57 protein-coding genes and 1 pseudogene (1 of these 58 running past the window's edge) are annotated in these 56027 nt (G+C 55.9%); 44 read left to right on the top strand and 14 right to left on the bottom strand.

Going from position 1 to position 56027, the window contains the following annotated elements; translation table 11 throughout:
- The 3 genes and pseudogenes from ACR0MQ_RS17195 to ACR0MQ_RS17185 all read left to right on the top strand — a co-directional run.
- Window positions 1-656: the 3' end of a strawberry notch-like NTP hydrolase domain-containing protein gene (locus tag ACR0MQ_RS17195; protein ID WP_480609731.1), read on the top strand. 3613 nt of this gene lie to the left of the window's left edge; only the last 656 of its 4269 coding nucleotides appear in the window; its start codon lies beyond the left edge, outside the window; its stop codon occupies window positions 654-656.
- A 14-nt stretch (window positions 657-670) separates the two neighbouring features.
- Window positions 671-1018: a hypothetical protein gene (locus ACR0MQ_RS17190; protein WP_480609728.1), complete on the top strand. Its 348-nt coding sequence runs from the start codon at window positions 671-673 to the stop codon at window positions 1016-1018.
- Window positions 1019-1096: 78 nt separating this feature from the next.
- Window positions 1097-1826: pseudogene (locus tag ACR0MQ_RS17185) on the top strand (DUF736 family protein).
- A gap of 131 nt (window positions 1827-1957) precedes the next feature.
- Here ACR0MQ_RS17185 and ACR0MQ_RS17180 read toward each other — a convergent pair.
- From ACR0MQ_RS17180 to ACR0MQ_RS17170, 3 genes are read right to left on the bottom strand one after another with little or no spacing between them, the layout of a single operon-like run.
- Window positions 1958-3040, bottom strand: a complete 1083-nt coding sequence (locus tag ACR0MQ_RS17180) for a CBASS cGAMP-activated phospholipase (protein WP_480609725.1) — start codon at window positions 3038-3040, stop codon at window positions 1958-1960.
- Window positions 3030-3506, bottom strand: coding sequence for a type II CBASS E2 protein (locus ACR0MQ_RS17175; RefSeq protein WP_480609722.1), 477 nt, complete (start codon window positions 3504-3506; stop codon window positions 3030-3032). Before ACR0MQ_RS17175 ends, ACR0MQ_RS17180 begins: the two co-directional genes overlap by 11 nt.
- Window positions 3503-4753 (bottom strand): nucleotidyltransferase domain-containing protein, encoded by a 1251-nt coding sequence (locus tag ACR0MQ_RS17170; RefSeq protein ID WP_480609719.1) that lies wholly within the window; start codon window positions 4751-4753, stop codon window positions 3503-3505. Before ACR0MQ_RS17170 ends, ACR0MQ_RS17175 begins: the two co-directional genes overlap by 4 nt.
- A 151-nt stretch (window positions 4754-4904) precedes the next feature.
- Here ACR0MQ_RS17170 and ACR0MQ_RS17165 point away from each other — a divergent pair, with 151 nt between their 5' ends.
- Both ACR0MQ_RS17165 and ACR0MQ_RS17160 read left to right on the top strand, forming a co-directional pair.
- A complete protein-coding gene (locus ACR0MQ_RS17165) occupies window positions 4905-5222 on the top strand; it encodes a helix-turn-helix domain-containing protein (protein ID WP_480609716.1) in 318 nt (105 codons plus the stop codon).
- A gap of 240 nt (window positions 5223-5462) precedes the next feature.
- Window positions 5463-5792 (top strand): ImmA/IrrE family metallo-endopeptidase, encoded by a 330-nt coding sequence (locus ACR0MQ_RS17160; RefSeq protein WP_480609713.1) that lies wholly within the window; start codon window positions 5463-5465, stop codon window positions 5790-5792.
- Window positions 5793-6089: 297 nt separating this feature from the next.
- Here the strand turns inward: ACR0MQ_RS17160 and ACR0MQ_RS17155 are convergent, their stop codons facing one another.
- Window positions 6090-6299, bottom strand: a complete 210-nt coding sequence (locus tag ACR0MQ_RS17155) for a hypothetical protein (RefSeq protein ID WP_480609710.1) — start codon at window positions 6297-6299, stop codon at window positions 6090-6092.
- Window positions 6300-6635: 336 nt separating this feature from the next.
- Between ACR0MQ_RS17155 and ACR0MQ_RS17150 the strand changes: the two genes are divergently transcribed.
- The 3 genes from ACR0MQ_RS17150 (at window position 6636) to ACR0MQ_RS17140 (ending at window position 9420) form a co-directional block, all read left to right on the top strand.
- Entirely contained in the window at window positions 6636-7565 is a 930-nt protein-coding gene (locus tag ACR0MQ_RS17150) for a DUF2493 domain-containing protein (protein WP_480609707.1), read from the top strand.
- 212 nt (window positions 7566-7777) lie between these two features.
- Window positions 7778-8854 (top strand): SH3 domain-containing protein, encoded by a 1077-nt coding sequence (locus ACR0MQ_RS17145; RefSeq protein ID WP_480609704.1) that lies wholly within the window; start codon window positions 7778-7780, stop codon window positions 8852-8854.
- A 359-nt stretch (window positions 8855-9213) separates the two neighbouring features.
- Window positions 9214-9420, top strand: coding sequence for a hypothetical protein (locus ACR0MQ_RS17140; protein WP_188678824.1), 207 nt, complete (start codon window positions 9214-9216; stop codon window positions 9418-9420).
- 434 nt (window positions 9421-9854) lie between these two features.
- Here the strand turns inward: ACR0MQ_RS17140 and ACR0MQ_RS17135 are convergent, their stop codons facing one another.
- From ACR0MQ_RS17135 to ACR0MQ_RS17125, 3 genes are read right to left on the bottom strand one after another with little or no spacing between them, the layout of a single operon-like run.
- Window positions 9855-10118, bottom strand: a complete 264-nt coding sequence (locus tag ACR0MQ_RS17135; RefSeq protein ID WP_480609701.1) for a hypothetical protein — start codon at window positions 10116-10118, stop codon at window positions 9855-9857.
- Window positions 10115-10492: a hypothetical protein gene (locus ACR0MQ_RS17130; RefSeq protein ID WP_480609698.1), complete on the bottom strand. Its 378-nt coding sequence runs from the start codon at window positions 10490-10492 to the stop codon at window positions 10115-10117. Before ACR0MQ_RS17130 ends, ACR0MQ_RS17135 begins: the two co-directional genes overlap by 4 nt.
- Window positions 10479-11255, bottom strand: a complete 777-nt coding sequence (locus ACR0MQ_RS17125) for an AAA family ATPase (RefSeq protein WP_480609695.1) — start codon at window positions 11253-11255, stop codon at window positions 10479-10481. The genes ACR0MQ_RS17130 and ACR0MQ_RS17125 overlap by 14 nt, the downstream gene beginning before the upstream one ends.
- Before the next feature lie 452 nt (window positions 11256-11707).
- Between ACR0MQ_RS17125 and ACR0MQ_RS17120 the strand changes: the two genes are divergently transcribed.
- From ACR0MQ_RS17120 to ACR0MQ_RS17110, 3 genes are read left to right on the top strand one after another with little or no spacing between them, the layout of a single operon-like run.
- On the top strand, window positions 11708-12154 hold the full coding sequence (locus ACR0MQ_RS17120) for a MobC domain-containing protein (protein ID WP_480609692.1): 447 nt from the start codon (window positions 11708-11710) through the stop codon (window positions 12152-12154).
- A complete protein-coding gene (locus ACR0MQ_RS17115; protein ID WP_480609690.1) occupies window positions 12151-14871 on the top strand; it encodes a relaxase/mobilization nuclease domain-containing protein in 2721 nt (906 codons plus the stop codon). Before ACR0MQ_RS17120 ends, ACR0MQ_RS17115 begins: the two co-directional genes overlap by 4 nt.
- Entirely contained in the window at window positions 14868-15839 is a 972-nt protein-coding gene (locus tag ACR0MQ_RS17110) for an ATPase, T2SS/T4P/T4SS family (RefSeq protein WP_480609687.1), read from the top strand. Before ACR0MQ_RS17115 ends, ACR0MQ_RS17110 begins: the two co-directional genes overlap by 4 nt.
- A gap of 279 nt (window positions 15840-16118) precedes the next feature.
- Here ACR0MQ_RS17110 and ACR0MQ_RS17105 read toward each other — a convergent pair whose 3' ends face one another.
- Window positions 16119-17462: a tetratricopeptide repeat protein gene (locus ACR0MQ_RS17105; RefSeq protein ID WP_480609684.1), complete on the bottom strand. Its 1344-nt coding sequence runs from the start codon at window positions 17460-17462 to the stop codon at window positions 16119-16121.
- A 458-nt stretch (window positions 17463-17920) separates the two neighbouring features.
- Here ACR0MQ_RS17105 and gntH point away from each other — a divergent pair, with 458 nt between their 5' ends.
- From gntH to ACR0MQ_RS17065, 8 genes are all read left to right on the top strand, one after another.
- Window positions 17921-19216 (top strand): guanitoxin biosynthesis MBL fold metallo-hydrolase GntH, encoded by a 1296-nt coding sequence (gene gntH, locus ACR0MQ_RS17100; RefSeq protein ID WP_425079296.1) that lies wholly within the window; start codon window positions 17921-17923, stop codon window positions 19214-19216.
- Window positions 19217-19293: 77 nt separating this feature from the next.
- Entirely contained in the window at window positions 19294-20316 is a 1023-nt protein-coding gene (locus ACR0MQ_RS17095; protein ID WP_425079295.1) for a CobW family GTP-binding protein, read from the top strand.
- Between the two features lie 5 nt (window positions 20317-20321).
- On the top strand, window positions 20322-20669 hold the full coding sequence (locus tag ACR0MQ_RS17090; protein ID WP_425079294.1) for a DUF1622 domain-containing protein: 348 nt from the start codon (window positions 20322-20324) through the stop codon (window positions 20667-20669).
- 20 nt (window positions 20670-20689) lie between these two features.
- The gene (locus ACR0MQ_RS17085; protein WP_425079293.1) at window positions 20690-21115 is read left to right on the top strand and encodes a YidH family protein; all 426 of its coding nucleotides are present in this window, start codon (window positions 20690-20692) and stop codon (window positions 21113-21115) included.
- Window positions 21115-22008, top strand: coding sequence for a bile acid:sodium symporter family protein (locus ACR0MQ_RS17080; RefSeq protein ID WP_425079292.1), 894 nt, complete (start codon window positions 21115-21117; stop codon window positions 22006-22008). The genes ACR0MQ_RS17085 and ACR0MQ_RS17080 overlap by 1 nt, the downstream gene beginning before the upstream one ends.
- Window positions 22005-22706, top strand: a complete 702-nt coding sequence (locus ACR0MQ_RS17075) for a hypothetical protein (protein ID WP_425079291.1) — start codon at window positions 22005-22007, stop codon at window positions 22704-22706. Before ACR0MQ_RS17080 ends, ACR0MQ_RS17075 begins: the two co-directional genes overlap by 4 nt.
- 40 nt (window positions 22707-22746) lie before the next feature.
- Window positions 22747-23856 carry an HlyD family secretion protein gene (locus ACR0MQ_RS17070; protein ID WP_480609677.1) on the top strand — a complete coding sequence of 370 codons (1110 nt, stop codon included), beginning with the start codon at window positions 22747-22749 and terminating at the stop codon, window positions 23854-23856.
- 117 nt (window positions 23857-23973) lie between these two features.
- A complete protein-coding gene (locus ACR0MQ_RS17065) occupies window positions 23974-25449 on the top strand; it encodes a phospholipase D family protein (RefSeq protein WP_480609674.1) in 1476 nt (491 codons plus the stop codon).
- Between the two features lie 576 nt (window positions 25450-26025).
- Here the strand turns inward: ACR0MQ_RS17065 and ACR0MQ_RS17060 are convergent.
- Window positions 26026-26610 (bottom strand): hypothetical protein, encoded by a 585-nt coding sequence (locus ACR0MQ_RS17060; protein ID WP_480609671.1) that lies wholly within the window; start codon window positions 26608-26610, stop codon window positions 26026-26028.
- A 350-nt stretch (window positions 26611-26960) separates the two neighbouring features.
- On the opposite strand from ACR0MQ_RS17060, the gene ACR0MQ_RS17055 reads away from it, so the two are divergent.
- From ACR0MQ_RS17055 to ACR0MQ_RS16985, 15 genes are all read left to right on the top strand, one after another.
- The gene (locus ACR0MQ_RS17055) at window positions 26961-27341 is read left to right on the top strand and encodes a hypothetical protein (RefSeq protein ID WP_480609668.1); all 381 of its coding nucleotides are present in this window, start codon (window positions 26961-26963) and stop codon (window positions 27339-27341) included.
- A 192-nt stretch (window positions 27342-27533) separates the two neighbouring features.
- Window positions 27534-27941, top strand: a complete 408-nt coding sequence (locus ACR0MQ_RS17050) for a thermonuclease family protein (RefSeq protein ID WP_480609665.1) — start codon at window positions 27534-27536, stop codon at window positions 27939-27941.
- Between the two features lie 596 nt (window positions 27942-28537).
- Complete coding sequence (locus ACR0MQ_RS17045) at window positions 28538-29974, top strand: DUF1173 family protein (RefSeq protein WP_480609662.1); 1437 nt, start codon at window positions 28538-28540, stop codon at window positions 29972-29974.
- Window positions 29971-30618 carry a lytic transglycosylase domain-containing protein gene (locus ACR0MQ_RS17040; RefSeq protein WP_480609660.1) on the top strand — a complete coding sequence of 216 codons (648 nt, stop codon included), beginning with the start codon at window positions 29971-29973 and terminating at the stop codon, window positions 30616-30618. The genes ACR0MQ_RS17045 and ACR0MQ_RS17040 overlap by 4 nt, the downstream gene beginning before the upstream one ends.
- 28 nt (window positions 30619-30646) lie before the next feature.
- Window positions 30647-30949 (top strand): TrbC/VirB2 family protein, encoded by a 303-nt coding sequence (locus tag ACR0MQ_RS17035; protein WP_480609657.1) that lies wholly within the window; start codon window positions 30647-30649, stop codon window positions 30947-30949.
- Window positions 30949-31239, top strand: a complete 291-nt coding sequence (locus ACR0MQ_RS17030) for a VirB3 family type IV secretion system protein (protein ID WP_480609654.1) — start codon at window positions 30949-30951, stop codon at window positions 31237-31239. Before ACR0MQ_RS17035 ends, ACR0MQ_RS17030 begins: the two co-directional genes overlap by 1 nt.
- Before the next feature lies 1 nt (window position 31240).
- Window positions 31241-33682, top strand: a complete 2442-nt coding sequence (locus tag ACR0MQ_RS17025) for a VirB4 family type IV secretion/conjugal transfer ATPase (protein WP_480609651.1) — start codon at window positions 31241-31243, stop codon at window positions 33680-33682.
- A complete protein-coding gene (locus ACR0MQ_RS17020; protein ID WP_480609648.1) occupies window positions 33679-33858 on the top strand; it encodes a hypothetical protein in 180 nt (59 codons plus the stop codon). Before ACR0MQ_RS17025 ends, ACR0MQ_RS17020 begins: the two co-directional genes overlap by 4 nt.
- Window positions 33859-33882: 24 nt before the next feature.
- Window positions 33883-34635: a type IV secretion system protein gene (locus tag ACR0MQ_RS17015; protein ID WP_480609645.1), complete on the top strand. Its 753-nt coding sequence runs from the start codon at window positions 33883-33885 to the stop codon at window positions 34633-34635.
- Window positions 34635-35018 (top strand): hypothetical protein, encoded by a 384-nt coding sequence (locus ACR0MQ_RS17010; protein ID WP_480609642.1) that lies wholly within the window; start codon window positions 34635-34637, stop codon window positions 35016-35018. The genes ACR0MQ_RS17015 and ACR0MQ_RS17010 overlap by 1 nt, the downstream gene beginning before the upstream one ends.
- Window positions 35015-36094: a type IV secretion system protein gene (locus ACR0MQ_RS17005; RefSeq protein WP_480609639.1), complete on the top strand. Its 1080-nt coding sequence runs from the start codon at window positions 35015-35017 to the stop codon at window positions 36092-36094. The genes ACR0MQ_RS17010 and ACR0MQ_RS17005 overlap by 4 nt, the downstream gene beginning before the upstream one ends.
- A gap of 58 nt (window positions 36095-36152) precedes the next feature.
- Window positions 36153-36890: a VirB8 family type IV secretion system protein gene (locus ACR0MQ_RS17000; protein WP_480609636.1), complete on the top strand. Its 738-nt coding sequence runs from the start codon at window positions 36153-36155 to the stop codon at window positions 36888-36890.
- Window positions 36890-37702: a TrbG/VirB9 family P-type conjugative transfer protein gene (locus ACR0MQ_RS16995; RefSeq protein ID WP_480609633.1), complete on the top strand. Its 813-nt coding sequence runs from the start codon at window positions 36890-36892 to the stop codon at window positions 37700-37702. Before ACR0MQ_RS17000 ends, ACR0MQ_RS16995 begins: the two co-directional genes overlap by 1 nt.
- Entirely contained in the window at window positions 37702-39003 is a 1302-nt protein-coding gene (locus tag ACR0MQ_RS16990; RefSeq protein ID WP_480609630.1) for a TraB/TrbI/VirB10 family type IV secretion system protein, read from the top strand. Before ACR0MQ_RS16995 ends, ACR0MQ_RS16990 begins: the two co-directional genes overlap by 1 nt.
- Before the next feature lie 46 nt (window positions 39004-39049).
- Window positions 39050-41200, top strand: coding sequence for a type IV secretory system conjugative DNA transfer family protein (locus tag ACR0MQ_RS16985; protein ID WP_480609627.1), 2151 nt, complete (start codon window positions 39050-39052; stop codon window positions 41198-41200).
- A gap of 158 nt (window positions 41201-41358) precedes the next feature.
- On the opposite strand, the gene ACR0MQ_RS16980 is transcribed toward ACR0MQ_RS16985, so the two are convergent.
- Window positions 41359-41775 (bottom strand): MerR family transcriptional regulator, encoded by a 417-nt coding sequence (locus ACR0MQ_RS16980; protein ID WP_480609624.1) that lies wholly within the window; start codon window positions 41773-41775, stop codon window positions 41359-41361.
- A 70-nt stretch (window positions 41776-41845) separates the two neighbouring features.
- Between ACR0MQ_RS16980 and ACR0MQ_RS16975 the strand changes: the two genes are divergently transcribed.
- Genes ACR0MQ_RS16975 through ACR0MQ_RS16965 form a run of 3 tightly spaced genes read left to right on the top strand, consistent with a single transcriptional unit; the run spans window position 41846 to window position 43799 of the window.
- Window positions 41846-42616, top strand: a complete 771-nt coding sequence (locus ACR0MQ_RS16975; RefSeq protein ID WP_209599654.1) for a transglutaminase-like domain-containing protein — start codon at window positions 41846-41848, stop codon at window positions 42614-42616.
- Window positions 42616-43251: a cation efflux transmembrane domain-containing protein gene (locus ACR0MQ_RS16970; RefSeq protein WP_209599655.1), complete on the top strand. Its 636-nt coding sequence runs from the start codon at window positions 42616-42618 to the stop codon at window positions 43249-43251. The genes ACR0MQ_RS16975 and ACR0MQ_RS16970 overlap by 1 nt, the downstream gene beginning before the upstream one ends.
- On the top strand, window positions 43251-43799 hold the full coding sequence (locus ACR0MQ_RS16965) for a methyltransferase family protein (RefSeq protein ID WP_170574509.1): 549 nt from the start codon (window positions 43251-43253) through the stop codon (window positions 43797-43799). Before ACR0MQ_RS16970 ends, ACR0MQ_RS16965 begins: the two co-directional genes overlap by 1 nt.
- 181 nt (window positions 43800-43980) lie before the next feature.
- Here ACR0MQ_RS16965 and ACR0MQ_RS16960 read toward each other — a convergent pair whose 3' ends face one another.
- From ACR0MQ_RS16960 to ACR0MQ_RS16950, 3 genes are all read right to left on the bottom strand, one after another.
- Window positions 43981-46353: an autotransporter family protein gene (locus ACR0MQ_RS16960; protein WP_480609620.1), complete on the bottom strand. Its 2373-nt coding sequence runs from the start codon at window positions 46351-46353 to the stop codon at window positions 43981-43983.
- Between the two features lie 163 nt (window positions 46354-46516).
- Window positions 46517-47575 carry an alpha/beta hydrolase gene (locus tag ACR0MQ_RS16955; protein ID WP_480609618.1) on the bottom strand — a complete coding sequence of 353 codons (1059 nt, stop codon included), beginning with the start codon at window positions 47573-47575 and terminating at the stop codon, window positions 46517-46519.
- Window positions 47568-49202, bottom strand: a complete 1635-nt coding sequence (locus ACR0MQ_RS16950) for an RcgA family putative transporter (protein ID WP_480609616.1) — start codon at window positions 49200-49202, stop codon at window positions 47568-47570. The genes ACR0MQ_RS16955 and ACR0MQ_RS16950 overlap by 8 nt, the downstream gene beginning before the upstream one ends.
- A 208-nt stretch (window positions 49203-49410) precedes the next feature.
- On the opposite strand from ACR0MQ_RS16950, the gene ACR0MQ_RS16945 reads away from it, so the two are divergent.
- The 3 genes from ACR0MQ_RS16945 to ACR0MQ_RS16935 all read left to right on the top strand — a co-directional run bounded on the left by ACR0MQ_RS16945 (window position 49411) and on the right by ACR0MQ_RS16935 (window position 51536).
- A complete protein-coding gene (locus tag ACR0MQ_RS16945) occupies window positions 49411-49593 on the top strand; it encodes a hypothetical protein (RefSeq protein ID WP_480609613.1) in 183 nt (60 codons plus the stop codon).
- A gap of 439 nt (window positions 49594-50032) precedes the next feature.
- The gene (locus ACR0MQ_RS16940; RefSeq protein WP_480609834.1) at window positions 50033-50509 is read left to right on the top strand and encodes a L,D-transpeptidase family protein; all 477 of its coding nucleotides are present in this window, start codon (window positions 50033-50035) and stop codon (window positions 50507-50509) included.
- A 97-nt stretch (window positions 50510-50606) separates the two neighbouring features.
- The gene (locus ACR0MQ_RS16935; protein ID WP_480609610.1) at window positions 50607-51536 is read left to right on the top strand and encodes a cation diffusion facilitator family transporter; all 930 of its coding nucleotides are present in this window, start codon (window positions 50607-50609) and stop codon (window positions 51534-51536) included.
- A 501-nt stretch (window positions 51537-52037) separates the two neighbouring features.
- Here the strand turns inward: ACR0MQ_RS16935 and ACR0MQ_RS16930 are convergent.
- Window positions 52038-52883: a LysR family transcriptional regulator gene (locus ACR0MQ_RS16930; RefSeq protein ID WP_480609607.1), complete on the bottom strand. Its 846-nt coding sequence runs from the start codon at window positions 52881-52883 to the stop codon at window positions 52038-52040.
- 86 nt (window positions 52884-52969) lie between these two features.
- Between ACR0MQ_RS16930 and ACR0MQ_RS16925 the strand changes: the two genes are divergently transcribed.
- The 4 genes from ACR0MQ_RS16925 to ACR0MQ_RS16910 form a co-directional block, all read left to right on the top strand.
- Window positions 52970-53437, top strand: coding sequence for a c-type cytochrome (locus tag ACR0MQ_RS16925; protein ID WP_480609604.1), 468 nt, complete (start codon window positions 52970-52972; stop codon window positions 53435-53437).
- 13 nt (window positions 53438-53450) lie between these two features.
- A complete protein-coding gene (locus tag ACR0MQ_RS16920; protein ID WP_480609602.1) occupies window positions 53451-54359 on the top strand; it encodes a c-type cytochrome in 909 nt (302 codons plus the stop codon).
- 165 nt (window positions 54360-54524) lie between these two features.
- Window positions 54525-55406, top strand: a complete 882-nt coding sequence (locus ACR0MQ_RS16915) for a cation diffusion facilitator family transporter (RefSeq protein ID WP_480609599.1) — start codon at window positions 54525-54527, stop codon at window positions 55404-55406.
- A 158-nt stretch (window positions 55407-55564) separates the two neighbouring features.
- Window positions 55565-56027 (top strand): hypothetical protein (locus ACR0MQ_RS16910; protein ID WP_480609596.1); only part of this gene is annotated, 463 nt, incomplete at its 3' end.

The following is a 56027-nucleotide window of genomic DNA, read 5'->3' as shown; positions in this document are numbered from 1 at the left end:
CGGCGCTGCCCATGCAGATGTATGACGAAGACACCGTCACGCTGATGCGCAAGGCGGTGCGGCCGAATGGCTCCAGCTATCTCGAGGAGACCCGTTTTGAGGCCTCCGCCTGGGAGGAGATCGGGAAGCTCGAGTTTATCCGTCTTTGGGAGGAGGAGGCCGCCGCCCTGCCAAAAACCTCAACCACCAAGCTCTTCCTTTTGACAGGGTTGCTGCTGCCCATCTGGAAAGACATACCGACCACAAACGAGCGCATCTATCGGGTTACGCCTGATGGCGGCACCAGCATGATTGGGCGAACGCTGAGCGAGGAAGGGGCGGCGGCCCTGCGCGCGCGGTTCCTCGTCCTGGAACCGCAAACGCCGCAAGAGATGCTGGCCGCTGTGCTTGGCACCACGGCATCTGTCGATCTGGGCCGGGGTTTGTCGCTGACGCGCCGCCGTGTCGCCGGCGAGATGCGTCTCGAGTTGAGCGGTGCCGACAGAGGCATGATCGACGGCCTGAAGGCGTTCGGGTGTTTCACGGAGATCGTCGCCTTCCAGCTGCGGGTGTTCCTGCCGCACGGAGACGGTGTCGACACAGTTGGCATTCTGTCCCGGATCGTGGGCACAGGCACAGATGCCGCCCAAGATACGGCATCTTTGGCGGCAGAATAGGGAAGGAGGCAAGCATGACACTTGATGAGATCAAATCCGCCGTGGATGCAGGCCAGATAGTCCATTGGGCCAACACCAGTTACCGCGTGCACAAGGACCGCCTGGGTCAGTATCTGATCACCTATGTCCCGAATGGTAGCAGTATCGGGCTGACCGACCGAAGCGGGCAACGGTTGAACGGGGATGAAGCAGAGTTCTTCATCGAAGGTTCGGAGGGTGACGATGAGGAACACCCGAACAGCCGACGTGAGGCAGTAGGCAGGGGAGGGCGTTTCACAAGGCGGAGAGGCAGTGCGACGCTGTCTGCGGATGCGCCAGCTGAAAGGTCGGCAGGAAAGGAAAGGGGACTTTGGGTTTTGTGATCCCATGAGGGGTCGAAAAGCAATCCCGGTGGCGCTGATCAGAGGTCAGGCACCGGCACAAACTGAAGGAAATGACCCATGTTCGCAGGAACCCTGACCAAAAAACGTTGAAACCGCCGCAACCGCTTACTCCGGTATGATCCACAGCAGCCGCTTTGACATCGCCATCCAGCTGGAAGCCCGCAGCAAAATGTCCGAACGCAGCCCGGACTTTGATGTGACCGCCGTCAACAAGTCGGGTCGCAAGGTGCGTATCGGTACCGCCTGGAACGAGACCGGCAATACCAGCGGCAACCATTACATCTCGATGCAGATCGATGTTGGCCTGGGCCCGTTCCGGGTCAACGCCGTACAGACCAAAGAGGCTCGTGAGGCGAAAAGCGATGAATTCGAGATCATCCCACTGGTCTCAAACGGTATCATGAAGTCTGGCTCGATCTCGGGCGAGCTCACCGCGATGGACGCCGACAATGCCTTCGCAGGCTACATCGCCAACATGATGTTCGATCTCGACTTCACGCTGATCCAGAACGACTTCAAATCTGAGGACACGCATCCCGACTATCGGATCGAGATCAGTTCACCGCGCGGCAAGCCGATCCGCGTTGGCTCGGCCTGGATGGCCAAGAGTGCTCGCACCAGCAACGACTACCTGTCGCTGCTGATCAACACCCCCGATGGCGATCTGCGCGTCAACGCCGTTCAGAACGAAGAGCAGCGTGGTGGTCAGACCTTTTCGATCATCCCGTTCATCGACAGTGGGGAACAGCCGCAGGACGCGGGCGCGGGGTTGTCTCTGGTCGCCTGACGAGAGCATGAGCCTGAGCCTTCGAGCAGCAGGGGGAGCCGTGGGTCACACGGTTCCCCTATTCCAGCGTTGCTGTGGTTGAGAGATGGCGTGATGAGCCGGCCCATTTCGGTCATTGAAACGCTATTTGGCTAATAGCTGCTCATGCCATGTGTGCTGACTTCCAACTTACCATTTTGAACATGCGTCGGCGGGCCTTTTTCGCGTTGCAGAAACATCTGAGATATACTTTGACCTGATGCTTCAGCTAGAGACCTTGCGACGGGAGGCATCTCGGCCAATGCCCTGTCAACGTTATCCATTCCGATCCGGTTGGCCACCTCGGGTGCATCGAGACGGATCATGTTAGAACGTCCTATCAAAAGCCCGGCCTGTCCAAGTGCGTTGTGAGACTGAGCTCTCATGGCACAAGTCACGAATGCACCAGCCCAAATTAGCTTTCCTCCAACCCGGTGCCACCAGCGCATCCGGTATGTTTCCTGACCGCATCCAAGGCTCAAGAGCCTGACTTGGGTACGATCAATATCAAAGCAAGTCATCGCGTCTACCAAACCGATCATGGCCGGATTGTTGGCCCAGATACCGCCGTCCGCGAACACGTAGCCATTCCTCTTAACCGCTGCGAAGATCGTGGGCGCTGCCGCTGTGGAGAGCCCAACATCTACGAGTCGTTCATGCCGGTCTTTCTTGTAGTCCGGGTGGTGCGGGGTCTTGAACACATAAGGTTCGCCATACCGACCGTCGAATGACGGAATGCAGGTGGGGATGGTCGAAGACCCAAAGAACCCATCGCCAAATTCCCGGCGGAGCTCTTTCTCCAGGTTGCCCCGATCATATGGTGTGAACGCCCAGCCCGCCCAGCCACGGAGCCACCGGGTTAGACGATTGCCGGGGAAGATGAAACGGCCACGTTCGATATAGAGCTTGGAGATCTCCTGGGCCGATTTACCCTGGCCCAGCCCCAACGCGATGATACCGCCGGTTGACGTCCCAACGATCATGTCGAAGTGCTTGCCGATGGGCTCTCCGTCCAGGAAACGTTTCTCGATCTCGGCCAGGATCAAACACGGCAGAATACCCAGGATACCACCACCATCGATAGAAAGTATGTTGAACGGCTTCCCCGACGGCCACGGTTGGACGGGTCTGAGCGTCTGCCTGGTTCCATCAGAACGGCGTGGAACAGTGTGGTCATATTCGCTGTCACGCGGCATGGTCTTCACCTTTCTCGGACCCATCTTCGTCGTGGCGTCCACCGCCTATCCACCGACCAGTCATTTCCCAGAACTCGTAGGCGGCAAGCCATCGAACCGCCCAGCCAACGGTGGTACGGCTAATGAGCATGGTCCGGTCCCACTCTTTTGCCTTGGGGTCGAATAGGCATAGCGGCGACAGCCTGATGTCCGGCGGTTCGAAATAGACGTGTGGGAGCGGTGATTCCTCTTCAGCATCCCAATTCGGGACTAGGGAGGGCCTTAGGACACGAACCACGGGCATACTGCGGTATTGCTCGTGCCGCCGGGCCATGGGTAAGCCATATTCGATGCTTACGTGAAACTGCCGCTCTAGCCCCCTCAGGTTGCCGAACCAGATCACGGATTGCGGCCCAAGTCCCAGGGCCGCTTGGAACTGTGGCCAATCCCGGTGCATGGCGTTGACCTGTGCTAGCAGGGATCTCATGAACGCCTCCACTTGGTGCCATAGAAGGTCGAGGGCTTAACAGCCGGTTTGGCCCTGGCGATTGCCGGGCTCATGGCGAGGCCACCGAGGGCACCAAAATCGTGTCGACCGCTGCGGATTGCCTCACCAATATCTCGCTCCAGGTCGTCTACCACCGACTGGCCAATATCTTCCCCGAACATCGCCTTCAGTGTGTCACGCCGATCACGCAGCGACCGATTATCATTCTGAAGCACCGCGAGCTGATCCAGAAACAGCCGCATATCTGCGATCATCCTGTCCTGGGCGGCTTGGTTTTCCGGCCAGCGGTCCGTGAACACATCACCAGGGCATCGTGGGTTTTCGACATGGATCAGTTCCCCAACGCTCTTCGCCCAGAGTAGGCGGTCGAGAATGTGCTGTGCGGTGACCCTGAGATTCTGGCCGATTGTTCGACCCGCCTCGGCCACTTCCAGAGTAAGGCAACTCAACATCACAGAAGCAGGCATACGGCCATCTCTGGTGGCCCACCGGATATTGCGGTTCCTCTTGATCAGTTGCAGCGCCACTGTGACCGCTGATTTGCCGCCTACGACGGTAGAGTGTTCGGGCACCGGCAGCGAGTCGGCATCTTTCTGCATCACGACCAAGCCACGGTCGGCCTTGAGCGCCCGACGGGCATATTCCTGTTGGAACGACAGATCGACGGGGCAAGTCATGTTGTATTCGTCGGCGAACCCAAAGCTGTTAGTTAGCACCTTGTGGTCTCGACTGCGGGGCTCTTCAGGCTTCGAATGATAGATAAAGCTCTGACGCGGATCGAATTCGTTGATCAGTTCGGCAGGCGACAGATCGAGGTGCATCCCGTCAGCGTAGTGAACCGTCACGCACCGTGTCTGACGTTCTGTCATGTCGTAGTAGCGTGAACCCGGCTCCCCCCGCATCGCTTCGTAGAGCAGATCCAGTGCCTGCCAAGGTGCCAAGCCAGGGTTCATCAACTCGACAATAATGTCGATGTCGAATCCCTCGAACCTGAGCTTTGCCCGAATGGTCGCCCCAATGGCCACCGACCCCTGTTGATAAAACAACCGGACTTTTCCCTTCAGCGGGCTTCCGTCTCGTTCTAGGTGCTTTTCGATAGTTTCTTTTCGCTCAGCCAGGAGAGCATGCATGCTAGGCGGAAGTTCGATTTTGATGGCCACTGCCGCCAACATCTGCTCTGAAACGCTCTCCCATGGCGTTGTGGGACTACCCAGGTGCTTGTTCATGCTCGGCCTCGTTGTTCCGTTTCGCCGCAGTTGACTAGTGTCCCACGACGTGATTCAAGTGTTTCATAGGCTGGACATTAACCGGGCAGCAACGATCTGTCCAGTATGTGAAACACTAATGCCAGCCTAAGGGACACTTGGGAGAACAACCATGGATGTAAGTGATCTAGGTGCGCTGCTCAGTCGGAAGCGTGGAAACCAAGGGATTCGGGCGGCAGCAAAGGAAATAGGGATCAGCCCCTCGACCCTCTCGCGGATTGAAAAGGGACACGTGCCGGATGTGGGCACACTCGAAAAAGTGTGTGCTTGGTTGGAGGAAGAGCCTTCGAAATTCACTGGAGTTGGTAATCTACAAATTGCCTTCAAGAACAAGAAGGCAATGCCACCCACGACTGCCAAATCGCTGGCAAACCTGATTGAGGCTGCGTCCAAGCAGTTCGCTGATGAAGTGGATGCAAGGGGGCACTAGTTGGCATTTCGTAGGGGTTTCAAATCACAGTGCGAGCGACGTTCAGTAGAATATCGTAGACAGCTTGGCTTAGACCAAACTGAGCCTTTGGCGGCGGAACGCCTTGCCAGTCACCTTGGCGTCACGGTTTGGTCCGTTGCAGACGTTGCTTCTCTTGGTATCGAAGACCTTAACATACTGAGTGATGAAGCAGATGACTCCTGGTCCGCGCTAACGATGAGAATTGGGAAGGACAACTTGGTGATCTACAAGCCCGTCTCGTCCGAAGGCAGACGAAACAACGTCATCATGCACGAATTATCTCACACCATTCTCGGTCACGATCTGGCGGATGCGTGCATAATGGACGACGGATCACTGGTGCCGGGAAATTTCGATCAGAACCAGGAAGACGAAGCGGATTGGCTTGCTGGAACGCTTTTGCTCCCAAGACCTGCGCTGATGTCCATCCGACGTTCCAGGCTCAAGGATGAAGCTGCCTGCCGACGGTATCTTGTGAGCCAAGAGATGCTAACCTGGCGCTTTCGAATGACAGGGGTAGATTACCAATTAGCCCGCCGCCGAGCCTGAAGTTTATTGCAGCGCAAGAGCAATAAATCAGTCAAAATCACATAAGTGAGCAGGGTATAGGTGCTGGTAACCTCGACTGCCTAGTCCAACCGTATGATCACATCGTCTTCGGAAGGCTGGGAGTGTTTAGCAGGTCATTTCGTCTTTTGGCGAGTTGCGCCGAGATTTCTGTAAAGCAGACATTGGTTTCTGGCGCAGCGAATGTCGGCTCTCCGTCCGGTTTTGAGGGATGTCGTGCGTACAAATGAAGCATGACAAACCAGTCTTCGCGTGTGAGTGCGAGACAACCAACCTGATCTAGCCTTCCGGCCTCTCCTGCTCGGCTTCGCGTGTCGCAGGCGAGAACGGCCCTGCGGTCCGTCGCGCATTCGGACATGCGTCCTCATCGCGACGTCGCACCCGGCATCCCGGTTTGCCCGCCTCGCGAGCACGTCGCTCCCCGGCCGCTCCGCCGGATTGCGCTCTGGTCTGTTTTGGCCCAAGGCCAAAACGATCCTGCCGCTGCATCCGTCTTCCGCGTCCGGTCGCGTCGTTTGCCTGCTCGCGTCGGGCAAACCTACCGTCAAAACACACACACATGAGCGTGGAAGCATATCCTCCGGATGGCCCCCAAATCAGCCCGCCTCAAGGATCGCAAAACTTTTCGGCAGAGGCTGTGCGGGTGGAGAAGGCGGTCCAGTGCACGAGGGCGCGCGTGTTTTTCATGTCGCGCCCGGAAAACTTTTGCGCCCGGCACGCCGGCGGCTGCGCCGTCCCTGACCCGAACAGATTCGGAGAACCAGAAATTCGGCCATGCCACCACGCTCACGTGGTGGTCGAACATTCGAACTCTGGAGACCAGACATGGCATACGATCAAGCGAACACCTATGAGACCATCGAACTTTTTGGACTGACCGAGAAAGACGCTCAGCTGCCGATCCCCGAAGATGACATTCTGAAAGATAATATCATCCGCGAGACCTTCGAGACGCTGCTCGGTCAGCTGCGCGACACCGGGCTTGAGGCGGAAATCGAACCGCTCGCCCACGGGCTGGCGACGATCCTGCAGCGGCGCAAGGTTGCGCTCGGCAAGGAGGTCGACCGCACAGCCGACAAGATTGGCGCGCTGGCAAAATCTCACGACGGATCAGAGATCGCCGAGACCGCTCTGGAAGAGGCCCAGGCCCGCTTCCTGCACCTGCGGGAGATCGTCGGCGCCATCGAGGTGATGAGCGAGGCGGCGGCGGAATGCTACGAGATCGAAACGGGTCTTGCCTTCATCCCCGCAGCGGGATCGCGCGCCAGTGCGCGCGCGCAGCAGACGGGAGCAATCTTTGAAGCACGCCAGCTGCTGGAGCAGCATGATCGTGAGACGGCCGAAAAGTCGAAGGTCGAAGGAGTGCCCCTGATCGTCTCGGGTGCCACCGACTGGACCGATATCGACATCATCTTCAACACGCTCGACAAGGTTCGCGACCGGATCAAGCAGAACCGCAATCAGGATATCTTCCTCTGCCACAAGGGTGGCAAGCACGGGGCGGAAATGATCGCGGCTCGCTGGGCGCGGGCGCGGGGCATTGCGCAGGCGCGGTTCGATCCGCGCTGGTCCGCACATGGCCGGGCGGCTCCGTTCAAATGCAATGACGAGATGCTGGACGACAAGTTCGCGGCGACGGGGGTTGTGCTCTTCGGCGGCAATGGGGTCGCGCTGAACCTCGGTCAGAAGGCGGAAGCGAAAGGTCTGACGGTCATGCGGGTTGCTGATCCGGTGAAGAAGACGACAGAGACGTAAAATGAGAGGGTCGCCTTCGGGCGGCCCTTTTGTTGTTTCAGCGGTGGCACTCGCAATTCAGATGCGCGACTACGCTCAACAGCAATGGCTGACACCAGCCATCTCGTTTCCCAGCTGCCTTGACGGTATCTCGATGTAATCTCGGTCTATTGTGTTGGCGGTGCAAATGACATTTGTTGTGTTGCATACCATTATTGCAGGTTTTTCTTTGGATGCCCTTTTCTCCGGAACGCACACAAGAAATCCAATCGCGCATTGATGCTCGGCTGCGCTCCGGGCAGGCAAACGATTGGGAGGTGTCGTTTCTCACAAATATGGCCGAACGGTTTCAGCGGTATGGGACCAGAACGCGCCTGAGTAAGGCTCAGTATGCCAGCCTGCACAAAGTCCTGAAACTGGAACGAGAAAAACCGGCCCAGACGAGGGAGGGTGCAGACGGCCGTATTTCGCAACCAGCGCCAAAGCGCGACTCCAGATCCGGTCAGATGAGACCCCGTCCGAACTCCGTGATCCGTGCGATCAAAGCACCTCGGCGTGCCGTGCGCAGGGCGCAACGCCAAATTATGGTTCCGGTGGTTGTCGCCGTCGCGTTTATTGCGTTGGTTGTGTCTTTTTTTGAGTCATCAACGTCGCGGTCCACAGCTTACAGTCCTTCAGCGAGACCCACATCTCAAACGACGAAAGGCGCTTACGTCTACGTAACAGGTACACGTGTCAACCAACGTGCCGGGCCGTCTACCGCGAATGCCGTGATGGGCGTTCTGAGCGAAGGGACGCGCGTCGAAAAGCTTCGCCATGAAGGGCAGTGGACGCAAATTCGATCAAACCTGGGAATGGGCTGGATGGCGTCCAGCTTTCTGTCTTCGGTCGCGCCTGCTGTCGCGCGATCAGCCGCGCCGGACCGGTCCATTCGCGCCAGCGATATTCGGATCATTGATGGTGATACGATCGATGTTCGGGGCATGACAGCGAACGTGCGTCTCGTTGGGTTCAATACGCCGGAGACGTGGAGACCTTCCTGCGCTGCAGAGCGCCAGCTCGGGGAACGCGCGACAACGCGGCTTGGTCAATTGGTACGGGGTGCGGCGTCGATTGAATTCGAGCGCGTGGCCTGTTCCTGTCGACCCGGGACAGAGGGCACGGATCAGTGCAACTTCGGGCGTTTGTGCGGCTCGTTGATTGTCGACGGTCGGGACGTCGGCGGTACGCTCATTGCTGAAGGTTTGGCTGTGCCGTACCGATGTGGTCGTACCAGCTGTCCCCCACGCCCACAACCTTGGTGCCGGTAACAGGGATATCTGCCCGGCTCCCGCGACGGACCTTCGCTTGCGGCCGAAGAACAGCATATCCCGACCGAGGGCGATCCGGATCAAGACCCCGCGCAGGGAGATGTGATCGCTGCGGCCATGATCTCATCAACTTGATCAGGTCAGTGGCAACTGCGTGGTGTCAGCGATCATCCGGGCCTCTCCTTTTTGCTTATGCATGTGGATCGCACGGGGTCGGCCCGGCCGTACCCTCCGCTTCGCTCCGGCAAGCACAAATACGGTTTCCACGCCGGGGGCCGCGGACCCTCCGCATTTGCGCTTGCGACCGGGCCTCTTGCCCCCGTGCTGTCAGATCCCCATCGCAAAAAGGAGAAACCCAAATGACCAACCACTACGTCGCCACCGTCCCCGTCAAGTTCACCGATAACGACGGCCAGGAGCGCACCCGCTTCCAACGCGTCGGGGCCATGTTCCGCAACACCCGCAACGGGGATGGCTCGGAGTTCTTCAGCCTCAAGCTCGACTTCCCGGTCGCGGTCTCGGAGCTGGTGATGTTCCCGCCCAGCTCGAAGGAACCCCAGGACTAAATCCTCTGGCGAGGAGGGGCCGCCACCCGGCGGCTCTCATCCCTGTTCCAGGGACGCCGTTGCCGGCGGGGCAGGTCGCCAGTCGCGCCCTTCCCGGTGCCGGTCCCGAAGAGGGACCGCGACAGGTTGGCCAACCAGCCTCAAGGGGGCCATCCCCAAAACAGTCAGGCCGGGGCCTGCCGGTTTTGCGGCAGAGATTTGGGCCGAGCCAAATCTGGCTCTCCTTGACCCTGTCTGCCCATCCTGTCGGAGGTGTTTGTTCCCGCCCGCGTTTCCGTCCGAACACATGCGTGTTCGGCCAGATCCGCCGGCGGGTCTTGGTTAGGGTCCCCGTGTGTAATCAGCCGTTGTGTATGTGGGACGGGAGGCCGCGCCGCCTCCCCACGGGCTGCCGATCCGACATTGGAGTTTTCTGGCAGCCCGACAACATAGGATCAGTGCGCCCTATGGTCCTGCATCCTCGCCCTGATCATCTTGGCAATTTCTGTGTCGTTTTCCTGGAGAACTTCTTTGAAGAAGGCCCCAAGGTTGAAGTTCTTCTGGAACTCACGGGGAATCCGCCCGCGTACGGCTTCCAGAGCCTCCGCGATTTCCGAGCCATCCGAGGTCGAAACCTGGATTCGAACAGGTGTCCCTTCCGTGCTTTTGGGCGGGGTAGCTGGGTTCGATCTCACTTTGTCATTCTTCTTCTTGCTCATTGGTCATTGTCCCCAACGCTTTTGCGGATCATTGCAGCAATCTCTGCGTCATTTTCGATCAAAACTTGCCTGAACAAAGTGCCAATACTGATGCCTGATCGAAGGGTTTTTGGAACTGCGGCCAGAATTTCCTCTAAGGCGCTTTCCACCTCACCGCCTTCAGGTGCCGAAACCTGAAACCTGATCGGGGCACGACGCTTTTCTACAACCTGTCTCGCTTTTGGCATTTGGTGCTTGCGCTTGACCGCCTTGGCCGGTTCGGCCGTTTCGGGCTTTAAATCATCTTTGGCCTGCTTGGTCAGATCCGCCACAGTCGGAGCGATGTCTGACGCGGACCCCGACAACAGGTTTTCGATGCTATCAGGCCGGGGCATGTTGCACCTCGCGTTCCTTGAGTGCATTCAACACAAACTCAGCATTGCTCAACGCCTTTTTGCATCGATCGGCCATGCGGCGCGCATTCGACCGGGCTGTTTGCGTCTCCGCCATTTCCATCGCTTCCTCAGCAAAGCCCATCAACCGCCCGATCGTTGTTCCTGTCCGAAGTGCGTCGTCCATTGCGGCCGTGTCGGCAAGTCCACCGACACAGCGGAATCGTTTCTCCAACGCCTGTTTGCCTTTCTGAATACCGGCTGACTGCGCGACAGATTGCCGGGTGAAGACGATCCGGAACTTGTCCTGCGGATCGGCTGTGCTGCCGATTTGCTTCAATGCCGCTTCGCACGACCTGTAGGTCACCATGATCGGATTGAACTCCGCAGACGACCCGTCAGTCGGGCACAGCACCATGTCTGCCACGGCCATAGCCATCGCGGCGGTCATGCTGGGTTCGCCCTTGGTGTCGATCAGCAGGTAGTCGTACCCACCGGCCCGTTCCGCCTCAAGGATGTGGGCGTAAGCCAGCCGGGCATTCTCTGCATCGTCCGCCGCAAACTGCCCGGCTTCGATCAGAAGCTCATCTGCGGGGATCGGGTCTAGCCCGTTTTTCGGATTCAACCAATCCGAGAGTGTGCCTTGTGAATCCAGATCAAGGATGCGCACCCTTTTTCCCTGATGGTGCAAGGCAGAGGCAAAGGCGATGAGCATGGACGATTTCCCAGCCCCGCCCTTGGAGTTTACAGCGGCATAGATTTTCAATTTGGTCTCCGGGTCTGCGCCCGAAAGCCACGCCGCGCAGAGGCGTGCCATAACCGGGCTTGCGATTTCAAACTACCGCGCGATCCGGCACCCGCGCTGATTCAGATGCTATTGCTTTTCTAAGCAATTCGCAACGTTTGCAAATTGCGCATCGGCATAAATTGTCTGTCCTGCAACCTGCAACAGCTGAGGGCTGTTGCTCGCCGATTGCGGCTTGCGATCCGACCGCCGACCAGCAGGCGCTGCTGATCGTTAGATGGGCTGTATCGCCCCTTACAGCCCATCTACATTCTACGCTTGTTTTGCTACGCTTGTTTTGCGGGATAATACAGATTGTGCTATCGACAATCTGTTGGACTTGCAGTCGGCCATCCATTCAACTTAAACTTGAAGCAACCAACGCGCGGTCTGCCGGGGCCTCGCACGATTTCTGATCGTGGAGAACCGCCCCGATGCCAACCGGCCAACCTAAATCCGTCACCACAACCATGCGTTTTGATGAGGACGAATTGGCGTTCCTCAAGCAACGCAGTCAGGCGATGCAGCTGCGCAGTGTGACCGGGTTGGTGCGCGTTTGCCTGCGCGTGGCCTTCGGAATCCCGACCAAAGAAGAGTTCAGGACCCAGCACTTCGAAGCGCATCTGGTCCAGTTGGTGCGCATGGGGAACACTCTCAACCAGCTAACACGTGACGCCGGTGCCGGAAAGCTTCGGCTCGACAAACACGTAGCTGATCAGATCGAAGCGATGAAGGTCGAGATCCGGGAGTTGCGTCAGCTGTTCGAAGAGTACGCTGATGCGGCCCGCGAGCGATCATTTACGCGTGCGCTTGAGATTGAGCGGCGGGCCGAGAAGCGGCGGGCCGCGCGGGTGTCCCCCAAAGCAAAGGCCAGGGGATGACCAGCCTGACCACGGCATATGACCCGGCCTGGGAGGCCTTGTTTGGTGAGTTTCAACTCATTCCGAACCTGAAACCGCGTCCGGGCCAAACCCCCACGCGACCGGGACGGCGGTCCGCGCACCGACAAAGCGTGTCGGGCGGACCGGCCGGGATGATCGCCAATGCGTTGCTGACCAACCAGGCGGTGGTCAAAGTTGTCCGCGGTGGCGGCGTCGCGAAATCCGGCCGTTTGGGTTGCCAGCTGTCCTATATCACCCGGAAAGGCACCGTTGAGATGGAGCGCGGTGACACCGGAGAGGTGGTGCAGGGAATGGATGCGCTGCGCGATGTTCAGGAGGCGTGGGCCAAAGACTGGGCCCGGATGGATGCGCGCACGACAAGCTACACCTATCACGTGATCTTGTCTTACCCAAAAGGCACGGACCGGGAAGCCGCAAAGCAGGCCGCCCGTGGTTTTGCGGAACGGCTGACAAACGGTGCGTATGGCGACCGCTACAAATACGTCATGGCCCATCATGACGACACCGGCCATCCGCATACCCATCTGGTCATCAGCAGGGCAGGGGCGTTGGGGAGAACCCTTCAGCTGAGCCGGTATGGCATTACGCCTCAGGATCTGCGCGACCTGCAAGCCGAGACCGCGCGGGACGTTGGCATTGTCCTGACCGCCACCAGCAGATTCAGCCGCAATCTTCGTCCCAGCCGCGAGAGCAGCGCCCGCATTCATGCGCGCAGAGAGGTTCGGGAGTTGCGCGAACGGCCGGCACCGGACCGACGCAGCGGGTTTCCGTTCTTTGGTGTCGGTCGGCAGCGGCCGGTCGCGCCTGACCAGCTTCAGATGATGAAACATCAACGGAACGCAGATTATGTCGCCTTGGGCAAAACCCTCCGGTCGCATCAGGCCGGGCTCGATCAGGGCATTTTCACTACGCATTACCCCGGGCGAGCCGAGACCCTGGGCACAATTGCAACGGCTGTTCTCGGCGCAGCCAAAATCCTGTTGCCGGACGGGGCTCTCAAAACAGAGGAACTCGACATGAACGAACAAGTCGCCAACCCGATGGATCCGGCACAAGCTTCGGCCATTGACGGTGAGATCAAAGCCATAAGCAGTGACATCCGCAGCTTTATCCAGGGCATGACGGACAAGGCCGATGCCATGGAGGATGAGGACAAGCGCAGTCAGACAGAAGCGGCAATTTCCCGTGTTCTGCGGGACTACGAGCCGTTGATGGATGAAGAGACCAGGACGTTCTTTGGCAAGCGCTTGGAAAGGGATGATGACGTTGAGGTCGGGCGCGACGATACCGACCCGATGCGCCAACGCCGGGCTGCCGAGCGCGATGCTGCAGATCCATCGCGGACGCAGGCGCATGGACAGGACCGCGCGCCCGCAGATGGTCAGGAGAGGTCCCTTACGGATGATCCGCGCGGTTCAGCAACCAAGGCCGTGTTGACCGAAGCGGATCGTAAGGTATCCGAGCATTTCGAAATGATGGGCATGAACGGGGATCTGGCTCTCTCGCGCATTCGAAACGGCGCGGATGTGGATCGTCAGACCCGGGAGAATTGGTTCGAACGCGATGTGCGAACCCTCGCCAATGCTCTATCCCTCAGCGAGAACCAGGCCCGCACTGAAATGAAAGCGGTCTACAAGGCCGCTGCTGAGATTTACCGGGATGCCCGTGGCGAGATCCGCGAGATCAACCGCGCCTTCTCCGAGAACAGGGGTGATCAATATCTGGCGGATCGCGCATCCAGTGAATTAGTCAAAGACATCGCCCGCGAAAAACGGCTTGGGTTTGATGCCGCATCCATTGGCGGACGTCTGGGAGAGATTGAGGCTACAGTGGACAAGCGGGTCTATGGTGAGGCCCGCGCCGATGAGACCACCGCACGCACAGAGGGTCAGACCCGGCAGGGATCGGGGCGCCCGGACTTGAAGGTCGGTGTGCGCGGCCAGATCTTGGCAACAGGATCGACGCTTTACGACACAGAGGACAAGGATAGCCAGTCGCCTTATGTCGATTTGCAAATGGACGGCCGCGACAAGCCTTACCGCGTCTGGGGCGTTGATCTGCCCGACATGTTGGAGCGCCAGAACCTGGCCGTTGGCGACACCGCCACCCTGGCGCATGACGGGTTCAAATATGTCACCGTGAAAAAACGCGACAAAGAAACCGGCGAAGAGAAAGAGGTCGAAGCCAAGCGCCGTGCCTGGAGGGCATCTGACATTGAGCGTGGGCCACGCGAGACCGATCGGTCTCATGACCGTTCCGTACCGCCCCGCGTGTCTTCGCCGGAGGCGGAGCGTGTCGAGCAGATCGCACGGGCAGGCGTCACCGGTGTCATCATCGACGCAAAAGAAAGCCTGGTGCGCCCCGACGATCCGAGCAGTACGTCGTTCTACGTAGATATGAAGGTCGAGGGCAAAGACGCGCCGCACCGGATCTGGGGCACGGCCTTGCAGGACCAGATGGCGCGGAACAACATCTCTATCGGTGACAAAGTGACCTTTGTCGAAGCGGGTAAAGAAGAAGTCACCCGCTCGCGCAGAAACACCGAGACGGATGAAATGGAACGGGTCAATGTCACCCGGATAGCCTGGGATGTGAAGAACATCGATCGTCAGGTTGATCGTGATCCGGAGGTGCAGGCGCGCTTGCGCCGGGACCGGGCGGATCGCGCCAAGGGGGATCGGGGGATCACCCGATGAGCCGTCATCTTGAAAGCACATTGAAACGCGTCTTAGGAGAGCAATTGCTCTCCGATCCACACCTGTCTGAGATTGTCCTGAACCCTGACGGGCGGATCTGGGTCGAGCGCAGCGGCGAGCCTGCCATGCGCCCGCTTGAAGAACCCATGGGCGAGGACGACGCTTTGGCCTTGGCGCAGGACCTGGCCGGTGGAAATCCGATCTCCAGCAAAACGCCCTTGGCCGGTTCGCAATTTGAAATCAACGGCTCGCTCTGGCGCGCCCAAGTGGTGGTCAAACCCGCTGTTGAGGATGGCGTTGCCTTTGCCCTGCGCCGCGCCGTTGCCAGTGAAATGTCGCTTGATGATCTGATAAAGGGTCTGCCGGATTCGGAAGCCAACATGGCTGATCTGAAAACCGGCGTGGATCCGGCCGATGCTGCCGTATTCGATGCCTACGACAATGGTGGTTTTGGAGGTTTTCTGCGGGCAGCAGTCAAGGCCAAGTGGAACATCCTTTTGTCTGGCGGCACGTCATCTGGCAAAACCACCTGGTTGCGCGCCTGTCTTGCTGAGGTCGATCCCTCCGAGCGGATCATGACCATTGAGGACGTGTTGGAAATTCGGCCTGGTCAACCCAATGCCGTGTCCCTTGTAGTGAACAAGAACGCCACCAGCAGCGACCTTCTTAAATCCTGCCTGCGGTTTCGGCCGGATCGGATCATTATGGGCGAGCTGCGCGGGTCTGAGGCCTATGATTTCCTGTCAGCGATTAACTCTGGTCATCCCGGCGGAATTTCCACCTTGCACGCAGCCTCGCCGGACTCCGCACTGTCACGTCTGGCTCTGATGGTCCTGCAGGCGGATACCGGTCTGACTTATTCGGAGATCCTGGAATACTGTCGCTCGATGATCGATGTGATTGTGCAGTTTCGGAAGACGGGGGATCAGAGGCGGCCGGTTGCTATCAGAGTGTTGCGACAACGGTAATCTGAAAGCCCCTTGGTGCTTTACGACTCTCGTCGTCTTGGTTCTATGCTGCCGGCGCAGGCAATTGGGATAGCAGCCGTTCGTTCTCTTTTCGACGAAGGAGGAAGAAGAGCCCAAAGTTGCCAATGGTGCTCAGGGCGCGAAAGTCTGCGATGTGTAGATAGGAGCACTTACAGCCAAATTGGTTGAAACAACGAGACTGAGGTTGATGTTATCGATTGGAGGGAAGGTGGCGAGTTGGTCGCGCGGACACCTTCGGCTAGCTGAACGTCTGCTGACTCAACTTGGTGAATACAGATCAAGCACCGAAAGAACGCGCGAACGAGTTGCAGAGTTATTCACGAAAAACCGAGCGATAACTTCATGGGCAGGAAAGTCCGGCCAAGTGTCCAACATTTCGACGATTGCCTTCTCCGCCCCTGAAGTATTACCTGTTTCGTGATAGGCGGTCGCGAGCAAAAAGAGGCTTGGAGGACTTACGGGATGGCCTCGCTCTGCTGCTTTGGAGAAGGCCTCAATGACTTCGTCATAGTTCTCCAGCATTAGTTGTGAAGCGCCGTAGATATTGTTGTATGCGAAACGGCCGACGCCCAGTCGAGACCGTTGTGGGTGAGACACTTCGGCCATAAACTTTGGATCATCTACCACTAGGGCCGTGATGCCTATTAGATCCAAAGTGTGGCCGTCTTGAGGGCTAAGGTCCAAGGCAATTCTGGCACGTCTAAGCGCTCCTTCAATGTCTCCCGTCACGGCAAGGGTCCAACCATGAGCGGCTTGAGACCAACCATCCAAAGGGTCCAGCGTGGTAGCGTGCTCTGCCATTTCCAAAGCTTCACCAATCAAAGCGGTAGATGCGTCAGCATTGCTTGTAAGCAGTGACTTAAGTGTGAGTACTTGGGCCGAACCCGCATAGCCTGCAGCAAGGTTCGGATCGAGTTCAATCACATACCGAAACGTTTCCAAGTTGATGGCTTGCCGTCGGAAGTCGAATAATGGAAAAAACAATCCACGAGTTTGCTCGGCTAAGTTTACCGCCTGAACACTGGTAATTGACTTCTCCCGAAGTGCAGCCAGTTCTGCGGCGCTTTTAACGGTTGCGAACTCCGTTTTCGATTGGGAACCGCGTAGACCAAAATACCCCAGGACAAATACCAACAAAAGCGTTGTTCCGATGAGGGGAAGCAGGAGTTTATGACGCCATAAACCGACAGAGTGCGAAGATTTCGACTGGCTTTGTCCGACACTTGGCTTCGTCGCGACGGATCGTTCAAACTGTGGTCGATACCCTCCGGTTTGCATACTTATGCGCAAAGTGTCCGATCTGCCCGCGCCACTGTAATAATCCTCCAAACCACGCCGTAGGCGACGGGCTTCAACCCGCACGAGGTTTAGTGCCCCTCCGTTCTCGTCAAGTTCCTTATCGTAGACATCGGTCGCAATAACTTTGCCCTTTATAGAACTCCCATGACCGTCAAGTTCCTGATCGACAATGTATCTCAAGAAGGACTGCAGTCTGGGTGAACCAGCAAACTCTGCAGATGTAAGGACGCGCTCAAGTGCGTGTCTAATTTCTTCAGCCGTTACCATTTTCTTAGAAAGACCTATTTTAAGCTGTCGTTTCAATCAATTAATGACCATCCCGCTCCTCTGAATTTAAGCTGAACTTACCCCTAGCTCACCGTAACTCACTTTCCTTTCGCTCCATCCACCTTCTAACATATTGGCTAAAGTGAATACAAAAAGGTCACATTCTGCCATGAACTGCAGGGAACTCCACACCCTCATACCCGAGTATTCCGAGGCAGCTCTGTCCCGAGCGCTAAGGAACGAAAATGTACGTGAAGCGGTGGAAGACCTTGATGAAGCCCTTAAGCATGTAGCCCTCTCACCAGAAAAGTCTCCTGTACGAAGAGAATGGGAGACTGTTCGAGACGAGCTGCTGTCTGAAATTCGACGCCTTGCGCAGAGACTCTGCGATGCCAATTGACATCGTCGATGTGAAGGAACCGCCGATCCTGATCTTCAGGAACCAGGGACAAGCCAAATAATGCGTAACAAACAATAACTCGGAGGATCCAAAAATGAGCCAACCACGCAACCCTTACGGGCAACGCCCCGGCGGTGGCATCACGCTGCCGGAGTATTTCCGGCCAACACCCGGCTGTACAAGCAACAACTTTTTCCCGCCCAACGAGCTTTTGCCAAAAGGCGAGATGCGGATTTGTTTTCCGGGTAGCACGCCTTGGCCTCCGACGATGGTACAGTCCGGCACATGCATTGTCCTGGAGTTGGGGAACGGTACTCCCTTCCCGCGCCGCCTGTTCTTTGATTTCGGCAATGGCTGCGTAAGGAATATTATTCAGCTTGGCATTTTGCCGCCGATGGTGCGCGACATCTTCATCAGCCACTTGCACGTCGACCACTATGCAGACCTGCCCTACTTTATGCCGTTCCGCGCATGGTCGGGTGGTTGGCGTAACGGATTGCGCATTTTCGGCCCATCGGGTGACCGGCCAGAGACGGGCACCCAATATATGGTCGACAAGATGCATGAGATGATGACATGGCATCTTGAGAACTTTGACCACTGCCCGATTGGCGCCGGCTACGACACCGAAGTTGTCGAGTTCGACTACAAAGACGAAGGCGGTGTGGTACTGGAAGAACCCGGTTTGAAAGTCACGCACTGGGCGCGAAGCCACGTGAAAAGCGGTGCGTCAGCATATCGCGTAGATTGGGAAGAAGCCGGATTGTCCTTTGTCTGGACAGGCGACGGGCGCCCTGATGAAAGCACAATCGAGTTTGCGAAAGGCTGCGACATTTTCGTGACCGAAGGACAAGCCGATCTACCGCAACTGCTCAACTACAAATACGGCACGCCCAAAGAAGTTCTGGAATTCACTCTGGATACCTACCACACGCCTTACTATGCGGCGGGTTACCTGATGAATGAAATCCAACCTCGGGCTGGTGTGATCTGTCACTACACCGAGGAATCAGCAGGCGAAGCGATCGCGGAAATCCGCGCGCATTGGGATGGTTTGTTCCTGTTCGGTGGTCCTGACATCAAGGTAATCAACGTCACCAAGGATCGTATCTGGGAACGCATGGCTCTGCGTCCGGAAATGCCAGCGATGCAGCCACCAGATCCCAGAACGTTACCGTTCCCGGATGGCGAGATGCCGGACTACATTCAGATCCCGAAACCGCGTTTGCCGCGTGAGGAACAACAGGATGCCTTCCTGCGGGAACGGGAACTAGATCCGGCCCTCTACATGCCTGAGGACGTGCTCCGTCCACTGACGCAGCACTACGATGAAGAAACGTTCCGCTTCGACCTCCACGCCCTGATTGCTGCACGCGATCATACGGATTGATCTGATTTTTGACTAAAAATACGCGCCGCGTTTCTGAGCCACGCGGCGCGATCACAGTTCTTGCCAAGGATGCAGCCATGAATAACGCCCCAAAAGAACCTGTACCGCTGACGATCCTAACAGGGTTTCTGGGTGCGGGAAAAACCACTCTGCTGAACCGGATTTTGAAGGGTGGTCATGGGTTGAAAGTTGGCATTCTTGTGAATGATTTCGGCTCAATCAATGTCGATGCAGAACTGGTTGTTGACGTCGAAGATGGGATGATCAGCCTCGCGAACGGCTGTGTCTGTTGCCAGATACGAGATGATCTCGTTGAGTCAGTCGCCGCATTGATCGAACGTGATGATCCCATCGAGTACATACTGCTTGAAGCCAGCGGCGTGGCAGATCCAGCAAGCATCTATATGACCTTCGTGGATTCAGCCTATCGCGACCTGATACGGCTTGACAGTGTGACGTGTGTCGTCGACGCCGATCAAGTCTTCACTTATGACGACCCGGACCTTGCCAAACTCAAGCTGCAGCAGATCGGATTTGCGGATCTTGTAATCCTGAACAAAGTTGATCTGGCAGGTGTTGAGGAAACTGCAAAGGTAAAGAGGTGGATAGACGGCTTCTTCTCAAGGGTTCGCATCGTTCCTGCCGTCAAGTGTAACGTTCCACTCGAAATCCTGCTGTCTGTCGGTCGTTTCGATGTGTCTCGCGCGATGGCTGATCATGCGAATAGCCACGACCATCATCATGGGCACAATCACGGTTCTTTCTTTAGCACCTGGAGTTATACGCGCGACGCTCCCTTGCAGCGCAAAGCGCTGGAACGAATGATCAAGAGAGAACTGCCATCTAATATCTATCGCTGCAAAGGGTTTGTTTACCTCGATGACGACCCGAACAACCGTTATTTGCTGCAAGTTGTCGGGCGGCGGGTCGAGTTGACAAAAGACCGCCCTTGGGGGGCCGAGGATCCGGCAAACCGGATCGTTGCCATCGCACACAAAACAACTCTTGATCAAGCGCACTTAGGTGAGTTGTTCAATGCTTGCGCAGTGTCGTCTGTCAGTCGAACTGAAAGTCGAGATGAACCTGCCGCAACGGGATAGTTACCATGCATGGGTTGGAAATCCTGATCGTTCAAGCAGCGAGCTATATCCAGATACTATTCGAAGCGGCGAGCGTCATTGTTGTTGCAGCAGGAGGTGTTGCCTTCGCTCGAGCGTTCATTATGCATCGAAAGTCGGACGCCGAGCCAGTCGCGCGGCGCATCCTCGGAAAGTACCTGATCGTGGCGCTCGAATTGCAACTAGGCGCAGACATTATTGCAACCGCAACAGACCCTTCAATCGAAGAACTTGCAAAGCTTACGGCCATCGCCTTTGTCCGAACCTTTCTAGACTATTTCCTGGTTCGGGAAATTCGCGAAGAGCGGGTCGCAGACAAACCAAATGAGACCTAGAATTATCACTGAGGCATACCATGGATTTTGACGATGAGGATGAACCGCAGCGTTCTACCAACCAGTTGGCTGGAGAGCGCACGGATCTTGCATTCGAGCGTTCCCGGCTTGCATCGGACAGGACGACGATGGGATATATGAGAACGGCCACGTCACTCATTGGGTTCGGCTTCTCCATACCCGCACTATTCAGAATTCTGACTGAAGTTCCCGGGTTAGAAGACGCACCGGTGGAACGCGCACGTTTTGTTGGTTTGTTCATGCTGGTACTGGCGGTGCTGATGCTGTCAGTTGCTATCATACAACAGATAACTTTTCTTAAGCGACTGTCTGATATCTCCGGAAAGCCTTTTCCGATTTCACCAGCATTGATCTCTGCCGGTTTAGTCTTCGCAGTCGCAATTTACGCTACAATCAGTATTCTTTGGAATGTGGAACCACTGTGATGGATTCCCCGCTTCCTTTCGAAGAATTCGTCACGCTGTTCATCCATATTTTTCTCTGCCTCGCGATGCTCTGCATAGGATTGAGTGCAACCTTTCGCGAAATGGGTGACGCCCTTCTCGAACGCAAACGGCTTACCCGTTTGCTTGCAGCTAATGTCTTCATCCCGCCGATAGTTGCGATTTTGATCATAGGGTTCTTTCCGCTTCCGCGACCAGTGGGCGTCGTTTTGTTTTTGTTGGCAGTGGCTCCTGGCGGTATCAACGCAGTCCAGTTCTCGACCAAGGCACCAGGTCAAGCCGGTGCAGCTGGTGGGTTGTTGTTTCTACTATCGATAATTGGCTTGATACTAGCGCCGGCGGCGGCGCAGATTGTTCTACCTGCTGATGCACTGGAACGTGTTGCCTGGGATCAATTGCTAATCCGTATCGTGGCTGTCATTGGGGTTCCACTGTTGTTGGGTATGTTGATCCGTCGTTTTTTTCCAACAGTGGCCGAGCAAATTTACAAACCGGCGATGCTCATATCGACAGTTTCTTTTATTGCATCTGTCGTAGCGAGTCTCGGGGCCAGGCAAGAAGCGGCCGTAGGTCTTGGGCCGATAAGCCTGATCGCCATGTTGATCTTCATTCTCTCGCTCATGGCGGTCGGTTGGTTTTTGGGCGGCAGCAATCGGGAATATAGGCAAGTTCTGGCCATCTGCACAAACCTGCGCAATGTTGGCCTCGTTTACCTTCTTGTGGATGCGTGTTGCTTCAACCCGGCCTATTCGGCAAGCGTCTTGGCATTCATGGCGCTGATGGTTCCAATCAACCTGGTATTCACCATTATCTGCGCGGTAGCGCGGAAACGGAAAAACCAAGCCACGAAAGATGGTGAGGGTACCGGAGCATGACCAGATGGCGAATGATATCCCGTGCTTTTTTAGGGGCATTCTTTGCTGTGGCGGCTTCCAAGTCTTGGGCGCAGACCGTTCCAGATGAAAAACTCTCGGATGATCCGACCAAGATCGTTACGAAACTCGGCGTCCGTTACAGTGATTTTGGCACGGTATTCGGCTCGGTTGCTTTCGGGCCTGTCACTAAGATCAACGTATCAATCTCGGAGGACGATCAGTGGCGCATAGGCGGATCTTACCTCTTCGATTTTGGCATCGTGAATATCTCGGCCTCAGAGCAGGAACTCGAAGGCGGTGTCATGCAAACGCAATACGCCATCGGAACGTTCGTACCTCTTGCTGCATTTGGCATCCGACCGAAAGGGTGGTTTTTGTTCCCGGCTCTCGGTGCAAACTACACCGATGGTCGGATCAGCAACAGTGATTTCGAGTTCGCCGATGCCTTTCCCACCGAAATCGCCAGCAAAGGTGGATATGTCGGATTGTTGGGTCTCAAACCTATTTCTGAACGCTGGACGATAAAGACCGCGGGTGTCCTATCCGCCGGCTCAAACGACTACTCAGGGTTCAGCATCGGTGCAGGTGTTACCTTCAATGCGTCGCCAGACGACAGCATCAGTGTGTTTGGTAGCTACATCGACAACACGTTCGGACAACGTAACCTACTTGGCATCAGCTATACGCGCGAGTTTTGACGACAGCGGATGTAAAAGAAACACGGTGAGGGAAATCAAAATGCTCATTATTCTCGGCTTGTATTTTGGCATTGTTTGGCTTGTTTTTGCCAAGCTTAAAGTCTTGCCTTGGAACGGGTTCTTCAAGACAGTCGTTTATAGTGGAGCATTGGTCATAGCGCTGGTTGTGATCGGAGCCTTAAACCACACGACACCGTCTGGGACTGTGTCTGTGCAAGGCGCGGTCATCAACATAGCGCCGAACGTATCCGGCCCAGTCACTGAAGTTGCAGTAGAAGCGAACCAACCTGTGGCAATGGGTGATGAGTTGTTTCGAATTGATGATATCACCTACGCGGCGGAAGTTGCTCGACTTCAAGCTTCACTCGCATCAGCACAGTCGGCAGCAGACCAATTGAAGACGGACTATGAGGCGGCGTTGGCGGAGATTGAATCTCTTGAAGCTCAACTCTCTTTCGGTGTGCAACGTCGCGATGACATCGTTCAGCTTACTGGACGCGGCGCTGCAGCAGAGTTCCAATTGCAGGAAGCAGTTTCCACGATTGAACAACTCGAAGCTGGTCTGCGTGCAGCGCAGGCGCGTAGGCGAAGCCTTGAACGACGCATCGCGGCTCAAGTGGACGGAGTCGATGTCGGAGTTGTAGAAGTTCAAGAGGCGCTGGCCCAAGCTGAGTGGGCATTGCAGCAGACAGTTGTACGTGCGCCTGCTGACGGTATTGTGACGGCGCTCTCGCTTCGGCCTGGCAATCGTGTCACGACCTTGCAAGGTGCTGTGAATTTTATGGTTCCTTCAGATCGTCTGCTCGTCGCGGCGTTGCCGCAAAGCAGTTATCCCAACGTGTCCGTTGGCGATACGATCCGGATTGCTTTGGGCACAATGCCTGGTCAAGAGTTTGAGACCACTATACGTTCAATCCCGCCAGGAACGCGAGAAGGCGCGTTGGACACGAGGGGCGGGCTACCTAGCCTGCGCGAACTGACTGGTGCGTCGAGCTACATCGTCACTATTGATATCCCAGAAGGCCTTCCTTCGGATCGTGCGCAGCTTGGTACATCAGGAACCGCACTGGTAGTCACGGAAGAGGCCGGTGCAATTTCAGTGCTGGCTGAAATCCTGTTTTGGATCGCTAAGAAACTCAACTACATTTGAGCTCAGGTTCAACAAAACGGGCAACCCGGTGCACCAATTACAGGAAACTGAATGCGGTTGATCAGAATTTGTTTGGTTTTGATAGCGGTGATTGCGCTAGCCGTTGTTGGGTTAAGGTTGGCTTTTCCGCTGCCTGAGGAGAATTTTTCGCAGCAAACGTTGAAACAGGACGCCGATTGGGCCGGCCCCTTGGGTGAAACCATTAAAAACGTTGTTGAACGCAACCGCGGGCTCGATGGGGTGCGGACTTTGGGCGATGGGCGCGCCGCATTTGCGGCCAGGGCTATCCTCGCGAGAGAGGCGACTTCCTCAATCGATGCGCAATACTATATTTGGCAAGATGACGTCACCGGCCTTATGCTTCTTGACGAGCTTAGGGCAGCAGCCGAACGCGGTGTTCGGGTCAGATTGCTGGTCGACGACAACGGTATCTCGGGGCTGGATGATCTGCTTTCAGAGCTAAACGCTCTCACCAATGCGAACGTGCGTATTTTCAATCCGTTTACGTTGAGAAAACCCAAGCTCCTGTCTTATGCAATTGACTTCAGCCGACTGAATCGGCGGATGCACAACAAATCAATGACTGTAGACGGGGTTGCCACGATTGTTGGGGGGCGCAACATCGGCGACATCTATTTCGACTATGGGGCTGGAACGCACTACCTGGATTTAGACGCTATAGCCATCGGCCCAATTGTAGACGAGGTTTCACGATCGTTCGACGCCTACTGGAACAGTGCTTCGTCTTACGACGCTGGACTATTTTTAGATCCTCCAGCAGTAAACAGCCTGCAATCCAAGGCGGATGCAGCACGGCAAACCGCCGTTGGCGCAGGTTATCAAAACGCGATTCAGGAAAGTGTACTGGCCGACCACATCGCGGCTCATAACCTGAAGTTTGATTGGAGCGAGGTCACCCTTTTTGTTGACGATCCTGCGAAGGGATTGGGCGAAGTTAAAAGTGAAGACCTGATGGTCGAACAACTGATCGAATTCGCTAAAAGTTCACAGACCTCACTGGACCTAGTTTCGGCATATTTTATTCCTGGCGAAAGAGGTTCTAAGGTCTTGGAGGAGTTGGCCAGGTCAGGTGTTAGGGTACGTATATTGACCAATTCTTTGGACGCGACAGACGTGATGCCGGTTCACGCTGCGTATATGCGTTATAGATATGATTTGTTGAACAGCGGGGTAGAACTGCTGGAGCTGCGAGCCCTGCGGCGGGAACATCGCGACAGAAGCCTGCCAGAGATCCTGGCTGGGTCGGCATCAGGGCTGCATGCAAAAACCTTTGGCTCAGACGGTGAGCGGATCTTCATTGGCTCATATAACCTCGATCCAAGGTCTGCGCATCTCAACACTGAAATGGGCATCATGATCGAAAGCCCAACGATTGCTGCTTCACTGGCTGAGCAATTGAACAAAACCGAGTTTTCGTATCGCGTAGAGCTCAATAACAGTGGCGAGATGATTTGGATTCAAGAAGAACAGGACGGCACATTCACTGTGCATACTACGGACCCGGAAACCAATAGCTTTCATCGAGGGCTTACCGCAATCGTCAGGTGGTTACCTGTCGAATGGATGCTGTGAGTGGTTTCTAAATTGTTGTAGTATCATTTTAGCCGGGCAAACTACCCGTTCACCCGTCGGTTGGGCCGACAGAGACTTTGATGTTGATCTTTACAATCTCCATCCTGAGCGAACGCGCCTGCTGGGTACCTTGGGAGCACCATCACAACTAAACTGGACAGCCCAACACATCATCAGACATTGCACCCCAAAGGACCTAGTTATTCGTGTTGTAGTATGCGAAACTGCAAAGTTCAGTTTTGAATATCCGCTTTGAACTGGACAGCGGTCATTCCCAAGCACATTCCAAATGGCAGCTTCGTCCCGCATCTTACCAGTTCATGCTCGGTGCAGCGAACGACGATTGCTGCGCTTGCACACACGCAATCAGAATAGACCATTTGCACGAGCTGACATGTTATTCGCATCTAATGTGATCCGGGACAGATGACTTCATTCGCAATTGATGTGAGTTTGGCACCCCGGATGGACGCAAAAAAGTTCGAGCGAAGATTCACGCGGTTTGCAATCCAAGCGTTGGGTAAATGCAGTTTGTTACAGACATTGTATGCTCAGCTGGCCGTCCGGGTGCGCTGGTCAATAAAAGACCAGCTCGTAATCATATCGGCCAAAAATGTCTGACCACTCGACACCAACGCCGCGAAAATAGCTTGGGCAGTTTTTGCGGAGAGGCAGCCAATCCGGTCTTGGCCCAAGGGCACGATCCGACCAGTGGAAGTTGGCGTTCTCGTCATAGGTTCCGACAACCATGTCCAGGCGAACAGAACATGGGCCTTCGCGCTCGCGGACCCTGTAACTGTAGTGCCGCACATCCCAAACGCGGATGGATCTGACAACGTCAAAGTCCGCTGACGACAGATCGACGCTTGTCAGTGTTGGCACCGGCAGGGCAGGGGATCCGATCCAAGTGTTAGCCAAAGGCGTTTGCAATGAACCGAAGGGTATCCAGCTCGCATTCTGGTCTGCGCTACTAGTTGACCAGAGTTTTGAGGTGAGTGAGGCCTCGACCACAATTGCATCTTCTTCACCGGGCAGCTCGGGAGTTGGTGTCGCACTTACGGCCTTGATCGCTTCCAGGCGTTGCATCGGCGTGAGCTGGGATAAGCCAGAGGCAACGCCCATCGGGCAGCGCCAAAGTTGCAGTGGCGGCTCAACGGGCATGGGTGTTATGCGCCGAATGAACTCCGCTCGCGCTGCATTGCAATCAGGGTCACTCGGCCACCCGCCAGCGAGGCAAAGGAATATCGCGCAATCAATCGGGTAGCCTTCGGCTGGGGCTGATAAACCAAGTGCCAGGGCGGACGTGCATCCAAGTAGCGTCATGCGAAACATAGTAGGATCCTTTCAAGCAACAGAGATTGAGTGAATTGTGTCGGCTGAATTCTGCATAAATTTTAGAACACATTATTTTCTGTTTTGCAAATTTGAAATTATGTATTATTGAAAATACCAGATCTGAACTTTCGCAGGTTTCGAAAGGATGTAAGAAGTCGTCTCATAGGGGGACGACCATGCCGCACAGAAAGAACTTTCCATTGATCACACAAGGCGAAGCACGAGACCTTGTTGAATCGGGAAAGGACTATGAATTTCGGTATGACCTAGTCGAGCTGGGGCAAAATGGACGTCCGCAATACATTTGCATCTATCGCTACGATGGGAAGGACAACGTCCTCATCTCTGAAAGGGCGACGTCTCAAGGGGTTGTTCCTCGAAGACTGTCTCTGTTCCCGGGCCTGTTTAATTTCCACAACCGCTTCAGACAAGGCAGCGACATCATCCTCCACAATGATCTCACGATCACGACCGATGGAGTTCGGGGGCACATCAACCTGGACTTTGACAAAGACCCTGATCAGGACGATTCAGAAGACGACGGCAAAGCCAAGTAGTCTGAAGGTTAACTTAAAACAGGCAGTGGCTATCGGCCGTCTGGGCCAAGGCATTTTTCGGCTACTCTTCGAAAAAGCACAAAAAAACGCGATCCGCCCGACATGGCGCGGGGCAGGGGGCACGCACGTTGATGTTCCTTGCTTCGTTGCTCGAGGTCCTGACTTTCTTCTGCAGAAAGGAGGACAGGGCGCATGAATAAACTCCTTCTTTGTGGTGCGGTACTGGCCGGGCTGCTGGTCGCAAACCATCACCTCGGCCAGACGACCAAGGTTCTGCGCGCCTCGGAAGTTGTTGCAGTAGACGGCGACACCATCGACCATGGCGATGATCGCTATCGTCTCATCGGCTTTGATACGCCTGAGACTTACCGTCCACAATGTGATGCGGAAAAGGCTCTGGGCCTGAAGGCGAAAGACAGGCTCACGGACCTCGTCCACACAGCTGGCCAAATTAAGTTGGTCATCCAACCAGAACTGGACAAGCACGACCGTTTCTTGGCGTTCGGACGTGTGGACGGACAGAACGTCGGGGACATCCTGATTTCTGAAGGTCTCGCGCGGCCATATAGCGGAGGCAAGCGCCAATCCTGGTGCGTCTGATCGGAGAACAAATGCAGCAAGAAGAAGGAAACTAATCGAGCAATGAACGGTCCTGTCGGTTGTTGGCGCAATCGACAGGACCAGAAACGCCCCAAGCCCAAGGCATTCCTCAAACATTAAGAGAGAACCATAAGCGATGAAGAATACAGCAACCCTCAATGCTGCTCCTAAAAAGGACAGCATTTGCGCCGGAGTCAATGCCTCTGACTTCGGAAAGCAATAGCGACTTCTGAACGGCCTTCAGGGGTCCGACAGGCGTGCGCTCAAGCACGCCAGAACCACACCTCATAAGACTTATTATGTAAACTATGCTGACCTAATTGGGAGAACGGAGGAGTGATCGCCGTGACCTTCGACACCATCAAATCCAAGCCACGCATTCTTCTTGCCAAACTCTCTCCGATGCATGTGGTGCTACACCGAAGAGAGAGCGTGGCAAAGCCCAGATTGGGCTGTGTCCACCACATAGCCGCGACGTGCAATCAAACAGGTGCGGCTTATTCAAAGCTACCGAACGCAACCCTTTCAAACCAATACGAAAACAATTTCGATCACGAATTTGTCAACATGCGCGCAAGAAAACCGGGACAATCAATATGACCCTGTTCCTCAACGGCATCCCCTTAGTGATCGATAGCGAACACGGACAACGCGCCCTGAAGGCCGCGCACAGCGCGGGCGCGCGCGTTGAGTGCGGATGCTGTGTGCCCGCCCCGAAAATGTATGTCGCGGCAACGGCGGGCAAGTTCATCGTAAAACGGATGCCGGGAACCGGACCGGATCATGCGATTGATTGCCCGTCCTTCCTGCCACCTGAAGAATTGTCAGGATTGGCGCAAGTCCGGGCGTCGGCCATCACCGAAGATCCCGACGACGGCACAACCACGCTTAAACTGGGCTTCCCACTGCGAAAGAACACCAAATCCCGGGCCGCTCCGGAAATGACCAGTCGGAAGCCAACCGAGGCGAAGGCCGCGCCACGTAAGCTGACCATTACCAGTGTTTTGAACTTCCTCTGGCATGAGGCTGATTTGGGCAAGTGGTATCCCCGGATGAACGGAAAACGATATTGGGGCGTGATCCACTCCGCCCTGCGCCGGGCCGCTGTCGGAAAGATCGCCAAAGGACAAGACCTGTCCCACATTCTCTACGTCCCGGAATACTTCAAAGTGGACGATAAGGCAGAGATCGCAGCCAGACGGAACCGGATCTTTGCTAATCTGCGGCCAGCTAAGCACGGTGCCACCCCATTCGGCCTGGTCATTGCCGAGTACAAGGCCATGGAAGCTACGGCGCATGGCGCGCGGTTCATCTTCAAACATGCCCCCGATTGCGCGTTCTTTGCTGATGCAGACCTAGCACAGAAATTCGAGAAAGTGTTTGGGGATCAGCTGCGCCTGATTGAAGCCATGGGGTCCGGCCATGCCATCGTGATTGCCAGCTTCTCCATCGCAAAGGCGGGATACCCGACCCTCCATGAAATCGGCCTGATGCAGGTGACGGATAACTGGATACCGTTCGAAGGCCTGCGTGATCGGGATGTTCTGACGGCGCTGACCGAACAATCCCGCGCTTTCCAGAAACAGATGCGGTTCAACCTGCCAGCCGATGCGCCGATCGCATCGGCGGTTCTGCTGGATACCGCAGATCCAGTAGCCCTGTTCGTTGCCGACAATCCCGACGATTCCGGAGCACTGGCGCTGCTCACCACCGCCTCGGAAGAAACCCGCTACCCGAGCTGGTGCTGGTTTGACGAGGGGCCAATGGGTCCATTCCCGGCTCGCGGCGTGCGCATCTCCGGCCACCACTCACGAACATCGAAGGGACGTGCGGGCAAGCACGGGGAATCTGAGGTTCCTGAGTATTTGGCGGAAAGTAATCCCGATGAAGACGGTAAATTCCCTCCCCGCCGACAGGACGATGTCGCGACGGAGAGGGATGCCGATCAAACTCATTTTGGGATGGGGTTCGACCAGCAATCTCCCCCTACTTCAACTTCTTCAAGGTCCCAAAAGGACAGTTGGTCGACATGAATAACTTGTTCAAACCGTTGCTGATTAGCCTCCCTTTGATCACGGCATTCGCATCATCTGCCCAGGCGCAGAGTGACGAGGCCGCAATTTGCGCGGGTCGTGATGGCCCGCTGTTGAGTGGAGGGCGATTGCTATGCGCGACCGCCCCCACCCGCACCTGCCTGGAACCGGCATTCCGGGCAGGTGCAATGGTTTGCTTACACTATGAAGATGGCGGCGATGCTGAACAGGCTACACCAAAAATTGCAAGCTCCCGGAGCAAGGGCGAATGGGCCGGTGAAGCGGAACGGGCTGCAATGCGCCACGGTGTTCCGGTGCCCCTGTTTCACGCCCTGATCGATCAGGAAAGCCGCTGGAATGCCAACGCGATCAGCCCCAAGGGGGCACTGGGATTGGCGCAGCTGATGCCCCCAACAGCCGCCGCCCTTGGCGTTGATCCGCATGATCCGGTTCAGAACCTCGACGGCGGCGCGCGATATCTCAAGGCCATGTTCCTGAAATTCGGCAACTGGCGGCTTGCGCTGGCAGCCTACAACGCCGGACCCAATGCAGTGGAACGCTATGCCGGCGTACCGCCTTACTCCGAGACCACCCATTACGTCGCAACCGTTCTCGAAGGGGCCGGGCTACCCCCCGACGCCTGACCCGCTCAAACCAAGGAGACTGAACCATATGAAATGCAACCCAAAGAACCTCGCAGCGCTGACAATGTTGGCCCTGCTTGCGTTAAGCAGCCCGGCCCTGGCGCAGGACCTGTTTGCGGCCCCTGTATCCATTCTAACCCAGATACGCGCCTTCATCACAGGCGCCAACGGAATCCTGCTCGGCGGCGCAGCCATAGCACTTGCCGGCATCTCCGCGGCCAGCCCGCGCGTGCCGGTCACGTGGGGCCATTTCTTCGTCATCATAATCGTGTTGGGAATTTTCTTTGGCGCATTCGGGATTGCGGAAGCCATTCAGGGATTTGCGACCTGATGAGTGATGACAATCGGATATTCCAGGCAATCACCCGGCCCTCAGAGAGAGCCGGGATGCCGATGACGTTTCACATCTTTGCCGTCAGCATACCCCTGATGATCTTCATTACGACGCAAGGCTATCTCGGCTTTTGGGGATTGCTCGCAATTGTCCCGTCATATCTCGCTGCCCGCTGGATCGTCTCCGTCGATCCCTATCTGCCGGATCATCTGGCAACGATGGCCGACTGCAAACTGTTCACCAAAAACAAGCCCTTCTGGGGCGGCAATTCTTACGCCGGAGACTGACATGAATATGCACCCGGAGATTCAAAAGGCCATGCCGTCAGCACGCCGCGCCGCACGTGAGGTTCCGGCAACAACACATATCCCGTTTGTGCGCTTCCTGCAGGACGGGACATTTGCGACGCGCAACGGGGATCTGGTGGCTGTGTTGGAACTCAAGGGGTTCATCCACGAAACCGCCGACCGGGTGGCAATCAAATCCGCCAACGACACGCTCGCCCGTCTTGTCTCCAGCTTCGAAGACAATCGAACAGCCTTCTACAGCCATATCATCCGGACCAAAGTGAATCTGTCCGACACCCTACCACCCGTGACCGGCCCCGCGTTTTCTGAAGAACTGGATCGCCACTATCGGGAACAGCTGGATCAGGACGAAACGTTTCAGCTGCATCACTTCCTGACAATCGTGCGGCGCCCCTACATCAGCGGCAAGCGGTTGATTGATGCCGGGTTGCGGTCTCTTAGGGCGGCGGCGTCAAATCCGGCAACAACCGCGGCCCGCAACAAGAACCGCAAAACCCTGCATGTGGCGGCGGAACAAGCGATGCGCGATCTGTCGGTGTTCGGCGCGCGCCGGCTCACCGGGTCAGATGCGGATCGCAGCCGTACGCTGTCGTTTCTGTCGATGCTGCAAAGCGGGATCTGGCAAAAGGCACCACCCGCCTGGACACATCTGGCAGATGCGGTGCCAAACGGTCGTGTCACCTTCCGCAAAACCTATGTCGAAAGCCTGTCACCGGGACGGGACAGAGATCGGTTCGCTGCCGTCTTTGCGATCAATGCCTATCCCGAAAAGTCGAAATTTTTCATGTTCGATGAATTGCTGGGGGAAGGGTGCGAGTTCATTGCGACCCAGTGCTATACACCGATGGATCGCGTGTCGGGCGGCACCAAGATCCGCGACGCCAAGCGAGGCATGGCAGACGCAGGTGATGAAGCGGAGTCGCTGCAGAAGGATTTGACTGAGGCCCGCGATGCGGTTGCCTCCCGCGCCATGTCCATTGGGCGGCACCACTTCACTGTTGCCGTTCTGGGAGAAACCCGCGAGGAGATGGAAGACGCGGCCACGCGTGTGAACTCCTCACTGACCGGTGCGGATCTGCGCACGCGGCGCGAAGACATCGGGTTAGAGGCGGCCTGGTGGGCGCAGCTGCCGGGAAACTTCGCCTATCAGGCCCGGAGTAAAAAGCGCTTTGTGTCCGACAAAAACTTTGCCGATTTTGCCAACCTGCATTCCTGGCCGACCGGATCGCGGGAAAAGCTACGCTGGGGCGGACCCGTCGCCGCATTCCGGACGCTCGCCGGCACGCCGTATTGGTTTTCGTTTCACCGGGAAGGATCCCACAAGGACGCGGGTCCCGGCACAACAGCGATCTTCGGAGCCCCCGGCGAAGGCAAAACCCTGCTGGCAAACTTCCTGATGTCCTGCTGCTATCGCCTGCCCGATCCGCCCCATTTCATCGCCTTTGACAAGGATCGTGGGTCTGAGACGTTTATCCGCGCGCTTGGGGGAACCTACTTGCAGCTGAAACCGGGCGTCAATCTGGGGTTCAACCCGTTTGCTGTGGCAACGGGTGCGGCCGGGATCGAGTGGCTTGAAGGGTTCATCAAACGCCTGACCGGCGCGGAAAAGCTGACCCCGGAACAAGAGCGGCGGATCGCCTCCGGCCTGCGCCGCCTCGCATCGGGTGATGCGGCCCTGCGCACCTTCTCGGACTTTGTTGCCACCTTGCGATCAGTCGATGACAGCGATGCGCCTGTGCAACTGCTTGATGCGCTGGAAAAGTGGCACGGGTCCGGCAGCCGCGCGTGGCTGTTTGACAACCCGCAGGACAGTTTCAGCCTGGATCAGCCCATTACCGCGTTTGATATGACCGCGTTGCTGAAAGACACCGATATCCGGTCGCCGCTGCTGGATTATCTGTTCTACCGGATCGAGCGCAAACTGGCCGCTGGCAAACCGCTGATCATCGAAATCGACGAAGCCTGGAACCTGTTTGATGATCCAATGTTTGTCGGCCGCATTCGGGACTGGATCAAGACCATCCGGAAGCTTGATGGCATTCTGGTGTTCATGACGCAGGAGGCGTCGGACGCGTCGAAGTCGGCCATTGCCGATACGCTGGTTCAGTCGTCTGAAAACAAGATCTTCTTCGCCAACCCGCAGGCGGATCGGGCGACCTATATTGACGCCTTTCGCCTGACCGAAGGCGAGTTCAACGCAGTAATGTCCATGCCGCCAAAATCCCGTCTGGCGCTGATCCGCAATACAGAAGGCGCTGCGGTGGTTTCAACCCGGCTGGAATTGCCTGCCCCCTTCTATCGCGTGCTGTCCGCCACCGGTGAAAGCGTCGCAGAAATGGACCGGCTGCGCGCGGAGCACGGCGAGGACGGCTGGCTCGATACCTTCATGACCCCCAAAGCCCCACAGGAGACCCCCCAATGATCCGTAACATCGTTTTCGTTGCCCTCGGCCTGTCCCTGCTCGGGGCCTGCACGATTGCTGGCGATGTCGTCGACCCGCCCCGCGAGTTGAAGGCCAATTGCAATATCGCTGACGCAGAACCGGTTCCGCAAACCGGTCTTGCCACTACCCCACCGCTCAGCATCGGCAAAATCTGAGCTCCTCTCTGAAAGGACTTGATGATGAAGACCCTTCTCAAAACCACCGTAGCAGCCGTTGCACTGGCCGGGATTATTGGTTTGCCCGACAAAGCCAGCGCGCAAGGTGTTCCAACCTACAGCGCCACGGAACATGCCGAACTGATCGCCCTGTTGAATTCCACCGGAGAAATGGTGAACCTCGATACCAAGATGTTGGACAATGCGTTGCTGCAGTTGAACGAGCTGCAGGAGCAACTGCGCCAGGCGCGGGCAACCCATAATGCGATCACAGGCGCGCGGGATCAGATCAGCAACCTGTTCAACGGCGATATTACGCCGAGGCGTTTGGCATCCTCGCTGACCACTTTGTCCATGACTGGCAACTCGGTGAACAACCGTCTCGGAAACCATCTGGAGGCATTGAAAGTCGATTTCCAGCCCTTGAGCGGGTTACAGGCGCTGGGGCGGTCGGATGCTGATCCGGTAACAAAATCCCATGATTTAGTGTCCGGATCGAGCCTTGCAGGCCTAGCCGTCGCCGAGGAAGGCTTTGCAGGCGCTGGGGAAGCCATGCAGCGCTATGACGGCTACCGTCAACAGATCGCGTCTACTGAGGATCTGAAAGCCAGCATCGATCTGAACACACGCATAGCGGTCGAAAACGGCATGATGCTCGCCACACTCTTGCAAACATTATCCGCACAAGGTCAGCTGGACGCTGCAATCGTCAACGAACGTCTGCGTGGTCAGGACCTCGTGGCCCGCAAGGCGTACCGACCTCAGGGAGCCAACTGATGCGCATCACCACTCACACTGTACTCATCGCAGCAACCGTCGCCATTGCTCTGACAACGGGTCAACCGGCAATGGCACTGACAGAAGAGCAGATCGAAAACATGCGGCTGCTGGATGCAAAACGTGTTGCCCGTTACCGCCAGGCAACCACGGTCAGACTCGCATACGCCGAAACATGTGAGGCGGCCTTCGCCGCAAATGAACCGATGCCGGAGAAAGATGTTCGGCTCAAAGACCCCATCGAAATCGGTGATGATCTGATGGAGATGACCCGCGAAGAAATCTCGGAGCAATTCGGGCTTGCTTCAGCTGCCTTCCGGGAATCCGACAAAGCCATCAACGATTGCGTCCGAAAGTACAAGAAAAGGAATGAAGGGTCATGAGCATCAGAGACTTCCTTGTTGGCACCGATCAGAGTTTTGACGATATTATCAATGGTGGCTCACAACAGGTGTTCCAGGCGCTTGCGACACCAAGCGCGGAATTCCTGACCTTTCTCGCCGGGGCTGCGCTTGGGGTCTGGGCAATAACGGCCGGGTTCCGAGGCAGTTTTTCACTGGACGGCTTCATTACCTTCGTTTTTCGTTTTTCCTTATTCTATCTGGCGGTGTCTGGCGGCGCGCTTTGGACCCAGTACGTTTTTCCATTCCTCACCCAATTCCCCATCAATGTCGGCAACACTGTACTCAGCCAGTTTGGGGGAGCCGGGAACGCCGGGGGCGTGGCAACTGCATTTGCCGATGTTGCAGACACATCCTTCAATAACATCACGACCGCATTGGGTTCGTATGGTGTGACGGATTACCTGTCAGGCGAGGCACTAGGCGTGGTCATCATGGCGTTGCTCGCTGCGATCGCGATCCTTGCCATGATCGTCATTGCGCTTGCATTACTAGTTGCCTCGAAAGTTCTGATGGCCATTCTACTCGCCATCTTCCCGGTCATGGCCGTCTGGGCTTACCTGCGCAGCTCTGCGGAGATCTTCAACGGCTGGGTGCGTGGCATCACCATGCTGGTTCTGTTCCAGATCCTGCTCTTTGGAGTCATGGGCATTGCTCTAGCCGCGACGAAGGGTGTCTCCGATTCTGTCACTGATGGCGTTCTTTCAGACACTGACATTCCTCTGGAGATGTTCAAACTGGCGGGCATCAGCGGGATAACCGCCGGGCTTCTTCTGATCTGTCCGATGATCGCGCAGCGGATCGGCGGTGCGGCGCTGGCACTGGGCGAGTCCCAGATCAAGGGTGCCGGCCATCACGGAGTGAAACTTCTGGGCGGAAGGCTGACCGGCGTGGGCTCCGGCGGGAATAATCTCGGCAATGTTGCCAATCAACGCGCAAGTGCGGCCAGTGCGGCAGACGGCCCCTCCCTTGCAGAGGCGAACAGTCAGCGCATTCGGGATTCCGTAAAGCGCGGAGCCGAACGCATGGCCGAAGACGCACGAAACCGACGAAACTGACCTGAAACTACCCAATTTTGCTGGCGGGCTCGCCCCGCACCAGACGAGGTGTCACCACATGCAACACGCAAAGGTAGAATTTCCGCAGAATGCGTTCTGCTCAGGCGAAAGCGATCCATACTCACCCCTTCCGGACACAACAACCATTCATGACGGTCATGACCGTTGGGAAGATGAACTGTATCTCTCGATGCGACGCCGGGCGCGGCTGGCCTATGTCGTTGGCGGGATCGGCGCACTGATCGGCGTGATGGGCGTTGCGGCGGTCATGGCTCTGACGCCACTGAAAGAGTTGGTCCCGATCACCATGACCGTCGACAAGCATACCGGCTTGGTCAATGTGGAATCGCGTCTGGGCCATCTCACATTGGACGACGACGAATATGTCACCCAGGCGCTGTTGTTCCAATATGCCCGCGACCGGGAAACCTATGACGCACATGACCAGCGGGACCGGCTGAACGCTGTCTACGGTCAGACTTGCGGCGGGGCGGCTGAGGATCTGGCCGCCCTCTATGACGCAGAAAACCCCAACAGCCCCATGAACATCTATGGGAGCTTTGGCCGTGTGGATGTGCGCATTCGGTCTGTCACCCTGCACAACGGAGATTCAGCCACGCTGCGCATGACGAAAAGTGCCCGGGCGCAACAAGGCGCACCGGTCTCGGAGCGCAATTTCGTGGTGACGATGGGGTATGAATTCGACCGCACCGGAAACATGACACTCGAGGAACGTTGGGAAAACCCGACCGGCTTCTGCGTCACCAATTACCGCCTGGATGAGGAGGCGCGCTGATGCTTCGTTTTATATGTGCCACCGCCGCGATGCTGGCCGTGGGTGTTGTCACAGTCTCCGCTGAACAGACCGGGCGCGGCACGCGTACCGATGCCCGCATTCGAACGCTCGTCTATCACCAGGACGAGGTTTACAAGATCGATGCCCATACCGGTTATGCTGCGACAATCCAGCTGGAAGAAGGCGAGGTGATGATCGATGAGGTACGTGGCGACCCCACAACCTGGGACTTCATCCCGAACACCGCGCGGGACGGGTTTGTCATCAAGGCAAAATACGCCACGCCGCAGGCAAGCAACCTCATCCTGGAAACCAATCTCCGCACTTACGTGTTCCTGTTGCACGCCCATAAAGGCGGTGCCCCTGGAAACGTCGGGTTTCTTTACCGGTTCAGCTATCCGGATCGGAAAAAGGGATATAGGCCCCGACAGGCGGGAAGCATCCAGGCCGCATTCAACACCACGGGACGACCTGCGAACCTGCAGTATAGTGCGAGCGGCGACAAGCTGTTGCGCCCGGCGGTGGCCTTTGACGATGGGCGCAAAACCTATCTGCGCCTGAAACAGCAAAGCGTGCGGCCTGCTGTATTTGCAATGGACGCAAAAGGGCGCGAGCGTCTGGTTAACACAAGTGATCTGGCTGACGGCACCATTGTTGTGACCGGTATCTACCCGCGCCTGGTGCTGCGTGACGGCCCGTATGTCGTCTGCGTCTTCAACAACCGGCTCTATGAGATCGATCGAAACCGCGACCCGGACAGACCACGAGGATGGTCACTGCGAAGCGCGGCCACGAGTGGTGAGAACCGCTGATGCCAGAGCAAAACAAACTCCTGTCCAACCGCATCGAACCCGAAGATGAACCAAAGCGTGGCGTCAACCTGCCCATGATCCTTGGTGGGCTTGCTCTCGTGGGGTTCATAGGCGCCGCGCTCTGGATCAATCTTGGCGATGATGATGCCGGCCGGCGTACCAGCATCATTCCCGAGGTCAATCAAACCCCAGATCCGCGCCAACAGGGCGGCAGCTTGTTCGGCACTGTTCCGACCCAGCCAATGGCCCAGGTTGAGCCGCAGGTAGATCCACGCGTAGCGGTGCTTGAGGCTGAGCTGGCCGAACTGCGCGAATTGATTGCTGACGCTCAGGCTCAGGACTCTGAACCTGCCCCTGAACCGGAACGGCCAGTCCCCACACTCGATACGCAGGCCTTGGCGGCTCTGGAAAAACGGACACAACGGCAAGAGGCTGCATTGGAAGCCTTCCTGAAAAAGCTGGAGGATGACCGGCTGGCCGCTGAGCGGCGCCAGCGTGAACTGATCGCACGGATACAGGCGAACAGACCGATTACCGAGCCGGGCCAAAATCCGGAAGCACAACCAAAAGGCGACACAGAGGCGCAAAGGCTGGCAACGGAACGCAAGGCTGAAGAGGAACGGCTGGCACAGCCATTGTCCAACAGTTTGGGCGGCAGCAGCGCAGGTGCAGGTGTCGGCACTGGAGCGAAAAGCAGCACTGGCAACGACTTTCTCGACGCGGCCGCGTCCCGCTCAGTACAGACGGCGCGGGCCACCCAGTTGCAAGACGTTCACCGCCTTGTTCCGCAAGGGCGCACCATCCCCGCCATCCTTGAAACGGCTATCTCATCGGACTTGCCGGGTGAGCTGCGCGCGCGCGTCAGCCGGGATGTCTGGTCAGCCGACGCCACAACGGTCCTGATCCCACGCGGGTCAACGCTGGTCGGTGAATACTCCTCGGATATCTCGCTCGGCCAGCGCCGGGTTCTCGTGGCTTGGAACCGGGTAATCACAACGGATCAACGCTCCATCATGATCGGGTCTCGCGGTGTGGACGCTTTGGGACGGGCCGGGATAACCGGAAACGTGCAGCATCATTTCGGGCTCAAATTCGAAGCCGCGTTCTTCATCTCGATTTTCTCCGGGATATCGAGTTTTGGAAATCGGACGCTCAACGAAAACGACCTGAACACTGGCACCGATGGGTTTGCAGATGCCGGTCAAAGCGCATTTGAGGAATACCTATCCATCCCGCCGTCGATCTGGATTGACCAGGGCGAACAGATCAATGTGTTCGTCTCGCGGGATCTGTACCTGTGACGGGTTCAGTTTGAGGGCCTCCAAGATTGTCCTGAAGGAGTAAGTCATGAGCACCATACAGGCAAAAACTCACCTTCCTTATACGATTGCGGCAGCGGTCATCAGCATCCCGCTCTGGGCGGCGCTTTTGATTGCCTGGAAAGTGAACGGGGACATCGAGACGTGGCGACCGTGGTTGCTGCTCAGCGAGCGCAACAGCATACACCCGAAGGATTGGGACATGGCGCTCTGGGGCGGTATCACGCTCGGCGTCATGACCGGAGCTGGTCTCGCATATCTGTTTGGCGGGATGGTGTTTGGCGTGACCGCAACCGATGCCCATGGCGACGCACGGTGGGCCACGGCAAAGGAGATCCGCGCGGCGCGGCTGATCAGTGATTGGGGGCTGGTACTGGGCAAGTTGGGCAAACCGGATAAAAAAGCGCCGCACCTGCGCGCCCACACCGATGATCAGGGCACGGTTCTGGTCTCGGGCCCGCCGAGATCCGGAAAGGGCGTTGGCATTATCATCCCTACCCTGCTCGACTATCCCGGTTCTCTGATTGTGTATGATGTGAAGGGCGAACTCTTTGAAACCACCGCGCGGCGTCGGCTGGAAAAAGGCGATAAGGTGCGGGTTCTTTCGCCGTTCGATATGCGGTTTCCCAACAACCCGGATGGCTCCCTTGTAGGTCGATCTCATGTGTTCAACCCGCTGATTGAAATCTCTCAGATGGTCGATCTGGAAGACAGACTTGTACGCATTTCTGAAATCAGCGCTGCCCTGCTCGCCCCCAAGAGTACCAGCGGTGCGGAAGTATCATTGATGGAAGATGCGCAGGAAATCTTCAGAGCCGCTACCTCAGTTGTCTGCAACGAACCCCTGCCCTCGATCGGTCGGGTGCTGCAGGTACTTACCCCGAAAGTGAAAGGGGATGATGAAGTGCCCGACTACAAGACCATGTTTGCATCGCTGGCATCCCGGGCTCCGGACCCGATTTCCAAAGGGGTTCTGCTACGCATGGCCGGTCAGGACAACAAGCAGTTGGGGATCTACCTGTCGGTGTTGATGGGCGGAGGCCTTAACGCCTGGAGCAACCCGGCCATCGTTCGGGCTACGGCCGCAACGGAGAGAAACGACTTCGACTTTGAACAGATGCGGTGGGAGCCCCAGACCTGTTACCTCTGCATTCCTGAAGCCCACAAGCAAGTGTCGCGCCCCCTTGTCCGACTGTTTGTCCAGTGCGCCATCAACGCCCTGCGGCGAAGGCTCATGGCATCGGATGAAGACTTCCTGCCGGTGCTGTTCCTGATCGACGAGTTTCATTCGCTTGGGAAAATGCAGGGCGTCCTCGATGCGGTCACCACCCTACCCGGCTATGGCGGCCGTTTGTGTCTGGTCGTGCAGTCGCCCGCATCGCTGCGGGAACATTATGGGCTGGCAGGGGAAGAGATTCTGACGGAAAGTTCTCATCTGCATGTGTGGCTGACACCCAACTCGGAAGAAACCAAACAGAAACTGTCCAAAGCGCTTGGCAACAAGACGGTGACGCAAAAATCTGTATCGGGACGCAACTGGTCGAAAGAGCCCGGTCGGTCGGAAAGCTGGTCGGAGAAAGGCCGGCCATTGATGACACCGGAAGAAATCGGTCGTCTGGGGAAAGAAGAGGTCATTATCACCGGCAAGGGCATGTTCCCGATCCGGACAAACCGGGTGTCCTATTATAAAGACCATCGGTTCAAAGCCCTGAATGACAGCCAGAGAGGCAAACCCTGGCCGGAGATTCCCGTCGTCAAAGATGGCGTGGTGACCCGGTATGATGAGTTCCTGAAGGGTGCTGGTTCCTCGAGATCGATCGAAGCCGAAGAACCGGAACCTGAGCCGAACCCGAGACAGACGCTGTCTCAGCGTGCGGCAGTCTCGCGCCCGCGCTCGCCGTCTGTTCCCGACACTGGCACTGCAGATTATGGGTTTTTCGAAGATCCGAGCGAGTTAGCTGCTAACAATGAAACGCCAGAAGATCGAAAGCTTGCGAATGCAATCGAGTCCGTCAAAGCCCCGGTTCTGACCGCACATCTCGGCGATCTGCTTAACCTCGCGCCAATCAACCCGGAAACAGAGCATCAGCTGGCAGAGCTGGCGCATCGGCTCTCTCCGGACGAGCTGATCAACCGATTGTTGCCGCTGTTCGGAGGCGGAAATCCGAAACTGGTCTAACTCAATACGCCCAATACATACAGCCGTCCTCTGCATACGGGTGACCAAAAACGCGATCATGCTGGAAATTGCGGACATTGGCTGCGCCTTGTTCGAACTGGAAAGAAGCGGACTTTGCCGACGTTTGGCTATACGATGTGATAGTCTGCTTTACCTTTTCAGTGATCGCGCTCGCAAAGGCCATGATCCGACAAAGAAGCCAGGACATAGCAGTCTTCGGTCACTCCGCCGCCATCGCAGCCGTTGGAAATCCGCACCAGTTCTTTCTCAAGCGCGCGGAGGCGTTTGATCTTTGCGCGCACGTCCGAGAGCTGAGCCGTCGCAATATCATTGGCCTCTGCACACGACCGGTCCGGGTGGCCCTGTAGCTCGATCAAGGCAGCAATAGCTTCAATCGAGCAGCCGAGGTCGCGGGCGTGCTTGATGAAGCTCAGGCGCTCCAGCCCCGCCGCATCATACCGACGCTGATTGCCTTCAGTCCGTTCCGGTGCGTCGAGAAGCCCAGACTCTTCGTAGTAGCGGATTGTTGGAACCTTGACGTTCGTGCGCCGCGATAGCTCGCCAATGGAAAACATGAAAATACCTCTTGAACCTCTAGTCACTAGAGATCGTATATCAGTTGGGACGCTGAAACCAGAGTGAACCATGTCCCAGAAATACCTCGCCGAAACCCCCATACTCGATTTTCGATCCGATGCGATCCAGGCATTGATCGCCGAGCGCGGGTGGTCTTCTCTTGACCCCACCGCACGCATCGGCACGGCCTATGATTTCGTGCGGAACGAAATCCTGTTCGGATACAACAGCGACGATGCGCTGCCTGCCTCCCGAGTGCTGGCGGACGGCTATGGGCAGTGCAACACCAAGGGCACGCTTCTGATGGCACTGCTCAGGGCGTTGAATATCCCTTGCCGGTTTCATGGTTTCACCATCGACAAGGGCTTGCAGCGTGGCGTTGTGCCAGAGTTGGTTTTCCCGCTGGCCCCCCGAAGCATCATCCATTCCTGGGTGGAAGTTCTGATCGACGGCAAGTGGATCAATCTCGAAGGGTTTATCCTCGATCAAGGCGTTCTGGGAGCGCTTCAGGAGACCTTTCCGGATCGCACGTCGCTCTGTGCCTATGGCGCGGGGACAGATTGCCTTCAGGCCCCGCCCGTCGAGTGGTCTGGCCAAAGCACATACATCCAGAAGACCGGGATCAACCACGACTTCGATGTCTTTGACAGTCCGGATGATTTCTACAAGGACCACCACCAGCTGTCCGGTTTTCGCGGGTTGCTCTATCGTCTTGTCATACGGCACTGGATGAACCGGCGCGTGGCGCGGATCAGGCAAGGCTATGTGCCAATCATCCCCGGCGGCGCAGAGAACCTTCTTCCTAAACAGGCACCAATCATTCTAAAGGAGGCCGTGTGATGTCAGGGTGTTGTGGACATGACGCTAAGTTCGATGGCGTATCGGACGACTACAAACGGCGGCTGTGGATCGTCATCGCGCTGAACGCGACGATGTTTGCCGTCGAGATGACAGCAGGCCAGGTCGCACAGTCGCAAGCTCTGAAGGCTGACGCCCTCGACTTCTTGGGCGATGCTCTGACCTATGGCATCTCACTTGCTGTCATCGGTGCTTCGATCCGCGCGCGGACGAATGCAGCGCTCGCCAAGGGCATCAGTCTTCTTCTGATGGGCCTGTGGGTCTTCGGCTCGACAGTCTACCGGGTTTTCTATGTCGGCGTACCGGAAGCGGAAATCATGGGCGTTGTCGGCGCTCTGGCTCTGGCGACAAACCTTGCAAGCGTCCTGCTGCTGGTCAGCTACAAGGACGGGGATGCCAATGTGCGCTCTGTCTGGCTCTGCTCGCGAAACGACGCCATCGGCAACGTCGCCGTGATGTTAGCAGCTTTGGGCGTATGGGGCACGGCCACCGGCTGGCCCGACCTGATCGTCGCTGCGATCATGGCCAGCTTGTTTCTGTCCTCAGCGTTCCAGATCGTGCGCCAGGCGCTCGCTGAACGCCGTGAGTTCAATTCACACAATCATGCCGAAGTCTGATGGAGGCCTTTCTTGCTCTTCTTGGCTTGGGGATTGCCGCAGGAACCTTGGCCGCGCTCGTTTGGTCGTTTGCGCGTCCATCGCGGCGGCTCTGGCCCCCGGAAGAATACACGATCAGAACGCCTTTCCTTGTCTGGGTTCCAACATTCACTTTGTTCGGCGTGCTTGTTCTGCTTGGCATTCTTGGATGGGCGACCCTGCCATTTCCAGACTGGATGCGGTTCTGGATCGGGGTGCCTTTAATCCTCACCGGAAACGCAGCCGTCTGGTTTGAAGTTGTACGCTTTGGCATCGCCCAAACCGGCGGTGCCGTTGGGCATCTGCGAACCGACGGTCTTTATCGCTACTCCCGCAATCCCCAGTATGTCGCAGATATCTTCATGGTCATCGGATGGATGCTGCTGACGGCGGCACCGCTGGTCTTTCCGGTCGGAAGTGCCGCGGTCCTCGTGCTGTTGGCTGCACCATTCGCGGAAGAGCCATGGCTGCGCGCGCGCTACGGCGCGGACTTCGAGGAATACGCCTCCCGCGTTCGGCGTTTTCTCTGAAGCGGTCATTCGCCACAACGCAGAAACTTGGGAGGTATGGGCTCAATGCAGTCTTTCGCTGCACCAGGCTTGAATGACTGCTTTGCGGACAAAGCGGACGTCCACTGGGTTCGATTGTGAAGGCACAACAAAGATGGTCGGCGTGTGTGATTCCCAAGGTTGAAACAACCGCACGGACAATTCAGAACCGAACACTTAAATTCGCGCCTAGGCCATGTTCTTGGCCATTGGAGCGAACAGAATAGCCATATCCTGCCGTTAGTCTGGCTAGGTCAGAGATCTGATACCCTAGCCCCAGACCAAGTACGAAGCCATTTGCACCTCGGTTTTGTCCGACTTGTGTGAACGTGCCAAATATCGGGCTCGTCACAGTGATTTCGTGCTCACTATCCTTGTTGGCAAAGAAGTCATACTCGTAACGAGCAAAGGCGATTGGGGTTAGCAAACCATTCTCTGTCAAGAAGTCGCGTTGATAATCAACTCCAATGGAAGCGACCAGCGATTCTGCGTTCGCTTTTTCAATCGAGTAATTGAAATCACCACCGCCCGTCTCTGCGCCTGAACCTTGTTGGATACGCCCGTAGTTCAATCCAAAAACCATAGAAACCCTTGCACCGCTGTCCAGGTTAAACAGCTTCCGTGCCTGGATACCGGCATGGATGCCCTCTTGGTCCAAATCAGACTTTGCCTCGCCTCCCGTAAAGCCATCAACAGAAGGGTTATTTCGCTTGGCGTCGGTTTCACCGAACATGTAACCGACCAGCCCGGAGAACTCCCAAGTTCCGGTTGTTGTGCGCCCATAGACGCCCACATGATAGCTGTCGGTCGAAAAGTCCTGATCGACTTGATCGTGTTCATCCATGGAGGATGTCCCAAAACCTGCGTACACACCGACCACACCTCTATCGGTGCTTGCGACATCCGCTCCGACCAAAATCGTGCGCAGCGAATAGTCGAATGTCCCAAGGCCATTGCTTCCATCAACGTCCCCGCTCACATAGGCCGTGTCGATCCACCAGCGCCGATCAGAGCAGTCTATTGCGCCGCTCGGGCTCTGGGCCGAGTCGATGTCGCCTTCTGCAACGGGTTGATCCGCATTGCTGAAGCCAACCGCTTGATACTTGCGGCAGTCAGCATGGCTCAGCACAGTGTTGGTTATCAGGTCAAGTTGCTCAAGCCCAACTGTCAAATTGGAGGAATAGGGTTCTGCGTGCACACGATTAAACCCAGCCAAACCTGAATTGGTAAGCGTGTTAACTGCATTGCCCAAGGTTGAGCCATTAGTCAGATTAGTTCCAGGTGACGTGTTTGTGGTGTTAGCCACCGCACCAGCAAGGTTGCTTGCATTGGGAGATCCAACAACTGATGGGTGTTGTGGTAAACTCGAGACGGGGAGGGTCGAAAACGCTATGTCGATTCTACCGTCCGCGGTTGGCGTGTTTGAGATACTCAGACTTGATAGGGCGGGCAGAGATCCTCCGGCAACAAGAGTTGGGGAGTTTCCATCGAAACGCGAGGCTTGAAAAACCGTGTAGTCGTTGCCAGCAGCATAGTCCTGCGCAGTCAGGCCGGGACGAGCGGCTTCGACTTGTATAGTGGCGCGGTTAATCCCTGTAACGGACCCGCTGGATGACACCAAATCGGCTTTCTGACCGGCCGTCGGATCGACTTCACTTAAGATCCTTGACCCAGTTTCAAATGCGATACCGCCACTATTGTTAAGCGTACCAATTGAAAAGCCCGGCGAAAGCACCCCTCCGTTCTTAACTGTGAAGTTGAATGCGTTCACGGTTCCCGTTCCGGCCAGCGTGCCAAAATTCTCAAAGTTTACGGTGTTCAAATTGCTTGCTGCATCGAGGCGAACAGTCGTGCCTGCGGCTATCGCCATATCGCTGGTTGAGGAAATCGAACTATTCGTCAGTGTGAAATCGGAAGCCTCAGCAATCCGGGTCTGGATATAGTACGCCCCGAAAACCACTTCGGTGGCTCCCATAACGGTAAGGTTGTCATAGGTTAGCGGGCGGTCGGACTGGAAGTAGACTTCAGTGGGGTCGATATTCGCGCCGTTGAAGGGAGCGAACGTCATTGATCTGCCGGAACCAATCGAAGTTCCAATGAGGTTCACTCTGAGCTTCCCGTTGATGTTTGTTGCCAACGCTTCCCGGGAGACAAAGTCTCCGCTACCCGCCGCGACATCGACATTCAAAAGTGTTAAAACTGAAGCATTGCTTGGAACGGTATTTTGGCCCGGAACATACAACTCAATTTCACCTGAGGACGTAATTGAGGAGTTTCCAATTGTAAGTCCTGTAATGGGTCCGTTTGGGATCGGGAGACACGTGCGTTCCGTCGTTGAGATTGTTTGATTAACGCGAGTGCTTTCAGATCCAGAAGCATACTCTATTCGAGGAGACCCCAATTCTACGCAGGCCTGTGAGCTTTGGGCCTGCGCGTCGTCCACCACTAACACATAAGCCAAGACCCCCAGTGACAACTTAATAATTAATGCACGCTGAACGCTTAGTGCCGCAAGTGTCGGGCCCAGTGTTTCCATCAGCTTTCTCCTCTTACTTGATAAGCGAGAGTACACCCAATTGTGATACATGGTGAGTTTTGTGAAATGCTCAAAAAAGTCAAACGATTGACTGCTTTGGGCTCATCTTCATTCTTCGCTGTCTGATCCACCAACGGCTGTTCTGGGGCGATCCGACTTTGGGCTATTCAGGAAACATACCTTTTCCAGACGAAGGAGTGCTTCCAGATGATTGGTCCTGGACCAGTGCATCTCTACTCGAATTGTCGGATGTTTCCGGTTTTTTCTCTGTTGATGCCGAGAAAAGCTCACAAATCTGAGACAACACGTGCTCACGTACCTGCGGCGTCTCATAAAGTACGTCATGTCTGGCATTCGGAATGAGCTCCAGCTTCCCGCCGGGCCAACGCGCCATTCGATCCTGTATTGCGGATATGGCAACGATTTCATCTTCGGCACCGCAGAACGTGATACATGGCGTGTCGGGAGACCGCATTTTTGACAACGACCTGGTCTCTCTGAGTGCCTGAAACAGCCACCCCATACTTGGTCCGCCTATGACTTGTTCAGGCAGAGATTCTGAAATGTTCGCATAGTATTCGTACATGTCACGATCATATGTCAGCCTGTTGTCCTTGAAATCAGTCGTCAGGACATAGCTTTCCCCACGTGTACCAGGGGCATAGGTGTCACCCTTCCCAAATGCTTGAAATGCCCAAGACAAAGGCCAGGCGCCAAGACGCTGCAACCGTGGGAGATTTATGTCCCACAAGGGTGCGGTGAACGCGCAGGCAGCCACCGGAAACCCTTCAGCAATTGCGCGGAGACCGACGCAGGCACCTAACGAGTGTCCAATCAGATACCAGGGCTGTGGAAGGTTGAGAGACTTGGCCGCTTCAATCGTGGCCGCAACATCTTTCTGGTAATCAGAAAACCGAACGACATGGCCCATCAGTCGATCTTCGGTGAGCCTGTCCGAAAGCCCCTGGCCACGCCAGTCAACAGCGAACGCCGTATAACCGAATTCATGTAGATACTCGATGGTGCGCCCGTATTTTTCGATGTTCTCCGTTCGCCCCTGGAACAGAAAGACAGTGCCCTTGGATGGTTTCTCTGTTGGCCAGTGAGCCACCCTAAGCCGCACATTGTCGTCAGTATGAATCCAATAAGCGCGCACATCAGATGGACCTTCCGCGACTTCGGGATGTATGGGGGCTTTGTCCAGGGCATTCGTCTTAAGCATCTAATTCTCTCGGTTTTGTTGCGTTAAGCTGACCCAGAGTGGGTCGTGCAAGGAAACATGCAGCCAAGGTCAGGGCAGCAATCAGGAGGATCGTGAAGCCGGGAAACACACCAATAGAAATGTACGTCATCGCCAACAATGCCATGACGCTATACATCGCCATCCACGGGATGTGATCCTCATCATCCCGCTTCGGAGAACTCATTTGGGCCAATACGGTCCGTATTCTGGCAGAACAAATGATAAAGACAGCCACAATGATGATCATGCAAAAGAAGCTGTAGTAGTGCCCCGGCGCGTTCCGACCGAACCCATACTGGTCCAAAAATACCTCGTCGCCGCGAAAAATACTCAGACCGTCAGCCACCATCCAACTGACGATATCCCTGCTATGCGACAGCAAATAGCTGGCTTGTAGTTTCATCAAAATGGTGATCACCAAACCCAGTGACGTGCACCGAAATATTCCGGTCATAACTGCTCGGCCTACCATTTCTATGTATTGGCGTTCTTCATCCGCCTCGCCGCGTCCGAGCCCTCGCACCAAGTCAACGAAATCATCCGTAATGGAATAGATTACAATGAGGCCAGTGAAGAACAGGTAAGAGCCAAAAGCGTTAAGGAGGAAGACGAGGCCGGAGAAAATTACCGCGCTTGGAACAGATATCAAATCAGGACGAAAGATAGCTATTCTGCCCCAATCGACGGTCCAATTACCCGCGTTCCCGATCAACAGTGGGATCAGATGAGTTTCCACCCAGTTGAAGCCCGAGGCTATTGCCACAGTGACCCCAAATACCGCCCAATATGCGATGGACACGGTCGCTACCCTTTCCGACCAGCTCGGGAACGGGTTTTTGCGATCGAGGAAGTTGGACAAACCCATTCGCCACATTCTCTTCCATGAACGCAATAGATTGATCAGTATCGCAAAGTAAGCTGGTAGAATTGCCGTGAAGACGATTATCCAGTTTGGCGCCCAAAGAAATCCGACCTGTTTTGGAGGACCTGTTGGAGGAACAAAGACGACGCTGTGAATATTGAGCGAAAACGACATAAGGCCAAGTGCGGTAGCGGCGGCGAAAACAACGACTGGTAAACCCAAAGAGGAATGAGTGCTGAAGATCGCTTCTGTTCTTCCTGCTATTCCGGGAATTCTCTTCGGTTCGACCGGATCATTGCGTCTCGAAACCTTGGCCTGCGTTACTTCTTCGCTGCCGTTGGCCACGCCGACTGGAGAAATCGTACCCCGTTTCTGGGCATTCCGTTTCCCCCGTCTTTTCGCGGCAAGCCGCCTGTTGGCGGCGCTAAGTTCCGCACGCCACGCGCTGATAGCGTCGGGATCGTCACAACCGAAAACGCGCGCCAACCAGCGAATATTGTCGTTGCTAATTCCTCTGTCGTTATCCTGAAACCAATGCTGAACTGTCCTTAGCTCGACACCCGACTTATTGGAATCAAACTGGGAGATGGTGCTGGCAAGCAGCTCTGGGGTCCATGAGCCCACAGGAAGTCCCGCCTGGTCAACGGGAAGGCCGGCTCCTACTGAAACCAGATACTTGAAGAGTTCCTTGAAGTCGCTGCCATCTTTCAGCGGAGGAACAAAATATTTACCGTGTTTTATCAATCGATTACACGCTTATGGTTCGTTCCGTTTCATCCTGTTTCGTTCCAGTTCGTGCGATTGTCAACGAGCCGCCGTACTCTCCTCAAAGTTGAGCCATAATCCGCTTGGGTCAGAGAGCAGAACGTAACAATGGAACAGTGGATAACGCCCTGCCCGCCCACAACATCAGCTTGAGGCGGTTGGGCTTAACGAACACCGAGGAGTGCAGATGTCGACACAGCAACAAACCGATCGCGCGAAAAAGGGCGAACCAATAATTGAGGTGCAGGACGCCCACACAGGCAAAACAGTGGTGCTAGTCTATGCGTGGAACAACGGGCAAGTCAGTGTCACGTCAAACAGCGGGTTAAAGGTGGTGGAGCTCTCGCCTGCTGCGCGCCTGCGGCTTTGAGAAAACTACCCAGAATTCAGTATGCGACCTATCTTGACTCGAGATGGTGGGCATTCGGTCCGAAGAACTTCACATAATTGCAATTACCCCGCTCAGGCCAGTCTTTGTGAGAGTGTTTTGCAAAGGGTTTTTGCATCAGTCCCACGCATCGAGAATCAATGTGTTGAACGAATGGCGGCCAGCGCTGCAAGAAGGGTCGTTTTCGCGTCATCGTCCATCAAAGCGGTTGTCGGTGATCACCACAGCGGATGTACCGGAAGAGCCCATACCTCTCAACTGCTGCAACGCGACGAATGTCCGCTATGCGGATGTATCCTTGGTCTCGCTCGCGCACGGTCATTGAAAGGGCTGGCACACCATGTTAGTTTCAAATCCAGAAGAGACCTCACGAAAGAGGCATAGAGCAGTGAATTTTGGAGTTCCACGTCGCGCGATCCTACTGGGAGCCCTGGCGACCGTTCTTTCTGGATGTGCGAGCAAGTTCCGCACTTATAGGGGGCCGGAGGTGACCCGGCTGCGCGTTTACAAGGGGCAACGCATGATTGTCCTCGATGGAACAGAGGGTGTTTTGCGCACTTTCCCGATGGGCCTTGGCTTCGCTCCCGAAGGTCACAAACAGTTTAAGGGCGACGGGCGCACGCCAGAGGGATCATACGTGATTGACAGGCGAAATCCCGACAGCCTGTTTCATCTTTCTATAGGTATCTCATACCCGAACGAGGTGGATACCGCATTTGCTACAGCGCAAGGCCGTTCGCCTGGCGGAGATATCTTCATTCACGGTGGACCACGCCCCGGTATTGATCCCACGGACAAGCAGGATTGGACAGCAGGGTGCATCGCGGTCACGGACCGAGAGATAGAAGACATCTACGCGATGGTCAATAACGGTACACCCATTGATATCTACGCTTGAAACGGGGGCCGATGATGGGGCTTCGCTGAGTGGGTTTATGCAAACCGCCGTCTGAAACCCGACGCCGCCATTGCGCACTTGCACGCAGGAGAGACCCATGCCGCATGATCACCACGGTCATAGCCATGCCCATTTGGACCCGTCCAGCGGGGATCGCCGGGTCGCCATTGCGATCTGGGCAAACGGTCTACTGACTGTCGCCCAGATCGTGGGAGGCATCTTTGCAGGGTCTCTCGCCCTGATCGCGGATGCGCTGCACAACTTCTCAGACATGGCAGCACTCGTCATTGCCTTTGCAGCCCGCAAAATCGCACGACGGCCCGCCGATGAACGGATGACCTTCGGCTATGGCCGGATCGAGACGGTGGCGGCCTTGATCAATTACACGACGCTGATCGTGATCGGTCTTTATCTGATCTACGAAGGCGGCATCCGCCTGTTTGAATCGCCAGAGGTCAGAGGGTGGACTGTCGTCATCATCGCAGGATTGGCGCTTGTGGTCGACGCCCTGACGGCGGTGCTGACCTATTCGATGCAGAAGGGCAGCCAGAACATACGCGCCTTGTTCCTACACAACCTCTCCGACGCTCTGGCCTCAGTGGCCGTTATTGTCGGTGGCACGCTGATCATCCTCTATGACATGCGTTGGGTTGATCCTGCGATCACGATTGGGATCGCGATCTATATTCTGTACCTCGCCTTTGCAGAGATCGGTGGTCCGATCCGAACGCTCATGCTCGGCAGTCCGCCGGACATCGACGGAGGAGAGGTTGTGGCAGTTCTGCGCCAAACAGATGGCGTGAGCGACGTCCACCATGTTCACTTGTGGCAGATGGAAGAGAATGCACCAGCGCTCGATGCCCATGTCGTCGTTGAAGACGCTGCATGGGACCGGTTGGAGCAGATAAAGGCTGAGCTAAAGACGCAAATTGGTGCGGAATTCGGGATCACACATTCCACTCTGGAGTTCGAGCGCAATGGTGTCTGTGACGGCGAGACTCCGCTGTTTGGCCATGCCAAGCGCTAGGGTCACTAGGTCTCAGATGTCATGCATAATTGGGATATTCAGGGCTGTACCTAGGACTACGCGAAAGCAGACTTTAGTGCAGCCGCAGCGAATTGGTGCTTTGTCCGGATACTGTTGAAAAACTCAAAAACCTGGGAGGCCCCGAAAATCTGCGAACTGGCACTCAATCCGAAAAGTCCACTGCTGATAACGATGACGGGCGTTTCGGTGACCACTGGTGGCCAGTGCCAGAATTTGGCAGAACCCTCAGCTGAAAATTCCCGTCGGCCTTGTCGGGCCAAATTCTGGCTCGAGTTTACGCAAATTGGGAGTTTTTCAACAGTATCTCCGCTTCTTTTCCGTTCACGCGTGACGCACCGGAGGGCCGGTGTGCAGACTTTGCGGTCCTCCGCATTTTAACTCCGGAAGGTCACAGCCAGCCCTAAGCAGGCATTTACGAGTGGAATTTGCAAATTTTGAAAGTCAAAAATGCAAGAACTCGAAAAGCTCTGTTGCATGAAATCACTTAGCTAGTGCTTCAGATATACGTTCAACTAACGCCTTCTGAACAACGGCAAACCTTGGGGTTTGCGCGATTTCCTCTAACGTCGCGACCCACAGCGGAACTTCAATCTCAGGACATACGTCCTGCGACCTTGTAAGGCGGGTATCGACGTCGCCAAAAAATGAAGGCAGAAAGGTTTTTCCTGCTCCCGAGGCCGCCATCTGCTGTAGAACCAGAAAACTGTCGGCCCCGTTAGTCATTTCGTCGGCGCTTACATTCTGCGCCAACCATTTGGCAGGAAGTGAACGGCTCAACGCTCCGTCAAGCCTCATCCACTTGCGATTGGGTAAACCATCGTCAAAGACGCCGAAGGACAGCGTTCCGGCACGCTGCCCGATTAGTCCTTCCCCAAGCTTTATCGATGGGCGCACAGCAATGTCTGCTGTCAATCGGGAAAGATCATGGTGGCTGTTTTGGCTTAGCAGAGTCAGATTCAAACCTGGGTAAAGGAGCGAGATCTCGTTTATGATGCGAGGGAGAACAATCTGACAAAGACTATCGGTAGACGTAATGCGCACCTGACCCACAGGAGACCGATTTGCTCCGAAAACTGCCCGCTCCACCGACAGCACCGCGTCTTCAACGCTTTCCATGGCCGAAAAGATCGCACTGGCTTCGGGGAGAACGGAATATCCTGACGGGCTTTTTTGAAAGATCCGGCAGCCATTGCGCTCTTCGAATGCGGCTACCCTGCGTAAAACTGTGGCATGCGTGACGCCCATTGCCGCCGCCGCCGCGTTCAACGAACCGTGTTTGCTTACGGCTAGCGCGTACCGAATATCATCCCAGTTTTCGTTGTTCATAAATTAACAAGTGACGGCAAATAACAAACAATTACAAGAAAATTCGTTCAAGCTAACATTCGGAGCATTGAACAGGGAGACACATCATGATGAAGAAGTTCTCAATCTGCGCGGCAGGTCTTTTATCATTGGCCGCCATTGGCACAGCCATCGCCCACGAAAGTGAAAACCCGGCTGTGAAAGCGCGAACCTCAATCATGCAGCTCTATGCCTTCAATCTTGGTACACTTGGCGGCATGGCCAAAGGCGAGGTGGATTATGATGCCGAGGCCGCAACACGGGCTGCAAACAACCTTGTTGTGCTAACGCAGATCGACCAATCCGCTATGTGGCCCCAGGGATCTGACAATGTGTCCGATCCGTCCACCCGAGCGCTGCCGGCAATCTGGGAAAACTTCCCTGACGTTGGTGCGAAAGGGCAGGCCATGGCAGATGCCGCTGTTGCGATGCAGGCTGCGGCAGGGCAAGATGTTGAAGCCCTGAAAGCGGCGATGGGCGACCTGGGTGGAAGCTGTTCGGCATGTCACAAAGCGTACAGAGCACCGAAAGACTAATTGGTAGATAGCTGTGAAACGGTTTTTCCTTTTCACCGCTTTCGTTGCACTTTTGGTTGGGTTGGCCGGTTTGGTGCTGACCCGACCACAAAGAATGGATCAATCTAAACTCGACGGTTTGAACCCGGATCTCACCAGAGGAGAAGTCGTGTTCCACGCCGCAGGATGCGCATCCTGTCATTCAGCGGCGGATGCGGTTGGTGAGGACAAGCTCATGCTCTCCGGTGGTCGCCGTTTTGAGACGGAATTCGGCACATTCATTGCCCCCAACATTTCCAGTGACCCGGAAGTTGGTATTGGGTCCTGGTCCGCCCTGGACCTGGCTAATGCTCTGATCCTTGGAACCGGGCCCGAAGGGCAACACTATTTTCCTGCGTTTCCCTATACGTCTTATGCCAACATGTCAGTCGAAGACGTTGTTTCGCTCCATGCATTCCTCGGCACGCTGCCAGCAGTCGCAACCGAAAGCGAGGTGAATGAAGTTGGCTTTCCCTTCAACATTCGACGCGGACTGGGGGGATGGAAGCTTTTGTTCATGTCGCCAAGCTGGGTGGTCGAAGGTGATCTGACCAACCAACAAAGGCAAGGCCGGTATCTGGTGGAGGCGTTGGGTCACTGCGCCGAATGCCATACGCCGCGAAATAGTCTAGGTGGTTTGAAACGAGACCTTTGGCTGACAGGTGCACCAAATCCAAGTGGGAAAGGTCGCATCCCCGGCCTTACCTCAAGCCAACTTGATTGGTCCGAAGCCGATATTGCCGAATACCTGAAATCTGGCTTCACACCGGATTATGACAGCGCGGGTGGTGAGATGGTGGAGGTTATCGAGAACACATCTCGCCTCACGGATGAGGATCGCTTGGCGATTGCCGCCTATCTCAAAGCTGTTCCTGCGTCATCGACCGGGCTGCCATCGGAGTAACAGTCGTTTGGCGCCATGCAGCGGAGACCAGACGTCGTCGCCGCACGCAAGTAGGAAGCCGTAAGGCCTATTCCCTTTTCACCGAACACCTGTTTTACGTTTTGAACATCGGAGCTCACCAATCACCCGAGTTTCTGTTAATGATTGACTGAGGGTCGCGGCCAAATGACACCAAAAATCGCTCTTTGGTCCATTCCGATATCCATTGCGGTACTGGCCCTGAAACTGCTGGCCTGGTGGCTGACAGGCTCGGTGGCGTTGTTATCAGACGCAATGGAATCAACCGTGAATGTCGTTGCGGCGCTGCTGGCGTATTTTGCAGTTCGGATTGCCAATATACCCCCAGATGAAAACCACCCCTTTGGTCACAAAAAGGCCGAGTATCTTTCCGCCGTCGCCGAGGGAGTACTAATTGTGCTGGCGGCGTTCTTGATCATCAGAGAAGCTTTGCTGGCGCTCCCGAACCCGCATCTTGAGGATGCGCCACTTCTTGGCGTCGCCGTCAATGTCATTGCAACGGGCGTGAATGGCGCATGGGCCTACCAATTGCTCAAAATCGGCAGGCGCGAGGGTTCGCCTGCATTGGAGACGAGCTCCCGGCACATTTTCACAGATGTCATGACGTCAGTTGGTGTCATCGCAGGCCTGATACTTGCACTTGTCACCGGCTGGTTGATCCTTGACCCGATCCTGGCAATTCTTGTTGCGCTGAACATCTTGTGGGAGGGCTGGAAAGTTATTCGGGCATCCGTCGATGGCCTGATGGATGTGAGCCTGTCGGACCATGACTTGCAGACTGTTTCCAACGCAATCGAAGCAAATCTCGGCGCAGCCTTAGAGTACCACGACCTCAAAGGGCGCAGATCCGCAAATGTCATTTTCGTGGAGTTTCATCTTGTTGTGGACGGCACAATGCCAGTCAGCGCGGCGCATGATATATGCAATGACATCGAGGAAGAATTGGATCGTTTGTATCCAGGTTCAGTCTTTGTCATTCACCTCGAACCTGATGACGAGTTGAAGGGTGACGGGGTTAGTTCCCACTAAACTGGTCACATGGCTCAGCAAAACTCTATTGGTATGACTGATCTGACTAAGACGTTCGGCTTGAAATTCGTCAGACCTAAGCCCGATGTGGGAAAGCCGAACCAGAAGTAACCTGTCTCCAACGTCACAAAGCGTGATGCTCAAAATTGGAGGCGAAAATGAAAATTCAAAGAAAGCTGGGTCAACTTCTTAGTACTGCGGCGTTGGCTTCGTTGATTGCGGCGACGCCTTATGTGCCAACGTTTGATGCCGATGGTCGCCTACATTTTGAACCGTCATATGCCTTTGCCAAGAGCGGCAAGGGGAAAGACGGGGATGGTCGCGACGATGATCGGGATGATGATCGTGACGACGACAGAGATGATGACCGCGACGACAACTCGGGGTCGGGTAATAGCGGCCGTGGTGGTGACCGGGACGATGATCGTGATGACGATAGAGACGATGATCGCGACGACGACCGGGATGATGATCGTGACGACAATTCGGGATCAGGTAAAGGTGGTCGCGACGATGATGATGACGACGACGATGATGATGACTCCAAACGCTCCAACAAAGGCAGCGGAAAGAAGGACCGGTCTCAAGCAGGGGGCAAACCGTCGGGCTCGGCTGGAGTAA

The sequence above is a fragment of the Ruegeria sp. AN6 genome (genome assembly GCF_056540425.1).
Note: the sequence above shows the minus strand (reverse complement) of the source record. Positions and strands in the feature narration are given on the sequence as shown.

Excerpts from the sequence above, each read along its gene's own strand:
- ACR0MQ_RS17115 (WP_480609690.1), top strand. The coding sequence starts at position 12,151 with ATGACCAGCCTGACCACGGCATATGACCCGGCCTGGGAGGCCTTGTTT.
- ACR0MQ_RS16990 (WP_480609630.1), top strand. The coding sequence starts at position 37,702 with ATGCCAGAGCAAAACAAACTCCTGTCCAACCGCATCGAACCCGAAGAT.
- ACR0MQ_RS17180 (WP_480609725.1), bottom strand. The coding sequence starts at position 3,040 with ATGCCGCGTGACAGCGAATATGACCACACTGTTCCACGCCGTTCTGAT.
- ACR0MQ_RS16915 (WP_480609599.1), top strand. The coding sequence starts at position 54,525 with ATGACACCAAAAATCGCTCTTTGGTCCATTCCGATATCCATTGCGGTA.
- ACR0MQ_RS17155 (WP_480609710.1), bottom strand. The coding sequence starts at position 6,299 with ATGCAGCGGCAGGATCGTTTTGGCCTTGGGCCAAAACAGACCAGAGCG.
- ACR0MQ_RS17045 (WP_480609662.1), top strand. The coding sequence starts at position 28,538 with ATGACCCTGTTCCTCAACGGCATCCCCTTAGTGATCGATAGCGAACAC.
- ACR0MQ_RS17070 (WP_480609677.1), top strand. The coding sequence starts at position 22,747 with ATGCTCATTATTCTCGGCTTGTATTTTGGCATTGTTTGGCTTGTTTTT.
- ACR0MQ_RS16930 (WP_480609607.1), bottom strand. The coding sequence starts at position 52,883 with ATGAACAACGAAAACTGGGATGATATTCGGTACGCGCTAGCCGTAAGC.
- ACR0MQ_RS17030 (WP_480609654.1), top strand. The coding sequence starts at position 30,949 with ATGAGTGATGACAATCGGATATTCCAGGCAATCACCCGGCCCTCAGAG.
- ACR0MQ_RS17095 (WP_425079295.1), top strand. The coding sequence starts at position 19,294 with ATGAATAACGCCCCAAAAGAACCTGTACCGCTGACGATCCTAACAGGG.
- ACR0MQ_RS17090 (WP_425079294.1), top strand. The coding sequence starts at position 20,322 with ATGCATGGGTTGGAAATCCTGATCGTTCAAGCAGCGAGCTATATCCAG.
- ACR0MQ_RS17025 (WP_480609651.1), top strand. The coding sequence starts at position 31,241 with ATGAATATGCACCCGGAGATTCAAAAGGCCATGCCGTCAGCACGCCGC.
- gntH (WP_425079296.1), top strand. The coding sequence starts at position 17,921 with ATGAGCCAACCACGCAACCCTTACGGGCAACGCCCCGGCGGTGGCATC.
- ACR0MQ_RS16980 (WP_480609624.1), bottom strand. The coding sequence starts at position 41,775 with ATGTTTTCCATTGGCGAGCTATCGCGGCGCACGAACGTCAAGGTTCCA.
- ACR0MQ_RS17075 (WP_425079291.1), top strand. The coding sequence starts at position 22,005 with ATGACCAGATGGCGAATGATATCCCGTGCTTTTTTAGGGGCATTCTTT.
- ACR0MQ_RS17015 (WP_480609645.1), top strand. The coding sequence starts at position 33,883 with ATGAAGACCCTTCTCAAAACCACCGTAGCAGCCGTTGCACTGGCCGGG.
- ACR0MQ_RS16975 (WP_209599654.1), top strand. The coding sequence starts at position 41,846 with ATGTCCCAGAAATACCTCGCCGAAACCCCCATACTCGATTTTCGATCC.
- ACR0MQ_RS17055 (WP_480609668.1), top strand. The coding sequence starts at position 26,961 with ATGCCGCACAGAAAGAACTTTCCATTGATCACACAAGGCGAAGCACGA.
- ACR0MQ_RS16945 (WP_480609613.1), top strand. The coding sequence starts at position 49,411 with ATGTCGACACAGCAACAAACCGATCGCGCGAAAAAGGGCGAACCAATA.
- ACR0MQ_RS16995 (WP_480609633.1), top strand. The coding sequence starts at position 36,890 with ATGCTTCGTTTTATATGTGCCACCGCCGCGATGCTGGCCGTGGGTGTT.
- ACR0MQ_RS17005 (WP_480609639.1), top strand. The coding sequence starts at position 35,015 with ATGAGCATCAGAGACTTCCTTGTTGGCACCGATCAGAGTTTTGACGAT.
- ACR0MQ_RS17175 (WP_480609722.1), bottom strand. The coding sequence starts at position 3,506 with ATGAGATCCCTGCTAGCACAGGTCAACGCCATGCACCGGGATTGGCCA.
- ACR0MQ_RS17130 (WP_480609698.1), bottom strand. The coding sequence starts at position 10,492 with ATGCCCCGGCCTGATAGCATCGAAAACCTGTTGTCGGGGTCCGCGTCA.
- ACR0MQ_RS16965 (WP_170574509.1), top strand. The coding sequence starts at position 43,251 with ATGGAGGCCTTTCTTGCTCTTCTTGGCTTGGGGATTGCCGCAGGAACC.
- ACR0MQ_RS17035 (WP_480609657.1), top strand. The coding sequence starts at position 30,647 with ATGAAATGCAACCCAAAGAACCTCGCAGCGCTGACAATGTTGGCCCTG.
- ACR0MQ_RS16935 (WP_480609610.1), top strand. The coding sequence starts at position 50,607 with ATGCCGCATGATCACCACGGTCATAGCCATGCCCATTTGGACCCGTCC.
- ACR0MQ_RS17010 (WP_480609642.1), top strand. The coding sequence starts at position 34,635 with ATGCGCATCACCACTCACACTGTACTCATCGCAGCAACCGTCGCCATT.
- ACR0MQ_RS17165 (WP_480609716.1), top strand. The coding sequence starts at position 4,905 with ATGGATGTAAGTGATCTAGGTGCGCTGCTCAGTCGGAAGCGTGGAAAC.
- ACR0MQ_RS17000 (WP_480609636.1), top strand. The coding sequence starts at position 36,153 with ATGCAACACGCAAAGGTAGAATTTCCGCAGAATGCGTTCTGCTCAGGC.
- ACR0MQ_RS16955 (WP_480609618.1), bottom strand. The coding sequence starts at position 47,575 with ATGCTTAAGACGAATGCCCTGGACAAAGCCCCCATACATCCCGAAGTC.
- ACR0MQ_RS17150 (WP_480609707.1), top strand. The coding sequence starts at position 6,636 with ATGGCATACGATCAAGCGAACACCTATGAGACCATCGAACTTTTTGGA.
- ACR0MQ_RS17110 (WP_480609687.1), top strand. The coding sequence starts at position 14,868 with ATGAGCCGTCATCTTGAAAGCACATTGAAACGCGTCTTAGGAGAGCAA.
- ACR0MQ_RS17040 (WP_480609660.1), top strand. The coding sequence starts at position 29,971 with ATGAATAACTTGTTCAAACCGTTGCTGATTAGCCTCCCTTTGATCACG.
- ACR0MQ_RS17140 (WP_188678824.1), top strand. The coding sequence starts at position 9,214 with ATGACCAACCACTACGTCGCCACCGTCCCCGTCAAGTTCACCGATAAC.
- ACR0MQ_RS17060 (WP_480609671.1), bottom strand. The coding sequence starts at position 26,610 with ATGCCCGTTGAGCCGCCACTGCAACTTTGGCGCTGCCCGATGGGCGTT.
- ACR0MQ_RS17080 (WP_425079292.1), top strand. The coding sequence starts at position 21,115 with ATGGATTCCCCGCTTCCTTTCGAAGAATTCGTCACGCTGTTCATCCAT.
- ACR0MQ_RS16925 (WP_480609604.1), top strand. The coding sequence starts at position 52,970 with ATGATGAAGAAGTTCTCAATCTGCGCGGCAGGTCTTTTATCATTGGCC.
- ACR0MQ_RS17120 (WP_480609692.1), top strand. The coding sequence starts at position 11,708 with ATGCCAACCGGCCAACCTAAATCCGTCACCACAACCATGCGTTTTGAT.
- ACR0MQ_RS17085 (WP_425079293.1), top strand. The coding sequence starts at position 20,690 with ATGGATTTTGACGATGAGGATGAACCGCAGCGTTCTACCAACCAGTTG.
- ACR0MQ_RS16970 (WP_209599655.1), top strand. The coding sequence starts at position 42,616 with ATGTCAGGGTGTTGTGGACATGACGCTAAGTTCGATGGCGTATCGGAC.
- ACR0MQ_RS17050 (WP_480609665.1), top strand. The coding sequence starts at position 27,534 with ATGAATAAACTCCTTCTTTGTGGTGCGGTACTGGCCGGGCTGCTGGTC.
- ACR0MQ_RS16985 (WP_480609627.1), top strand. The coding sequence starts at position 39,050 with ATGAGCACCATACAGGCAAAAACTCACCTTCCTTATACGATTGCGGCA.
- ACR0MQ_RS17020 (WP_480609648.1), top strand. The coding sequence starts at position 33,679 with ATGATCCGTAACATCGTTTTCGTTGCCCTCGGCCTGTCCCTGCTCGGG.
- ACR0MQ_RS16960 (WP_480609620.1), bottom strand. The coding sequence starts at position 46,353 with ATGGAAACACTGGGCCCGACACTTGCGGCACTAAGCGTTCAGCGTGCA.
- ACR0MQ_RS17135 (WP_480609701.1), bottom strand. The coding sequence starts at position 10,118 with ATGAGCAAGAAGAAGAATGACAAAGTGAGATCGAACCCAGCTACCCCG.
- ACR0MQ_RS17145 (WP_480609704.1), top strand. The coding sequence starts at position 7,778 with ATGCCCTTTTCTCCGGAACGCACACAAGAAATCCAATCGCGCATTGAT.
- ACR0MQ_RS17170 (WP_480609719.1), bottom strand. The coding sequence starts at position 4,753 with ATGAACAAGCACCTGGGTAGTCCCACAACGCCATGGGAGAGCGTTTCA.
- ACR0MQ_RS17190 (WP_480609728.1), top strand. The coding sequence starts at position 671 with ATGACACTTGATGAGATCAAATCCGCCGTGGATGCAGGCCAGATAGTC.